General features: G+C 63.2%; 43 protein-coding genes, 3 tRNA genes and 2 pseudogenes. 28 read left to right on the forward strand and 20 right to left on the reverse strand.

Going from position 1 to position 43,644, the window contains the following annotated elements; all coding sequences use genetic code 11:
- Positions 1-109 precede the first annotated feature (109 nt).
- Entirely contained in the window at positions 110-1,132 is a 1,023-nt protein-coding gene (locus GYB81_RS10725; protein WP_161866949.1) for a carbon-nitrogen hydrolase family protein, read from the forward strand.
- Positions 1,129-2,220 (forward strand): AraC family transcriptional regulator, encoded by a 1,092-nt coding sequence (locus tag GYB81_RS10730; RefSeq protein ID WP_161866950.1) that lies wholly within the window; start codon positions 1,129-1,131, stop codon positions 2,218-2,220. Before GYB81_RS10725 ends, GYB81_RS10730 begins: the two co-directional genes overlap by 4 nt.
- Before the next feature lie 168 nt (positions 2,221-2,388).
- On the opposite strand, the gene GYB81_RS10735 is transcribed toward GYB81_RS10730, so the two are convergent.
- The 4 genes from GYB81_RS10735 to GYB81_RS10750 form a co-directional block, all read right to left on the reverse strand.
- Positions 2,389-2,465: transfer RNA gene (locus GYB81_RS10735), tRNA-Asp, on the reverse strand.
- A gap of 108 nt (positions 2,466-2,573) precedes the next feature.
- Positions 2,574-2,650: transfer RNA gene (locus tag GYB81_RS10740), tRNA-Asp, on the reverse strand.
- Between the two features lie 32 nt (positions 2,651-2,682).
- Positions 2,683-2,758, reverse strand: a tRNA-Val gene (locus tag GYB81_RS10745).
- 88 nt (positions 2,759-2,846) lie between these two features.
- Positions 2,847-3,320 carry a MarR family winged helix-turn-helix transcriptional regulator gene (locus GYB81_RS10750; protein ID WP_161866951.1) on the reverse strand — a complete coding sequence of 158 codons (474 nt, stop codon included), beginning with the start codon at positions 3,318-3,320 and terminating at the stop codon, positions 2,847-2,849.
- Positions 3,321-3,428: 108 nt separating this feature from the next.
- Between GYB81_RS10750 and GYB81_RS10755 the strand changes: the two genes are divergently transcribed.
- From GYB81_RS10755 to GYB81_RS10775, 5 genes are all read left to right on the forward strand, one after another.
- Positions 3,429-5,198 (forward strand): N-acetylglutaminylglutamine amidotransferase, encoded by a 1,770-nt coding sequence (locus tag GYB81_RS10755; protein ID WP_161866952.1) that lies wholly within the window; start codon positions 3,429-3,431, stop codon positions 5,196-5,198.
- Positions 5,199-5,328: 130 nt separating this feature from the next.
- On the forward strand, positions 5,329-7,068 hold the full coding sequence (ngg, locus tag GYB81_RS10760; protein ID WP_161866953.1) for an N-acetylglutaminylglutamine synthetase: 1,740 nt from the start codon (positions 5,329-5,331) through the stop codon (positions 7,066-7,068).
- A gap of 63 nt (positions 7,069-7,131) precedes the next feature.
- The gene (locus tag GYB81_RS10765) at positions 7,132-8,331 is read left to right on the forward strand and encodes an osmoprotectant NAGGN system M42 family peptidase (RefSeq protein WP_161866954.1); all 1,200 of its coding nucleotides are present in this window, start codon (positions 7,132-7,134) and stop codon (positions 8,329-8,331) included.
- Positions 8,332-8,619: 288 nt separating this feature from the next.
- Positions 8,620-11,370 carry a hybrid sensor histidine kinase/response regulator gene (locus GYB81_RS10770; RefSeq protein WP_161866955.1) on the forward strand — a complete coding sequence of 917 codons (2,751 nt, stop codon included), beginning with the start codon at positions 8,620-8,622 and terminating at the stop codon, positions 11,368-11,370.
- 64 nt (positions 11,371-11,434) lie between these two features.
- Positions 11,435-11,686: a YheU family protein gene (locus GYB81_RS10775; protein ID WP_161866956.1), complete on the forward strand. Its 252-nt coding sequence runs from the start codon at positions 11,435-11,437 to the stop codon at positions 11,684-11,686.
- On the opposite strand, the gene GYB81_RS10780 is transcribed toward GYB81_RS10775, so the two are convergent.
- The 3 genes from GYB81_RS10780 to ttcA all read right to left on the reverse strand — a co-directional run bounded on the left by GYB81_RS10780 (position 11,676) and on the right by ttcA (position 14,900).
- Complete coding sequence (locus GYB81_RS10780; protein ID WP_161866957.1) at positions 11,676-12,347, reverse strand: DNA-3-methyladenine glycosylase I; 672 nt, start codon at positions 12,345-12,347, stop codon at positions 11,676-11,678. The genes GYB81_RS10775 and GYB81_RS10780 overlap by 11 nt on opposite strands.
- A gap of 142 nt (positions 12,348-12,489) precedes the next feature.
- Positions 12,490-13,563 carry a 3-deoxy-7-phosphoheptulonate synthase gene (locus tag GYB81_RS10785; RefSeq protein ID WP_161866958.1) on the reverse strand — a complete coding sequence of 358 codons (1,074 nt, stop codon included), beginning with the start codon at positions 13,561-13,563 and terminating at the stop codon, positions 12,490-12,492.
- A gap of 512 nt (positions 13,564-14,075) precedes the next feature.
- Positions 14,076-14,900: a tRNA 2-thiocytidine(32) synthetase TtcA gene (gene ttcA / locus GYB81_RS10790; protein WP_013716338.1), complete on the reverse strand. Its 825-nt coding sequence runs from the start codon at positions 14,898-14,900 to the stop codon at positions 14,076-14,078.
- Positions 14,901-15,001: 101 nt separating this feature from the next.
- Here ttcA and GYB81_RS10795 point away from each other — a divergent pair, with 101 nt between their 5' ends.
- From GYB81_RS10795 to GYB81_RS10810, 4 genes are all read left to right on the forward strand, one after another.
- Complete coding sequence (locus tag GYB81_RS10795; RefSeq protein WP_161866959.1) at positions 15,002-15,595, forward strand: DNA-J related domain-containing protein; 594 nt, start codon at positions 15,002-15,004, stop codon at positions 15,593-15,595.
- 166 nt (positions 15,596-15,761) lie between these two features.
- Positions 15,762-16,361, forward strand: a complete 600-nt coding sequence (locus GYB81_RS10800; RefSeq protein WP_161866960.1) for a Yip1 family protein — start codon at positions 15,762-15,764, stop codon at positions 16,359-16,361.
- Between the two features lie 134 nt (positions 16,362-16,495).
- Positions 16,496-17,158: a Yip1 family protein gene (locus GYB81_RS10805; protein ID WP_161866961.1), complete on the forward strand. Its 663-nt coding sequence runs from the start codon at positions 16,496-16,498 to the stop codon at positions 17,156-17,158.
- Between the two features lie 60 nt (positions 17,159-17,218).
- A complete protein-coding gene (locus tag GYB81_RS10810; protein WP_024308830.1) occupies positions 17,219-17,713 on the forward strand; it encodes a SprT family zinc-dependent metalloprotease in 495 nt (164 codons plus the stop codon).
- A 28-nt stretch (positions 17,714-17,741) separates the two neighbouring features.
- Here GYB81_RS10810 and GYB81_RS10815 read toward each other — a convergent pair whose 3' ends face one another.
- From GYB81_RS10815 to GYB81_RS10825, 3 genes are all read right to left on the reverse strand, one after another.
- Positions 17,742-18,149, reverse strand: coding sequence for a lysozyme inhibitor LprI family protein (locus tag GYB81_RS10815; RefSeq protein ID WP_233787544.1), 408 nt, complete (start codon positions 18,147-18,149; stop codon positions 17,742-17,744).
- 55 nt (positions 18,150-18,204) lie between these two features.
- Complete coding sequence (locus GYB81_RS10820) at positions 18,205-19,386, reverse strand: CaiB/BaiF CoA transferase family protein (RefSeq protein WP_161866962.1); 1,182 nt, start codon at positions 19,384-19,386, stop codon at positions 18,205-18,207.
- 91 nt (positions 19,387-19,477) lie between these two features.
- Complete coding sequence (locus GYB81_RS10825; protein ID WP_161866963.1) at positions 19,478-20,617, reverse strand: acyl-CoA dehydrogenase family protein; 1,140 nt, start codon at positions 20,615-20,617, stop codon at positions 19,478-19,480.
- Between the two features lie 164 nt (positions 20,618-20,781).
- Between GYB81_RS10825 and GYB81_RS10830 the strand changes: the two genes are divergently transcribed.
- From GYB81_RS10830 to GYB81_RS25195, 3 genes and pseudogenes are all read left to right on the forward strand, one after another.
- On the forward strand, positions 20,782-21,780 hold the full coding sequence (locus tag GYB81_RS10830) for an AraC family transcriptional regulator (RefSeq protein ID WP_161866964.1): 999 nt from the start codon (positions 20,782-20,784) through the stop codon (positions 21,778-21,780).
- Positions 21,781-21,983: 203 nt separating this feature from the next.
- Positions 21,984-22,613 (forward strand): annotated as a pseudogene (locus GYB81_RS25190) (PAS domain-containing protein); the annotation flags it as partial.
- Between the two features lie 150 nt (positions 22,614-22,763).
- Positions 22,764-23,195: pseudogene (locus GYB81_RS25195) on the forward strand (methyl-accepting chemotaxis protein); the annotation flags it as partial.
- Between the two features lie 171 nt (positions 23,196-23,366).
- Here the strand turns inward: GYB81_RS25195 and GYB81_RS10840 are convergent.
- The 4 genes from GYB81_RS10840 to GYB81_RS10855 all read right to left on the reverse strand — a co-directional run bounded on the left by GYB81_RS10840 (position 23,367) and on the right by GYB81_RS10855 (position 27,383).
- On the reverse strand, positions 23,367-24,749 hold the full coding sequence (locus GYB81_RS10840) for an ATP-binding protein (protein WP_161897821.1): 1,383 nt from the start codon (positions 24,747-24,749) through the stop codon (positions 23,367-23,369).
- A complete protein-coding gene (locus GYB81_RS10845) occupies positions 24,746-25,423 on the reverse strand; it encodes a response regulator transcription factor (protein ID WP_161866967.1) in 678 nt (225 codons plus the stop codon). The genes GYB81_RS10840 and GYB81_RS10845 overlap by 4 nt, the downstream gene beginning before the upstream one ends.
- Positions 25,424-25,492: 69 nt before the next feature.
- Positions 25,493-26,098, reverse strand: a complete 606-nt coding sequence (locus GYB81_RS10850) for an outer membrane beta-barrel protein (RefSeq protein WP_161866968.1) — start codon at positions 26,096-26,098, stop codon at positions 25,493-25,495.
- Between the two features lie 112 nt (positions 26,099-26,210).
- A complete protein-coding gene (locus GYB81_RS10855) occupies positions 26,211-27,383 on the reverse strand; it encodes an MFS transporter (RefSeq protein WP_161866969.1) in 1,173 nt (390 codons plus the stop codon).
- 233 nt (positions 27,384-27,616) lie between these two features.
- On the opposite strand from GYB81_RS10855, the gene napE reads away from it, so the two are divergent.
- The 5 genes from napE to GYB81_RS10880 are packed head-to-tail and all read left to right on the forward strand — an operon-like array spanning position 27,617 to position 31,676.
- Positions 27,617-27,784, forward strand: coding sequence for a periplasmic nitrate reductase, NapE protein (gene napE / locus GYB81_RS10860; RefSeq protein ID WP_161866970.1), 168 nt, complete (start codon positions 27,617-27,619; stop codon positions 27,782-27,784).
- 27 nt (positions 27,785-27,811) lie between these two features.
- Positions 27,812-28,072, forward strand: coding sequence for a chaperone NapD (locus GYB81_RS10865; protein ID WP_161866971.1), 261 nt, complete (start codon positions 27,812-27,814; stop codon positions 28,070-28,072).
- Positions 28,069-30,573: a nitrate reductase catalytic subunit NapA gene (napA, locus tag GYB81_RS10870; RefSeq protein WP_161866972.1), complete on the forward strand. Its 2,505-nt coding sequence runs from the start codon at positions 28,069-28,071 to the stop codon at positions 30,571-30,573. The genes GYB81_RS10865 and napA overlap by 4 nt, the downstream gene beginning before the upstream one ends.
- 11 nt (positions 30,574-30,584) lie before the next feature.
- Positions 30,585-31,070, forward strand: a complete 486-nt coding sequence (locus GYB81_RS10875; RefSeq protein WP_161866973.1) for a nitrate reductase cytochrome c-type subunit — start codon at positions 30,585-30,587, stop codon at positions 31,068-31,070.
- Positions 31,071-31,079: 9 nt separating this feature from the next.
- On the forward strand, positions 31,080-31,676 hold the full coding sequence (locus GYB81_RS10880; protein WP_161866974.1) for a cytochrome c3 family protein: 597 nt from the start codon (positions 31,080-31,082) through the stop codon (positions 31,674-31,676).
- A gap of 54 nt (positions 31,677-31,730) precedes the next feature.
- Here the strand turns inward: GYB81_RS10880 and GYB81_RS10885 are convergent, their stop codons facing one another.
- Positions 31,731-32,189, reverse strand: a complete 459-nt coding sequence (locus GYB81_RS10885) for a TlpA disulfide reductase family protein (protein ID WP_161866990.1) — start codon at positions 32,187-32,189, stop codon at positions 31,731-31,733.
- Between the two features lie 45 nt (positions 32,190-32,234).
- Between GYB81_RS10885 and GYB81_RS10890 the strand changes: the two genes are divergently transcribed.
- Entirely contained in the window at positions 32,235-33,641 is a 1,407-nt protein-coding gene (locus tag GYB81_RS10890) for a cyclic-di-GMP receptor FimW-related protein (protein ID WP_161866975.1), read from the forward strand.
- Between the two features lie 113 nt (positions 33,642-33,754).
- Entirely contained in the window at positions 33,755-34,147 is a 393-nt protein-coding gene (locus GYB81_RS10895; RefSeq protein ID WP_161866976.1) for a hypothetical protein, read from the forward strand.
- Positions 34,148-34,194: 47 nt separating this feature from the next.
- On the opposite strand, the gene GYB81_RS10900 is transcribed toward GYB81_RS10895, so the two are convergent.
- Positions 34,195-34,398: a hypothetical protein gene (locus GYB81_RS10900; RefSeq protein ID WP_161866977.1), complete on the reverse strand. Its 204-nt coding sequence runs from the start codon at positions 34,396-34,398 to the stop codon at positions 34,195-34,197.
- A 195-nt stretch (positions 34,399-34,593) separates the two neighbouring features.
- Complete coding sequence (locus GYB81_RS10905) at positions 34,594-35,811, reverse strand: virulence factor BrkB family protein (RefSeq protein WP_161866978.1); 1,218 nt, start codon at positions 35,809-35,811, stop codon at positions 34,594-34,596.
- Between the two features lie 137 nt (positions 35,812-35,948).
- On the opposite strand from GYB81_RS10905, the gene arsC reads away from it, so the two are divergent.
- Genes arsC through GYB81_RS10925 form a run of 4 tightly spaced genes read left to right on the forward strand, consistent with a single transcriptional unit; the run spans position 35,949 to position 38,009 of the window.
- Positions 35,949-36,302 carry an arsenate reductase (glutaredoxin) gene (gene arsC / locus GYB81_RS10910; protein ID WP_161866979.1) on the forward strand — a complete coding sequence of 118 codons (354 nt, stop codon included), beginning with the start codon at positions 35,949-35,951 and terminating at the stop codon, positions 36,300-36,302.
- On the forward strand, positions 36,299-36,895 hold the full coding sequence (wrbA, locus tag GYB81_RS10915) for an NAD(P)H:quinone oxidoreductase (protein WP_161866980.1): 597 nt from the start codon (positions 36,299-36,301) through the stop codon (positions 36,893-36,895). The genes arsC and wrbA overlap by 4 nt, the downstream gene beginning before the upstream one ends.
- 2 nt (positions 36,896-36,897) lie before the next feature.
- Complete coding sequence (locus GYB81_RS10920) at positions 36,898-37,308, forward strand: DUF2069 domain-containing protein (protein WP_161866981.1); 411 nt, start codon at positions 36,898-36,900, stop codon at positions 37,306-37,308.
- Positions 37,308-38,009, forward strand: coding sequence for an alpha/beta fold hydrolase (locus tag GYB81_RS10925; protein ID WP_161866982.1), 702 nt, complete (start codon positions 37,308-37,310; stop codon positions 38,007-38,009). The genes GYB81_RS10920 and GYB81_RS10925 overlap by 1 nt, the downstream gene beginning before the upstream one ends.
- On the opposite strand, the gene hda is transcribed toward GYB81_RS10925, so the two are convergent.
- The 3 genes from hda to GYB81_RS10940 form a co-directional block, all read right to left on the reverse strand.
- Positions 37,987-38,691, reverse strand: a complete 705-nt coding sequence (gene hda, locus GYB81_RS10930; protein ID WP_024308852.1) for a DnaA regulatory inactivator Hda — start codon at positions 38,689-38,691, stop codon at positions 37,987-37,989. The genes GYB81_RS10925 and hda overlap by 23 nt on opposite strands.
- Positions 38,688-39,770 (reverse strand): AI-2E family transporter, encoded by a 1,083-nt coding sequence (locus tag GYB81_RS10935; RefSeq protein ID WP_161866983.1) that lies wholly within the window; start codon positions 39,768-39,770, stop codon positions 38,688-38,690. The genes hda and GYB81_RS10935 overlap by 4 nt, the downstream gene beginning before the upstream one ends.
- 71 nt (positions 39,771-39,841) lie before the next feature.
- Complete coding sequence (locus GYB81_RS10940; protein WP_161866984.1) at positions 39,842-40,885, reverse strand: DUF2066 domain-containing protein; 1,044 nt, start codon at positions 40,883-40,885, stop codon at positions 39,842-39,844.
- A gap of 238 nt (positions 40,886-41,123) precedes the next feature.
- On the opposite strand from GYB81_RS10940, the gene purM reads away from it, so the two are divergent.
- Genes purM through GYB81_RS10955 form a run of 3 tightly spaced genes read left to right on the forward strand, consistent with a single transcriptional unit; the run spans position 41,124 to position 43,551 of the window.
- Complete coding sequence (gene purM / locus GYB81_RS10945) at positions 41,124-42,182, forward strand: phosphoribosylformylglycinamidine cyclo-ligase (RefSeq protein ID WP_161866985.1); 1,059 nt, start codon at positions 41,124-41,126, stop codon at positions 42,180-42,182.
- Entirely contained in the window at positions 42,182-42,826 is a 645-nt protein-coding gene (gene purN / locus GYB81_RS10950) for a phosphoribosylglycinamide formyltransferase (protein ID WP_161866986.1), read from the forward strand. The genes purM and purN overlap by 1 nt, the downstream gene beginning before the upstream one ends.
- 8 nt (positions 42,827-42,834) lie before the next feature.
- Positions 42,835-43,551 carry a DUF3108 domain-containing protein gene (locus GYB81_RS10955; RefSeq protein WP_161866987.1) on the forward strand — a complete coding sequence of 239 codons (717 nt, stop codon included), beginning with the start codon at positions 42,835-42,837 and terminating at the stop codon, positions 43,549-43,551.
- Positions 43,552-43,644: the final 93 nt, after the last annotated feature.

Raw genomic sequence — 43,644 nt, forward strand, 5'->3', positions numbered from 1 at the left:
CAGGCTCAATGATCAAAAGTGACAAGATAATGATCAAAAATAGCAACATATCTTGGCAGCACGGCTCGACCGACCTAACCTGCACCGCAATCCAACCGAACACCCTGAAATGCGCCTACTGATCACCCTTCTGCTCTCGCTGACTCTGCTGGCCGGTCTCGGCAGCTACGCCCACTGGATCGAACAGCGCCCCAGCAGCCATTACCTGTCCGATCTGCGCAGCCAGGTCGCGCTCGATATCGGCCAGCCGGGCCCACGCGGCAACCTGCTGGGCATCCAGCCGGAGCTGTTCGCCGCCGACTATCAGAGCCTCGCGCGCCTGCGCCTGAAACTCGCTGCCTATCTGGACCACGCCCGTGACCAGGGCCTGCTCAACGAGCGCACCGTCGTCGTGCTGCCCGAGCATATCGGCACTTGGCTTTTGGCCGTGGGCGAGAAGGAAGCGCTACACCGCGCCGCCGAACGCCAGCAGGCCATGCACTGGCTGGTGGCGACCAACCCCATGGATTTTCTCGGCGCGCTGCTGAATGCGGGGAGCGAAGCGCGCCTGGATGACGCCATGCTACGCACCAAGGCGAAATCGATGGCGCATGACTACCAGCAGCTGTTCGGCGACCTGGCCCGCGACTACCAGATCACCCTGGTGGCCGGCTCGATCGTCCTGCCCGAGCCTCGCGTGGAGCTGGGTCGCCTCGAAGTCGGGCGCGGGCCGTTGTACAACACCAGCCTGGTATTCGACCGGGCCGGCAACCCGTTGGGCCAGCCACAACGCCACACCTTCAGCGCTGCCAATCTGAAAACCGCAGCGCCGGCGACCCTGCAGGTGCTGGATACCCCTGCGGGCCGGCTTGGCGTGCTGCTGGGCGGCAGCATCGGTCAGTTGCAGAACGAAGCGCTCAATGGCGACGCCGCCGAACTTCTGGCCATGCCCAGCGACCTGGATGGCCAGAGCGACGATGCCGAACTCGGCGAGCGACTGCAGGCCCACGGCATTCGTGCGGCAATGAAAGTCCATCTGCGCGGCAGGCTGTGGGAACGCAGCGGCCAGCCTCAAGCCCTGGCGTTCGATGCCGGTCGTAGCGAACGAGGCTCGGACGAGCGCGGCGCGCAACTGATCAACCTCTGGTTATGAAAACCTCTCGCGTTCGTCTCGGCGACCTTTCCGTCGGCTTCACTCTGGCGCTGGCCGATGCACTGCGCGCCAAAGGCCGGCCGCCCGAGCCGCTGTTCGAGCAGTTCGGTCTGGATGCCGCCCGTCTGAGCGAACCAAGGGCGCGCCTGTCGATTCCCCGTTTCATGCGCCTCGGCCACAGCGCCATAACCTTGTGCGGCGATCCGGCATTGGGCCTGGACATGGGTCGCCACAGCCATCTGAGCCAGATCGGCCTGGCTGGCATCTGCGCCATGCAGGCGCCGGACCTGCGCGAAGCAGCGCGCACCCTGACCCGATTCGAACCGCTGTACGCCGCCAATTATCGAGGCCGTTCCGGTTTTCGCGAGGACGCCCGCGGCGCGTGGCTGCACTTCTATTCCATCAGCCCGTACAACGCCTATAACCGCTTCGTGGTGGATTCGGTGCTGGCAGGCTGGCAGACCAACCTGGGCCAGGTGGTCGATCGCGCCATCCTCCTGGAAAAGATCGAAATCGAATTTCCAGCGCCAGACTATGGCGAGCGCTACGAGGCGCTGTTCGGCTGCCCGGCAGAGTTCAGCGCTGGCGCCAACCGCCTGCGCCTGAGCAATGAAACCCTGGCGCTGCGCAACCCGCGGCATTGCCCCGGCACCTGGCGGCATCTTGTGGAGTTATGTGAACGCGAACTGGAGCAGCTGACCCGCACGCGAAGCCTGCGCGAACGGGTGATCCAGCTACTCGGCCCATTGCTGCACGGGCACGAACCGGACCTGGATGAAGTCGCGCGCAGCCTGCACCTGCCGAGCTGGACGCTACGGCGCAGGCTAACTGAGGAAGGCACGCAGTTTCGCAGCATCCTCAACGATACCCGCCGCGACCTGGCCACGGCCTATATCCGTGACACCGAGCTGGCCTTCGGCGAGATCGCCTACCTGCTCGGCTTCGCCTCGGCCGAAGCCTTCCAGCGCGCCTTCAAACGCTGGCTGGGGCAAACGCCGGGTGACTACCGCCGCGCACAGCGCAGGGCGAGCGGTGAAGCTCAGAGCTCGGTGGCGTCGTCTTCGACATCAGCGTCGGACGCGTCCTGAACGAGGGCATCGCGCTCGAGCAGCTCTTCCTGATAATCGTCCATCGGGCATTCTCCTGGGTCATTTCGCCTGATCGATAGCAAGCTACTTTGCCCGCATGAAGGCAAGATGACGAAAAGTCGCAGGCAAAGAAAAACCCGCTGATCTTGCGATCAGCGGGCTTCTGTATGGCGCAGCGGACGGGACTCGAACCCGCGACCCCCGGCGTGACAGGCCGGTATTCTAACCGACTGAACTACCGCTGCGTGTCGGCTGGACTTGCGTCCAAAGAACTCTTGAAACTCTGTAGCATCCGATAGCGCCCTTACGGGCCTTGCCATCTCGAACCGAGCCAAGCTCGATCCGGGAAATAATGGCGCAGCGGACGGGACTCGAACCCGCGACCCCCGGCGTGACAGGCCGGTATTCTAACCGACTGAACTACCGCTGCGCGTCGGCCGGACTTGCGTCCGAATTCGCTAATGGTGGGTGGTGACGGGATCGAACCGCCGACCCTCTGCTTGTAAGGCAGATGCTCTCCCGGCTGAGCTAACCACCCATGTGCCTTAGCGAGGCGCGCACTTTATGCAGGTGGCGAAGCTAAGTCAACACCCTGCTTGAATTTTTTCTGAAAAAAGCGCGTCGACTCAGTCCATCTCGCCGCACAGCTCGGCGGCCCTCAGCAACGCCGCCGTCAGATTGTGGCGCTCCCAATCGGCCAGCACGGCAAAACGCTGGTTGAACTCCGGCGGCATCAGTGAAGGCGCCTGCTGAATCAGCTCGCGGCCCGCATCACTTATCAGCAGCCATTGCCTTCGACGATCCTGATTGTCGCGCTGGCGCTGCAACAACCCATGCTCCTCAAGGCGATCGAGCAAACCGGAAAGCGTCGCGGCCGTCAGGCTGACGCGGCTGCTGAGTACGCTGGCAGTCATGCGAGTCTCGCTGGCCAGTACCTGCAGGACCATCAACTGCATGGGGGTCAGACCGCCAAAACGGGCCAGACGCTTGGCGTGCACTTCCCCCGCCTGCTGCAGACGCCGCAGCGCCTGAAATAGTGGCATTTCAAAGGCCATGACAGATGACAGATCTATTTCAGCAGGAACTTTTTTAGCTTCCATAAACACCAATCCTTAACCACCATTACTTTGACATGAAAGCATTTTCTTGTTTTGGTGTAAAAGGCTCGGCCACGAGCCACTCCCCAACGGCAACACCGGTAAGGAACTATGTGCGGAATAGCTGGAGAACTACGTTTTGATCGACGCCCCGCGGACCTGGCGGCAGTCGAACGCATCACCCATCATCTCGCCCCTCGCGGCCCCGACGCCCACGGTTTTCATAGCCAGGGCCCCGTCGCCCTCGGCCACCGCCGCCTGAAGATCATGGATCTGGCCGAAGCTTCGGGCCAGCCGATGATCGACAGTGATCTCGGCCTGTCGATGGTGTTCAACGGCGCCATCTATAACTACCCCGAACTGCGCAGCGAACTGGAAGCGCTGGGCTATCGCTTCTTCTCCGGCGGTGACACCGAGGTACTGCTCAAGGGTTATCACGCCTGGGGCGAAGCCTTGCTGCCCAAGCTCAACGGCATGTTCGCCTTCGCCGTCTGGGAACGCGACGCGCAGAGCCTATTCATCGCCCGCGACCGCCTCGGCGTCAAACCGCTGTACCTGTCACGCACCGGCGAGCGCCTGCGTTTCGCCTCGTCGCTGCCAGCCCTGCTGCAGGGTGGCGATATCACCAAGACGCTCGATGCCGTCGCCCTCAATCATTATCTGAACTTCCATGCCGTAGTGCCGGCGCCGCGCACCATCCTGGCGGGTGTTGAAAAACTGCCGCCGGCCACCTGGATGCGCGTCGATGCCGACGGCAAGATCGAGCAGAAGACCTGGTGGTCCCTGCAGTTCGGCCCGCTAGGCGATGAAGCGGCGTACGGCCTGGAAGAATGGCGCGACCTGACGCTGGAAACCATGCGCGAAGCCGTGGCCATTCGTCAGCGTGCCGCCGTCGACGTTGGTGTACTGCTCTCCGGTGGCGTCGACTCGAGCATGCTGGTCGGCCTGCTGCGCGAAGCCGGCGTGGAGAATCTGCTGACCTTCTCCATCGGTTTCCAGGATGCCGGTGGCGAGCGTGGCGACGAGTTCCAGTATTCGGACCTGATCGCCCAGCGCTTTGCCACCCGTCACCATCAGTTGCGTATCGGCGAGCACGAGATTCTCGATCAACTGCCGCAGGCCTTCCGTGCCATGAGCGAGCCGATGGTCAGCCACGACTGCATCGCCTTCTACCTGCTCTCGCGCGAAGTGGCCAAGCACTGCAAGGTGGTACAGAGCGGCCAGGGCGCCGACGAACTGTTCGCCGGCTACCACTGGTACCCGCAGGTCGACGGCGCCAAGGATGCCTTCGCCGCCTACCGCGCCGCCTTCTTCGACCGCGAGCACGACGAGTACGCCGCCTGCGTGCAACCCGCCTGGCTGACCGGCGACATGGCCGGCGAGTTCGTTCGCGAGCACTTCGCCATGCCGGGCGCCGACGCCGCAGTGGACAAGGCGCTACGCCTGGACAGCACGGTGATGCTGGTCGATGACCCGGTCAAGCGCGTGGACAACATGACCATGGCCTGGGGCCTGGAGGCGCGCACACCGTTCCTCGACTACCGCGTGGCCGAGCTGTCGGCGCGTATCCCGGCACAGTTCAAGCTGCCTGAAGGCGGCAAGTACGTGCTCAAGGAAGCGGCGCGCAAGGTCATCCCCAGCGAGGTGATCGACCGGCCCAAGGGTTACTTCCCGGTACCGGGTCTCAAGTACCTGGAAGGCGCCACCCTCGGCTGGGTGCGCGACCTGCTGCTCGACCCCAGCCAGGATCGCGGCCTGTTCAACCCGAACATGCTCGACCAGTTGTTGACTAATCCAGAGAGCCAGCTCACCCCCCTGCGCGGCTCCAAGCTGTGGCAGTTGGCGGCGCTCAACCTGTGGCTGAGCGAGCAGGGTCTGTAACTGAGACGGAGCGGCCTTTTGGCCGCTCTTGCAGGATCAATGGTCGTAGCCCGGTAAAGCCGGGATTTGTCGCGACTCAATGACGATCCGGCTCAGACCGGACGTAGTGAACACGGACAGGGACTATTCCATGCGCTCCACTGCCTTCAACCAACGCCTGCTGCGCGGCCAGACGCCCTCCTACGAACGTCTGCAAGCGCGCCTGGCCGAAGACCACGCCAGCCAGCCAAGCCAGCCGCAGGCCATCCATTGCGGCTGGGGCCGCCTGCTGATCGGCCATACTTACCCGGACCCCACCGTGCTGGCCGAGGCGCTGCTCGCCGAGCAACCCGGCGAGCGCGATATCGCCCTGTATGTCGCCGCACCGCACCAGGTGCTGGCCCATGCGCCGCAGCAACTGTTTCTCGACCCTTCCGACACGCTGCGCCTGTGGTTCACCGACTACCGTCCGGCACGGCGCATTTTCCGGGGTTTTCGCATTCGCCGGGCGCAGAACGAGGCAGACTGGCAGGCCATCAACTGCCTGTATCAAACCCGCAACATGTTGCCGATCGACCCGGCCAAGCTCACGCCCTACAACGAAGGCGGCCCGACCTATTGGCTGGCGGAGGATGAAGACAGTGGCGACGTGATCGGCAGCGTCATGGGGCTCAACCACCAACGGGCCTTCCGCGACCCGGAAAACGGTAGCAGCCTGTGGTGCCTGGCAGTAGCCCCCCAGTGCAGCCGCCCTGGCGTCGGTGAAGTACTGGTGCGTCACCTGATCGAGCACGGCATGAGTCGCGGGCTGAGCTATCTTGATCTGTCGGTGCTGCACGACAACAAGCAGGCCAAGCGCCTCTACGCCAAACTGGGTTTTCGCGAGCTGCAGACCTTCAGTCTCAAGCGCAAGAACGGCATCAACCAGCCGCTGTTCCTCGGGCCGGGCCCGCAGGCCGAGCTCAACCCTTACGCACGCATCATCGTTGACGAGGCGCTGCGCCGCGGTATCGAGGTGCAGGTGGACGACGCAGAAGCCGGGTTGTTCACCCTCAGCCACGGCGGTCGGCGCATCCGCTGCCGGGAATCGCTGTGCGACCTGACCAGCGCTGTGAGCATGACTCTGTGCCAGGACAAACGCCTGACCCACCGTGCCCTCTCGCGCGCCGGTCTAAGCGTGCCGGCCCAGCGTCTGGCCGGCAGTGCGGAGGACAACGCCACCTTCCTCGCCGAGCACGGCTCGGTGGTGGTCAAACCGGTTGACGGCGAACAGGGCCAGGGCGTGGCGGTCGACCTGCGCACGCCGGGTGAAGTGCAGGAAGCCATTGAGCGCGCCCGCGTGTTCGACCAGCGCGTGCTGCTGGAGAGCTATCACGAGGGGCACGATCTGCGCATCCTGGTGATCGGCTACGAAGTGGTGGCTGCCGCCATTCGTCGCCCGGCCGAGATCCTCGGCGATGGTCGCCATAGCATCGGCGAGCTGATCGATGCCCAAAGCCGTCGTCGTCAGGCCGCCACCGGCGGCGAAAGCCGCATTCCCAAGGACGCCGAAACCCTGCGAACCCTGCACGGTGCCGGCCTCGACTACGACAGCGTATTGCCGGCAGGCCAGCGCCTGGCGGTACGCAAGACAGCCAACCTGCACACCGGCGGCACTCTGGAAGACGTCACCGCGGTTCTCCATCCCGCTCTGCGCGACGCGGCAATCAAAGCCGCGCGAGCCCTGGAAATCCCGGTGGTCGGCCTCGACCTGCTGGTGCCGGCGGCCGACCAGCCCGACTACGTGTTCATCGAGGCCAACGAACGGGCCGGTCTGGCAAACCACGAGCCGCAGCCGACGGCCGAGCGCTTCGTCGACCTGCTGTTCCCGCTAAGCCAGGCAACGAGCTGAACACTCTCCCCCCGGCCCTCTCCCGCACAAGGGAGAGGGGCAATCCGAACGCGAGGAGCTTGCATGCAACAGTTACCCGAACCTGATCTGGACTACCTGCAGAAGGTACTGCTGGAGATGCTCGCCATCCCCAGTCCTACCGGTTTCACCGACACCATCGTGCGCTACGTAGCCGAACGCCTCGAAGAGCTGGAAATCCCCTTCGAGCTGACCCGCCGCGGCACCATCCGCGCCACCCTGCGTGGGCGTCAGAGCGAGTACGAACGTTTCGACCGTGCCGTTTCCGTGCACCTCGACACCATTGGCGCCATCGTCCGCGAGATCAAGGACAACGGCCGTCTCGGCCTGGCGCCGGTGGGCTGCTGGTCGAGCCGCTTCGCCGAAGGCAGTCGCGTCAGCCTGTTCACCGACAACGGCGTGATTCGCGGCAGCGTGCTGCCGCTGATGGCCTCCGGGCACGCCTTCAACACCGCCGTCGACACCATGCCGATCAGTTGGGACCACGTCGAGCTGCGCCTGGACGCCTACTGCGCCACCCGTGCCGATTGCGATTCACTCGGCGTTTGCGTGGGTGATTTCGTCGCCTTCGATCCGCTGCCGGAGTTCTCCGAAAGCGGACATATCAGCGCCCGTCACCTCGATGACAAGGCTGGCGCCGCAGCGCTGCTGGCGTCACTCAAGGCGATTCGCGATCAGGGCCTGCAACCGATGATCGACTGCCACCCGCTGTTTACCATCACCGAGGAAGTCGGCTCCGGCGCCGCCGCTGCCCTGCCCTGGGATGTCAGCGAGTTCGTCGGCATCGATATCGCACCGGTCGCACCGGGCCAGCAATCCAGCGAACATGCGGTCAGCGTGGCCATGCAGGACTCCGGCGGGCCCTACGACTATCACCTGTCACGTCAGTTGCTGCGCCTGGCTGCCGAACAGGAGGTGCCGGTGCGCCGTGATCTGTTCCGTTACTACCACAGCGATGCGCAATCGGCCGTCACCGCCGGCCATGACATTCGCACGGCACTGCTGGCCTTCGGCTGCGACGCCACCCATGGCTACGAGCGCACCCATATCGACAGCCTCAAGGCCTTAAGCCGCCTGCTCACTGCCTACATGATGAGCCCGCCGGTATTCGCCAGCGACGCCCAGCCGGCCCAGGGTTCGCTGGAGCGTTTCAGCCATCAGTTGGAGCACGATGCACAGATGGAAAGCGACACCCGTGTTCCTCCCGTGGACAGCCTGGTTGGCCAACATGATCGCGACGCTTGAAGGCTGCGACACATAGAGGCAAAGTGACGCGCAAGGACCCAGGGGAGCTTCAGCTCCCCTTTTTATGGCCAGCGTTCGCGGTCAGCTACCCTAAGGATGTCGCCACGTGACGTTACAAAGGAATGACTCCCGCTCTGCTGAACGGCCCTTTGAAAAGGCTTTTAGCAAGCCGAGCTAGGATCAGGTCGAGAAACGCGCGGTGCGTGGCGGTGCACGGACATTTCGAGGCTGTTTTCAACGCAGCACGGCCACGCGCAACGATTTGCAGACACTTTCTGAGGTTCACGGATGCCTCGCCTTCACCTGGTTTTGCTGCTGTTGTGGCTTGCCTGCCCGGCATGGGCCCTTACGCCTGCGCCGCTGGATAGCGACGACCTGCGCCTGTCTCTCGGGCCGTACACCGGTTACTACGAGGACGTGGGCGGTACCCTCAACGTCGAGCAGGTGCTGGCCCTGGAGGATGACGACTTTCGTAAAGTCAGCGGCGAACATGCCAATCTCGGCAAGAATGCTTCGGTCTGGTGGTTCAAGATTCGCCTGGTCAATGCCTTGAAACATGAGGTGGGCGGCTACCTTGAAATCAATTATCCACTACTCGATCACCTGCAGGTTCACCTGATCAACCCCGATGGCAAAAGCCTGCAACAGGAAAGCGGCGACACCTTCGCCTTCTCCCAACGGCCGGTGCAGGTTCGCAATTTCTGGTTCCCCATGCAGCTCGAACCCGGCGTCAGCACGCTGCTGGTTCGCGTGGAAACCACCAGCACGGTGTTCGTGCCGCTGTTCTTTGCCACTTATGGCGCAAGCGCGGCGGCGCAGGAGAATCTGATGGGTTTCAACGGCGCGTTCTACGGCGTGCTGTTCGCCATGTTCTGCTACAACCTGTTTCTTTACCTGTCGCTGCGCGAATCGGCTTATCTCTGGTACCTGGCCTACAACCTCAACGTTGGCCTGCTCGCCGCCTGCTTCGATGGCATGCTGTTCAAGTTGCTGCCCGAGCACGTGGCCTTGCAGTCGGTGAGCATCTATATCCTCATGTACCTGCACTGCCTCACGGCCATCCAGTTCAGCCGCCATTTCCTTCACGCCCGACAGTACTTCCCGCGCCTGGACACCTACCTGCGCCTGCTGATGCTGATCTGCGTCGGCTGCCTGCTGTCGGTGCCACTGATTGGCTTCGCGGCGTGGAACATCCTCGCCAGCGTCACCGTTTCCCTGGTCTCGTTGATCCTGCTGCTGACCGGCATCTATGTCTGGCGCCGCGGCGTGCGCTACGGCTCTTATTACACGCTGGCCTGGGCCATTCTGCTGTTCGCCTTCATCCAGGCCACTACCGGTTCGCTGGGGCTGGAAGTATTCGGCGTATTCGGCGCCACGGTGGTGAAGATCGGCGTGACCATCGAGCTGATCACCCTGTCCATCGGCCTGGCCGACCGCATCAACCTGCTCAAGGAAGAAGGCTTCCAGTCTCGCCGGGCGGCAGAGCAGGCAGCCTTCGAGAGCCAGGCCAAGAGCCGCTTCCTGGCCAAGATGAGCCATGAGATCCGCACCCCGCTCAATGGCGTGCTGGGCATGCTGCAACTGCTGCGCGAAACGCCGCTGGATCGCAGCCAGCGCTTCTATGTCGATACCATCTCCAGCTCCGGCAGTTCGCTGATGGCGGTGATTAACGACATCCTCGACTACGCCCGTATCGAGTCAGGCAAGCTCAGTCTGGAGCAGATCGAGTTCGATCTCGAGGACATGATTTCCGAGACCCTCAGCCTGTTCACCGGCCAGGCTCTGGACAAGCGCCTGCGCCTTTACGTCAGCCTGGAAAATGGCGTACCACGGCGCATTCAGGGTGACCCGACGCGGCTCAAGCAAGTGCTGATGAACCTGCTCAGCAACGCCCTGAAGTTCACCGCAGAAGGCCATGTGGCAGTCAGCGTCAGCCGCCGCAGCGACAGCCATGGTAAGCCGCACCTGATATTCGCCGTCAGCGACAGTGGCATCGGCATCAGCGAGCAGGCGCTGGCACAGTTGTTCGAATCCTTCGCCCAGGGCGACTCCAGCACCACGCGCCGCTATGGCGGCAGCGGGCTGGGGCTGGCCATCAGCAAGGAACTGGTGGAGATGATGGGCGGGCGGATCGAGGTACAGAGCACCCTCGGCCAGGGTACTCGTTTTGCCTTCGACATCCCCTTGCTGAGCGAGCAGGACGTGCCTGAAGAGCTCAACCGCCTGCTGGCGGGCCGCACCGCCCTGCTCGCCTCGCTCGATGGCCTTGGGCTGGATGCCATGAGCCGCCTGCTCGGTCGCTGGGGCATGCGCACCGAGCGTTGCCAGACACCGGAGCGACTGCAGGACTATCTGGAGGATTTCGCGGCGCCACCGCTGCTGGTACTAATGGCGCCCTGGCCAGGTGGCGTCAACCATTGGCTCGATTCAATCAGGCCAAAACTACAGGCGCAGCAGCGCGTGCTGCTGATCTGCCCGCCCGAAGCCTGTCCGCAGCTACCGGCGAGCCAGGGCCTGCGTCTGCAACACCTGGCCCAGCCGGTGGCGATCAACGCACTGCGTCAGGCACTCACCGGGCTATACGAAGAACCCCGGGCAAAGGTACATCAGTTGGTCAGAGATATGCGCAGCGACAACAGTAACGCCCCCTGCATACTGGTAGCAGAAGACAACCCGGTGAATCAGCTGGTGGTTCAGGGCTTCCTGAAGAAACGCGGCTACAGCGTGCGCCTGGTCACCAATGGCCAGGCCGCCGTCGATGAATACAGCCGTGACCCGGCTGCCGTGCACCTGATCCTGATGGACTGCGAGATGCCGGTGATGGACGGCTTCGAAGCCACCCGACAAATCCGGCGCCTGGAGCGCAGCCGCCAGCTTGCTGCAGTACCGGTTATCGCCCTGACTGCACACATCCTCGAAGAGCACCGCCAGCATGGACTGGATGCGGGCATGGACGATTTCCTCGGTAAGCCGCTCGATAGCGGCCTGCTTTACAGCACGCTGGAGCGTTTTCTGAAACGCCCCGGCAACCGCGCCTGAATAGACTCGCAGCCTGGCGCCCTCTGGCTCTATCATGGGCGCCAACAACCGGAGCCCATTCGCTGTGCTGATCCCCGCTCACCTGCTGCAAGCCGATACCCTTACCGCCCTGATCGAAGATTTCGTCACCCGCGACGGCACCGACAACGGTGACGAAACGCCGCTGGAAACCCGCGTACAGCGAGTACGCCGCGCTCTGGACAAGGGCGAGGCGGTGATCGTGTTCGACCCGGAAAGCCAGCAATGTCAGCTGGCGATGAAGCGTGACGTGCCCAGGGAATGGCTGGATGCCCTGAACGACACCCTCAATGATTGACCGTATGCGCCAGCATCACCGATAGCTGGCACAGCGGCCGTCCGCTCTCGGCCTGCCACTGATTGAAGGCAGCCTGCACCGCGGCCAGATCCTTCTGACTGGTCGGCGCCTTGTTGATCACGCCCTGCGCTTTGAGCGCGGCGACCATGTCGTCGGTGGGGACGAAGGTATCCTTGCCCACCATGCGCAGAAAACGCGGCGCCGACAGTCCACCAAGCTGGTTGCCCTGCCTGGCCAGGTATTTCCACAACCCGACGATATCGGTCACCGGCCAGTCGGCGATCAGGGCGCCGAAGCTACCTTTCTCGCGGCGCACGTCGAGGATGAACTGGGCATTGCGCGGCACGCTCTTGAGCTTACCCAGGTGGCGGATCAGCCGCGCATCCTGCATCAGGTTCTCCAGACGCTCGGCCCCCATCAGCACGACCTTTTCCGGGTCGAAGCCGAAGAACACCTCCTCGAACGCCGGCCACTTGGCGTCCACCAGGCTGTGCTTGAGGCCGGCGCGGAAGATGCGCAGGCTCATCAGCGACAGATAGCGGTCATCGCTCAGCGCGCGCAGCGCTGCATCGCTGCGCGGCTCCGGCAGCATGGCCTCCAGCGCCTTGGCCGAGCCGAAACGGTTTAGGCAGAACTCGTGCAGCCACTTGTAATCACGCATGAATCGAATCCTTCATGAAACGGATGACGAAGCCTGCACGCAGGAAGCACTACAGTTCAAGCCCAGTGGGAGCCCCGCCCCGGGGCGAAGCTCTTTGCCTGTACGCCTCAGGCCTGAGCACATTCGCCGCGAGGCGCGGCTCCTACAGCAAAACACCGCGCAAACGCTCGGCAGCCAGGCGCAAGGATGCTTCGGTGCCCTCCCAACCCAGGCAGCCATCGGTGATCGACACGCCATAACGCAGCTCGCCGGACAGCGCCTGGCAGCCGTCGAACAAATGGCTCTCCAGCATCACTCCGCGCAGACTGGCATCACCGGCCAGACGCTGCTCGATCACACTGTCCAGTACCGCCGGTTGACGCAACGGATCCTTGCCACTGTTGGCGTGACTGCAGTCGACCATGATGCGCGGCGCGATACCCTGACGCTGCAGCGCCTCGCGCGCAGCGGCGACGCTGGCGGCATCGTGGTTCGGCGCGCCATGGCCGCCGCGCAGCACCAGATGGGTGTCCGGGTTGCCGGCGGTGTGCAGCAGCGCCGGATGACCGAGGTCGTCGATGCCGAAATGCTGATGCGGATGCGCCGCCGAACGCATGGCGTCACAGGCGATGCCGACGCTGCCGTCGGTGCCGTTCTTGAAGCCGACCGGCAGATCCAGACCGCTGACCATCTCGCGGTGCACCTGCGACTCGCTGGTACGTGCGCCAATCGCCGCCCAGCCGAGCAGATCATCGAAGTAACCAGCCGCCATCGGCTGCAGCAGTTCGCTGGCCAGCGGCAGGCCGCGCTCAAGGATATCCAGCATTAGTTGCCGCGACAGGCGCAGCCCTTCGGCCATATCACCACTGCCATTTAGATGCGGGTCGTACAACAGGCCCTTCCAGCCCACGGTGGTGCGCGGTTTTTCCACGTAGGCGCGCATCACCAACAGCAACTGGTCATCGACCTGCGGCGCCAGTTCAGCCAGACGCTCGGCGTATTCGAGGGCGCTGGTGCGGTCATGCAGGGAACAGGGGCCGACCACCACCAGCAGGCGCGAATCTCGGCCATCGAGCACGGCGCGGATGGCCTCGCGGTCGGCGGCGATACGTTCGGCAAGTACGGCGGATAGCGGCAGGCGCTGGCGCAGTACGGCGGGGCTGGGCAGCGGCTGGGCGCTGCGGCGGGCGATGGTGGTGACGGGGCAAGCGAGTTGAGCGGAGACGGATGCATTCATGATCTGGCGGTTCCTTGGCCGGCGCGGTCTATACCGCGGCGGCGCTAACTGAGTGTTCGTTGCAAAGGTGTCAGGGCGGTGGTGACGCTGCTAAATCGCCAGTCGTAGCGGTAGTTGCGGTAATAACGGTTCATCTGTGAGTCCTCGATCTGTGGCCATTTTCGGCCGGAAAAAACAAAACCCCCGGTCGGGTTGCCGACCGGGGGTTTTCTGGAAAACGTCTCTGGTGGCGACCCTGGTGTCTCAGGCCGCCTGTGGGGTATCAGGCGCGCCTGTGGCTAAACCAATACCCAAAAAAATAATACGCTGCAGCCGCGACCGACTGCGCACGCGCCAACGCGGCGCGCGAGACACCGGCTTGCAGCGTGGACAGGAGGTTGAGGCTGGCGGACATGAAATTCTCCAAAGCGATGGCCGAACCATACTCCAGGCCTTTAGCGCCTGGCAAGCGTCGCGGCTAAAGCCCCTCCCACATGCGACGCGACCGTGGGAGGGGCTTTAGCCGCGATGATTTACAGGCTCATCACATCGAGAAAGCGCGGCGTGGCGCTGTCGTCGATCTTCAGGCTCTTGAAGTCGAACAGGTTGCGGTCAGCCAGTTGCGAGGGGTGCACGTTCTGCAGGGCGCGGAACATGATCTCGACGCGGCCAGGGCTCTTGCGCTCCCACTCCTGCAGCATCTCCTTAACCACCTGGCGCTGCAGGTTCTCCTGCGAGCCGCAGAGGTTGCACGGGATGATGGGGAATTCCTTGAGCTGGCTGTAGGCCTCGATATCGGCTTCGGCGCAATAGGCCAGCGGGCGGATCACCACGTTGCGGCCATCGTCCGACAGCAACTTGGGCGGCATGGCCTTGAGCGTGCCGCCGTAGAACATGTTGAGAAAGAAGGTTTCCAGAATGTCGTCGCGGTGGTGCCCCAGCGCCATCTTGGTCGCGCCGATCTCGTCGGCATAGGTGTACAGGGTGCCGCGCCGCAGGCGCGAGCACAGCGAGCAGGTGGTCTTGCCCTCGGGAATCTTCTCCTTGACCACCGAGTAGGTGTCCTTCTCGATGATGTGGTACTGCACACCGATGGACTCCAGATAGGCCGGCAGCACGTGCTCGGGAAAGCCGGGCTGCTTCTGGTCCATGTTCACCGCGACGATCTCGAACTTGATCGGCGCGACCTTCTGCAGATACAGCAGCACGTCGAGCATGGTGTAGCTGTCCTTGCCGCCGGACAGGCAGACCATCACCTTGTCGCCATCCTCGATCATGTTGAAATCGGTGATGGCTTCGCCGGCCAGGCGGCGAATGCGCTTCTGCAGTTTGTTCTGGTTGACCGAAAGGGTGCCCATGGTGCGTCGAAATCCGAGGGGGTGGGAACGAAAGCGCGACATTTTACGCACAAAGGCGCTGCACCCCTACCCCGTTGACGGTTAAATGCTAGGCTCGGCCGATGAACGACGACCTAGACCCCAGCCAGGATCTCGCAGAGCAGGTGCTGCAATTATTACAGAACGCTCCCGACGGTCTGGCCGAATACGCCCTGATCCAGCAGCTCAAGTCCCGCCACAGCGGCCATCTGCCCAACCTGCCGCTGACAGACAAGCTGGTGCTGTTTCGCACCCATTTTCTGCTGTTCAACGCGCTCTACCGCCTGCGTGACCGACTCTGGCAGGAGCAGACGCACCTGCTCGAGATCAGCCCGCTGTGCATTCGCCTGCAGCCCTATCGGGCCGGCAGCAGCGCGCTGAGCGAACGCGACGAGCTACGCGACTACTACCTGGACATGAGCCACCTGCAGAGCACCGACGAACGCGACGTGGAACGCCTGCTGACCAGCTTCTGGACGCGCATGCAGGGCGGCGACGAGAAGCAGGCCGCCCTGGAGCTGTTTGAACTCAACAACGAACGCACGCTCGATTTGCCACGAATCAAGCAGCGCTACCGACAAATGGTCAGCTTGCACCATCCGGACCGAGGCGGCAGTACAGAGCGCTTGCAGTCGATCAACCTGGCGATGGAAATTCTTGAGCGCTATTACCACTGACGCCTAGAGAGCAATTTGCTCTAAAGCCAGACACCACGCCTGCCCCAGGCCCTGCCTATACTGCGGCATAAGGTCGCATCGATTTGGCCTGACACCCGGTGACGCTGTACACGCGTCCCGGGCGTTCGCTGGGGGGCGACCGTCATAAGAAAAGGAGGTGTCTGGCATGATCCACCACGTTTGGGGGCTCTTCACCCATCCCGATCAAGAATGGCAAGAAATTCGTGGCGAGGAAGAATCCATCAGCCACATGTACCTGACCCATGTTCTGATTCTGGCGGCGATTCCCGCCATCTCGGCCTATATCGGCACCACTCAGGTTGGCTGGGCAATCGGCGACCGAACACCCGTCATGCTTACCGAAGGCAGTGCAATGGTGATGACCATCATGTCCTACCTGGCGATGCTAGCCGGCGTGGCCGTGATGGGCGCCTTCATCCACTGGATGGCACGTACCTACGATGCCAACCCGAGCCTAACCCAGTGTGTGGTATTCGCTGCCTATACGGCGACGCCGCTGTTCATCGGAGGCCTTGCAGCGCTCTATCCGCATCTGTGGTTGGGCATGGTCGTAGGCACGGTCGCGATCTGCTACACGGTCTATCTGCTCTACGTCGGCATACCGACCTTCATGAATATCCCCGAAGATGAGGGCTTCATGTTCTCCAGCTCCGTGCTGGCAGTCGGTCTGGTGGTGCTGGTGGCGATGATCGCCAGCTCGGTAATCCTCTGGGGCATGGGCATCGGCCCGATCTACACCAGTTGATCGCGCTTGGCAGCAATCAGCAGGCCGCCCCCGGGCGGCCTTTTTGTTGCCTTACAGCTTGTAAGGAAATTGAGTTGAACCCTACGCCGTATTGGCTGCCCCAAATATAAAGGCAGTCAGCGGATGGACTTACCATGTATGCGAACCTCTACACCCTACTCACACGCCCGGATCGTGCCTGGACGGCAATTCGCCAGGATGAAGAACGCAATAGCGCCAACTACCTGCCCTACCTTTTTCTGTTTGCCCTGCTGCCGGCGGTTTGTCTGTTCATCGGCACACACTGGGTGGGCTGGAGCCTGGTCGAAGAAGAGCGTATCCGCCTGGAGGCGATAAGCGCCTTGCAGTTAAGCGTACTGCTCTATGTGGCGACGCTGATCGGCGTCTTCATCATGGGCTACTTCCTGCGCTATATGTCGCGGACCTTCGAGGCCAGGCCCACGTTCAACCAGTGCATCGGTTTCATCGCCTATGCCTGCACCCCGTTCTTCCTCGCCGGCATCGCCGCGCTCTACCCCACCCGCTGGTTGGCGATACTGGTTCTGGCGGCAGCCTGCGCGCATACCTCTTACCTGTTCTATGTCGGCCTGCCGCGCTTCATGCGCATCGACAACCATCAAGGCTTTCTTTACGCCTCCTCGATGGTTGGCGTTGGCCTGCTGGTAGTTGTCACCATACTGGTCAGCACCATCCTGTTCTGGACCTACACGCTCCAGCCGGACTATCAGCGAACGGTCGATCAGGATCAGAGCCGCGGCACGCAGCAGGAGCGTATGCAACCGCCAGGAGACGAGTGATACCTGCGCAGCCGGGCTGCTTGCGGCATAATTCGCCCTCAGCCCGTACCTGCGCCAGTCATGCCCGAACAGATTCACGCCCGAGTCGAAGCCTGCTATCAACAGGCGGAAGCTTTTTTCAAGCAACGCTTCGCCCGCCCCGAGATCAGCTTCAAGTTGCGTGGTCAGAAGGCGGGTGTCGCGCATCTGACGGAAAACAAGCTGCGCTTCAACCTGCAGCTGTACCGCGACAACCACGAAGATTTCCTGCGCCAGACGGTACCCCACGAAGTTGCACACATGATCGCCCACCAGTTGTTCGGCCCGCGCATACAGCCGCACGGCGAGGAATGGCAGCTGATCATGCGCGGCGTCTACGAACTCCCGCCGCATCGTTGCCACAGCTACGAGGTCGAACGGCGCAAGGTTGCCCGCTTCATCTATCGCTGCAGCTGCGTGGATGGCGAGTTTCCCTTCTCCGCTCAGCGTCATGCGCTGGTGGCCAAGGGGCGCCGTTACTACTGCAGACGCTGCAAGGCGACCCTGCATTTCACCGGCGAGCATCGCCAGGAATGATCGGGCGCCAGCGCACCGACAGCGAACTCTACTCTTCGAATGTTTTCAGCCACTCGGTACGCGCACGCGCCTGCTGCGCATGGCACTCCGACTCCCAGAATCCGGTCCAGGGAGAGCCTTGCACGCGGTTGCGGGCGTACAGGCTGCAATCCTGCTCGCGCAGCTTGATCCATAGCCGCTGGGCATCGCGCAGCTCCGTGGCGAGCGCCGGCTCATACGCTTTGAGCGAGGCCATCACACGGTCGTAGGTGCCTTGCAGCTCCTGCTCGGCAGCCTTCCACAGCGGCCCCTGACACATGAAGGCGGCCATGGCGCTACCCTGCTGGCAGGGATCCTCCGAATCCTCGGTAGCATGCAAAGGTGTCAGGGCGAAGACCAAGCCCAACGCCAGGATCAAGCCCGGGGCACCTGGCGCCCTCCCGGTGATTCCTTTCATATCAACGCTCCGCTGCGATAAAGGCGCCCATCCTAAGCGGGCGCCATCGCACGCTTCAACCGAACACCCGTGCCTCGCGCAGCGCAGCGATTCGCTCGGCGTCATACCCCAGCTCGGCCAGCACCTGCTCGGTATGCGCGCCAACTGCCGCGCCCACATGCCGGGGCGGCGGCAAGCCCTCGGAGAACTTCAGCGGGCAGGCCAGTTGCGCCTGGGCCGTCAAGCCTTCGCGCGGGACCTCGACGACCAGCTCACGCGCCTCGATCTGCGGATGCCGTACCGCTTCGGACAATGGCAGCATGGGCTCGACGCAGGCGTCCAGCGCGGCGAAAACCTCGCACCATTGCGCGAAATCGCGCTTCTCGAACTCGATTTCGATCTCGCGCTTCAGCGCGCGCTGATCCTCGGGCTTCGGCGACAGACCACGCGCCGCCAGCTCGGGCCGGCCAATGGCGGCGCAGAACTGCTGCATGAACTGCGGCTCCAGGCTGCCGACGGAGAACCAGCGACCATCGCGTGTGCGGTAGTAGTCATAGAAGCTGCCGCCATTGAGCGCCTGGTTTTCCATACCGGGTTCGACCCCACCGCCGAGATAACCTGCCCCAGCCATGCCATGCAGGCTGAAGGCGCAGTCGGTCATGCTCACGTCGACCTGCTGCCCCACACCGCTGACCTGGCGCTGCACCACGGCTGCGAGCAGGCCGATCACCCCATGCAGCGAGCCGCCAGCCAGATCCGCCAACTGCACGCCAAGCGGCAACGGGCCGCTGTCACGGCGCCCGGTATAGCTGGCGATGCCGGCCAACGCCAGATAGTTGATGTCATGCCCGGCGCGGTCACGGTACGGCCCGCTCTGACCGTAGCCGGTGATCGACACGTAGATCAGCCGTGGGTTGATCGCCTTGAGCGCCTCGTAGCCAACGCCCAGCTTGTCCATCACGCCGGGGCGGAACTGCTCGAGCACGATGTCGTACTCGCTCACCAGCTGCTTCACCACTTCCACGGCCTCGGGGCGCTTGAGGTCCAGGGCGATGCTGCGTTTGTTGCGGTTCAGATAGGCATGGCTGGTGGACGTTCCGCCATCATGCGGCGGCAGCACGCGCACCAGGTCCATACGCGTGGGCGACTCCACCCGCAGCACCTCGGCGCCCATATCGGCCAGCAGCAGCGAGGCGAACGGCCCCGGCAGCAGGGTGGAGAAGTCGAGAACCTTCAACGAAGACAGTGGGCCGCTCATGGCGTCTCCTGATAAGTGATCGGATGGCCCGCGACATGGGTGCATCTCTGGGCGCCCGCCGAGCCTATACGGTGATCGTACGCATACCGCCTCATAGTTTCATGCCGCGACTGATGATCTCCTTCATGATCTCCGAAGTGCCGGCAAAGATGCGCTGGATGCGTGCATTCGCGTACATCTTGCAGATCGGGTACTCCCACATGTAGCCCCAGCCGCCATGCAGTTGCACGCCCTCGTCCACTACCTTGCCGAGCAGTTCGGTGGTGAACAGCTTGGCCTCGGCGGCCACTTCCGGAGTGAGCTTCCTCTGGTTGTGATCCATCACGCAGCGGTCGGTAAAGACCTGCGCCACGTCGATCTGTGTGCGCATCTCGGCCAGCTTGAAGCGGGTGTTCTGAAAGTGCGCCACAGGGCGGCCGAAGGCCTGGCGTTCTCTGACGTAATCGATGGTGGTCTGCAGGGCCGCCTCGGCACCGGCCACCGCGCCGCAGGCGTTGGTCAGACGCTCCTGGGCAAGCATGTTCATCAGGTAGAAGAAGCCGCCCTTGGCATCGCCCAGGAGGTTTTCCTTCGGCACCCTGACGTCATTGAAGAACAGCTCGGCGGTGTCTTGGCTGTGCATGCCGAGTTTCTTCAGTTTCTTGCCGCGCTCAAAACCCGGCATGCCGCGCTCGACCAGAAACAGGCCCATGGCGTGCTTGTTGGCCGGGTCGGTCTTGGCCGCGACGATCACCAGATCGGCCAAATAGCCGTTGGAGATGAACACCTTGGAGCCGTTGAGCAGCCAGTGGTCGCCCTTGTCCACGGCCGCGGTGCGCATGCCGGCCAGATCGGAACCGGCCGACGGCTCGGTCATGGCTACGGCAAGGATGGTCTCGCCACGGATGATGCCGGGCAGCCAGCGCGTCTTCTGCTCCGCACTGCCGTACTCGGCGATATAGGGCCCGCACAGCGCCGAGTGCAGCGGGATCATGAAGCCCGGCTCGTTGATCCGCGCCAGCTCCTCGCACATGATCTGCTCGTAGCGAAAATCCCTGAGCCCAGCGCCGCCGTACTCCTCATCCGCCCAGGGCAGCAGAAAACCCATCTCGCCAGCCTTGCACCACACGCTGCGGTCGACCACGCCGGCCTCCTCCCAGGCCTCCTGATGCGGGACCACCTCCTTGTCGAGAAATGCAGCGAAGGCATCGCGGAACAGGTTGTGCTCGGTATCGAAATGGTTGCGTTGCATGGGGCAGATCCTGCGCTGTTGTTATGCCCCCGAGGTTACGGGCCACCCCGCACGCCCTCAATGACCCATGCGCTCAGCGTCGCTTGACCCAATCGCTCGGCTGGCTTGCTCTGCCCGAGAGCAGCTGACTACCATCGGCCACCCTCGATAGCGGAAGCCCATGCATGCGCGAACGCACCATTGCCAGCCATTTCGTCCGCGCTGCCCTGCGCGGTGCCGACCGTCGCGGCCTGGCCTGCGAGGCGATTCTGCGTCAGGCCGGTATACAGAGTGCCGTGCTCGTCGAGCCACGTGCGCGCATCGCTCCCGAGCAGTTCGCCCGGCTGATGCAACTGCTATGGGAAGCGCTGGATGACGAATACCTGGGCTTCGGCCGCCAGCCGAGCAAACGCGGCACCTTCGCCATGATGGGCCACGCCATCATCCACTGCCGCAGCCTGGAAAAGGCCCTGAGCCGTGGCGCGATGTTCTACGGCCTGTTTCCCGACGCCCCAGGCATCAGGCTGCAACGCGAAGGCGACCGGGCACGGCTGAGCGTGGACGACAGCACGCTCTGGGATCCGGATCATTTTCTCGTGGAAAGCCTGCTGGTGATCTGGCATCGCCTCGGCAGTTGGCTGATCGGCCAGCGCATCCGCCTGGAAGAGGCCACCTTTGCCTACCCTGAACCCGCGCACGCTGCCGAATATGAACTGCTGTTCCCCTGCAGCCGCCGCTTCGGCGCCGGACACACCAGCCTGCAGTTCCACGCCCGTTACCTGGCCATGCCGCTACTACAGGACGAACGCACCCTCAAGCTGTTTCTCCAGCACTCCCCCGCCGACCTGCTGGCCCGCCCCGACGGCGGCGACAGCCTGATCAGCCAGATTCGCCGCCTGCTCGGCCGCGACTGCCGCACCTGGCCCGACCTGGAACAGGTCGCCCAGCAACTGCACACCAGCCCGCAAACCCTGCGCCGCCATCTGCGCGAAGAAGGCACCAGCTTTCAGGAACTCAAGGACCACCTGCGCCGCGACCTGGCCATCTACCACCTGGGCCGCGACGAACTGGCGATTCAAGACATCGCCGAACAACTCGGTTTTTCCGAGCCATCGGCCTTTCACCGGGCGTTCAAGAAGTGGACGGGGCTGACGCCGGGGGCTTACCGGATGCAGGAAGGCTGACACCGTCGGCCTGCCATATATGGAAACATTTGCATTGGCGCCCAGGTCAGCTATGCCCTAAATATTAAATCGATGACGCCAACTTCCGGCAAAGGCCTGCCACCATGTTCAACACCCGATTGAAGCAAGAGCTCAAGGCTCTGCGCGAAGAGCTGTCGCTGTTCCAGCAGGTGCGCGCCAGCCTTGACGATGAAATGATCGCCATGACCCTCGATCCACAGGGTCGCATCGACAAGGTCAACGCTAACTTCGAGAACGAAATGCACTACCGTGCCGAGCAGCTTCGCGGCCGCCCGCTGCTGGATCTGATACCGGAACAGGTGCGCAACCTAGACTTTCATCATCGCGTTCGCCACGCGCTCGAACGCGGCGAACATCTGGCCGGCATCATTCGCCTCAAGCGCGGTGATGGCGAGGAAGCCTGGCTACGCTCCATCCTGCAGCCAGCGCGTAACAGCGAGGGCCAGATTCAGTTCTTTTCCATCTATGCCAGCGATCTGACACGCACCATCGTCGCGTCACGTGAGCATGAAAACCTGGTCAAAGCGCTGCAGCGTTCGACCGCGGTGATCGAATTCACCCCCAACGGCGAGATTCTCACCGCCAACAAGCCCTTCCTCGACTCCATGGGCTACAACCTGGCACAGATACAGGGCAAGCATCACCGCATGTTCTGTGACCCGGCAGTGGCCAATTCGGCCGAATACCAGCACTTCTGGGATCAGCTGCGGCGCGGCGAATTCGCTGCCGGACGCTTCAAGCGCGTCGATGCCTACGGCCACGAAGTCTGGCTGGAGGCGTCCTACAACCCGGTCACCGACGCCCAGGGCAACCTCTACAAGGTGGTGAAATTCGCCACCATCATCACCGATCAGGTCAATCGTGAGCGCGCCGTGGCCGATGCGGCCAGCATTGCCTTCGAAACCTCGAAAGATACCGACAACAGTGCCAAGAGCGGATCGGCGGTGGTACAGCAGATGCTCGACGCCATGCGTGAACTCTCGGCGCGCATGCAGGAGGCCGCGCAAGGCATCGAAGCGCTGGACAAGCAGTCGCAGATCATTGGTTCCATCGTCAAGAACATCAGCAGCATTGCCGACCAGACCAACCTGCTCGCCCTCAATGCCGCCATCGAAGCGGCACGTGCAGGCGAGCAGGGCCGAGGGTTCGCCGTGGTGGCTGACGAGGTTCGCCAGCTGGCTTCCCGCACCAGCGCAGCGACCGAAGAAATTACCCAGGTGGTCGGACAGAACCAGCAGCTGGCCGAGCGCGCGGTTGGCCTGATCGACCGAGGCAGAACCCAGGCCGAGCGCGGCCTGGAGCTTTCAGCCCAGGCCGGCCAGGTGATAGCGGAAATTCAGGACGGTGCCAAGCACGTGGTCAGTGCGGTGGAACGCTTCGCGACACAACTGTAGTGAATGCGCTGGATCGCGGATCGTTCCCGGCTCCGCGTGAGAGCGCCGCCTTCGACGCTCCGCCTCCAGCAAAAGGCTGCTGCATTTCGAAAACCAGTAGCGACGCAGAGCGTGGCAGGACTGCTAGGACGCAGGCGCGTGGGAACTATCGCATCCCCGCATCGACACGACTCAGTCGTACAGGCGCACCCTGAAGCAGGCACCGCCCAGCTCCGAGTCCTCCAGGCTCAACTCGCCGTCGTAGCTCTCGATGATGTCCTCCACCACAGCCAGGCCGATGCCCTGTCCGGGATTCTGTATGTCCAGCCGCTCGCCGCGCTGCAATACCCGCGCACGCTGGTGCTGCGGCACGCCGGGGCCGTCATCTTCGATGGTGAGCAGGCAGCCACCGGCCAGTGGCTGCAACCTGACGCGTACGCGATGCAGGCACAGACGGTAGGCGTTCTCCAGCAGGTTACCGAGCAGCTCCATCAGCGCGCCACGTTCCATGGTGATCTGACTGTTCTCTGGCACTTCCAGCGTCGCTTCGACACGCTTGTCGCGGTAGACCTTGTCCAGCGAGCGGCACAAGCCATCGAGCAGTGGCCAGACCTGCTCGCGATGGCGCACCAGGCCGCTGCGTCTCAGGCTGGCGCGCTGCAGTTGATAGCCGACCTGCTGGCTCATGCGCTCGATCTGCGCCTGCATCAGCTGCGCCTGATCACGATTCTCAGGCTGAACGGCAATGGTTTCACCGATACCCTGGAGCACGCTGAGTGGTGTTTTCAGGCTGTGGGCGAGGTCTTCCAGCGAATCGCGATAACGCTCGCGCTGACGCCGCTCGCTGTCGAGCAGGCGATTGAGGGAGTTGGTCAGGCGCAGCAGCTCACGCGGGTGTTCATCACTCAAACGCTGACGGGTGCCCGCTTCCACGCCATCGAGTTCGTCGCTGAGACCGCGCAGGCTGCGAAAGCCCCAGGTCAGGCCGAACCAGAGCAGGCCCAACAACACCAGCAATGCGATGCCCAGCCACAGCCGCAACTGCCAGGCGAAGCCATTGAACAGGCCCTGGTACTCGCGCGTCGACTGCATGGTCACTATGCTCAGCGCGGTCTGGTCGCCACGCAACAGATCCACCTCGATGTCATAGACGAAGTATTCCTGGCCATTCTCGTCGCGAATACGCACGAACTCGTGGCCGCGACCATCGTAGCGCGGCAGGTAACGTACCAGCTCGTCGATGGAAGACCGTGAACGCCAGATCAGCTGCCCGTCGCGATCGAAGATGAAGCCCAGCAGGTGTGAGTCGAGGTTGTCGAATTCTTCGTCCGGCATCTTGTCCGGCATGTGCAGCTGGCCGTTGTGAATACGCGCGGCGGAGATCAGCGCGGCAGCGTCGGAAGCCAGACGCTTCTCCACCGTCTGCTCCAGGGCCATAAGAAAGACGCCCTGCAGGACGGGCATCAATAACAACATGAACAACATCGCCAGCGCCGCACTGGCCAGCATCAGGCGCAGGCGCAGGGAGCCGAAGCGAATGCGCAGCTTGCGTATGAAGACGCGCGCGCGCCTCACTTGCAGCGCTCGTTGAACATGTAGCCCTGTCCGCGCACGGTTTCAATCAATTTTCCGCCCAGCACGGCTTCGAGCTTGCGCCGCAGGCGACCGACCAGAACTTCGATGACATTGGGATCACGGTCGTCATCACCCGGGTAGAGCTGCTCCATCAGACGCTCCTTGGCTACGACCTGCTGGTGGTGCAGCATGAGGTACTCGAGGATGCGGTACTCGTAGGCCGTCAATTGCAGGGACTGCTCGTCCACCGAGGCCTGTTTGCGATTGAGGTCCAGCACCAGCGAGCCGGCCTCGATGGTCGATTTGGTGAACCCGGAAGAGCGGCGCAGCAAAGCATTGAGGCGCGCCTCCAGCTCTTCGAACTGGAAGGGTTTGACCACGTAATCATCCGCACCGCAGGAAAGCCCCTCGACCTTGTCCTGCCAGTTGCCACGCGCAGTGAGTATCAGGATCGGAAAGTTCTTGTCCTGGCTGCGCAACTGACGGATCAGATCGATACCGCTCATGCCCGGCAAACCAAGATCGACCAGGGCCAGGTCATGATTGAAGGACTCAGCTCGATACAGCGCCTCTTCGGCAGTGCGCACGGCATCCACAACATGCCCGTTTTCACTGAGGCGAGTGAACAGATGATGACGCAGCAGCGCCTCATCCTCCACCACCAGCAATTTCATGGGACGTCCCCCTTTTTTCAGTTATACGAAGGCCGGGCATAAGCCCGGCCTGGTGACGCTATGCCATCATTAGAAGGCGAAGTTGGCACCGAGGTACAGCAGGGAACTGCTATGCAGGTCCAGCGACCCGGCTTTGCCTGCTCCATGCGGCGCCATTTCGGTGCTGGCGTTGGTACGCAGATAACGATAGCCGGCTTCGATCGAGGTATTGCTGTTCAGTTCCTGAAGGATACCGGCCTGCAGGCCTGCAGCAAATCCGATGTCGCTGTCGCGGGAGAAGCCACGGCTCTCCTGCTCGAGCTTGACCAGGCCACCGGTCACACCACCGAACAGCTTGGTGTTGTTGTCACCCAGCGGTACGAACATGTCGTAGCTGCCGAGCAGATTCTGCTGGCGCAGTTTGTAGCCATTGTGGCTGTCGGAGACGTTCTCGTAGGTCGCGTAGTAGCGGCTATCGGCAGTCTTCTGACCGGCACGGATGCCCCAGGTCCCCTCGCCATTGATCACCTTGTCCAGCTTGGGATTGCCGAGGTTGGCATTCAGCGCATTGGACTTCTGGATATTGTTGTCGGTCTGCCCCCAGGTCAGGCCGACAAAGTTGTCGTTGGCCTGGGCAGCGGTTGCGCCCAGGGCCAGGCAGGTAGCCAGTGCGATACGGTTCAGGGTGATTTTCATCGAATCGTTCCTCTCGTTGCAGTTTTGATCAACTCGGCAACAAGTCTGCAAGAAGACTACTGAATCCCCGCTGAACCCTCCTTGAACCTGCACTGAACGAGCGACAAACAGCCTAAATACGCCGGACCAGAGCGGCCGCAGCGATGAACAACGAAGCCAGTACACCGAGCAATGCCAGCCATCCGGCATGCTCCCAGACGTAACCGCCGACATAACCCACCAGGCTTGAACCGAGGTAATAGGCACACAGATACAGTGCCGATGCCTGTGCCTTGGCACCCTGTGCATGCGCGCCGACCTGCCCGCTGGCCACCGCGTGGGCGGCGAAGAAGCCCAGCGTAAACAACGCCAGCCCGACCACCGCGGCGCTCAGCCAGGGCGCAGCGCAGAGCGCCACCCCAAGCAGCATGAGCCCGATACCGCCATGCAGCACCTGGCGCGCGCCAAAACGCGGAACCAGTCGCCCGGCCCAACCGGCGCTGAAGATACCCAGTAGATATACAGTGAACAGCAGACCGATCACCGTGGCCGACAGGTTGAATGGCGCACCGGCCAGGCGAAAGCCCACGTAGTTGAACAACGCAACGAAACCGCCCATCAGCAGGAAGGCCAGAGCGAACAGAACGCGCAGGCGCGGATTGCTCAGGTGCAGGGCGAAGTTGCGCAGCAACCCGCGCAGAGACAGCGGCTGAGCCGTGAAATGCCGGGAGGGTGGCAACAGCCAGAGAAACAGCCCCATCGCCAGCAACCCCAATCCAGCTATTCCACCCAGCGCCCAGGACCAACCGCCGATATCGCTGAGCAGACCAGCCAGCAGTCGCCCCAGCAAGCCACCCAGGGCCGTGCCACCGATATACAAGCCCATGGCAGCCGGCAGCGCTTCGGGATCGAACTCCTCACCGACATAGGCCATGGCCAGCGCCGGCAAACCGCTCAGTGCCAGGCCCAGCAGTGCGCGCAGGATCAGCAGGCTTCCCCACTCCTCCACCAGCGCACTGGCAATTCCCAGCATCGCCGCCAGGCCCAGCGCAGCCGCCATTACCGGCTTGCGCCCCCAGCTTTCCGCCAGCGCACCGGATACCAGCAGGCACAGCGCCAGGCTCAGAGTCGTTAGCGACAGCGCCAGGCTGCTGCTGGCGGCCGACACACGAAAGTGGGCTGCCAGCAGAGGCAGCAACGGCTGTACGCAATAGAGCATGGCGAAGGTAGCGAAACCGGCGCAGAACAGCGCCAGAGTGGCGCGCCGATAACCGGCGCTGCCACGACTGAGATGGGAAGCGGACATAGACTGGATGACTCTCGGAGCATGTTGCGGACAGACAAGAGTTCGACAAGCGAAGTCGATTCGAGCGCCTGCCCGCGAATGGAACGAAGAACAAATATTAGCACGCTATCGATAACTCGAGCCTGTACCCGTGCCCTGACCGTTGCGCCTCTACCTTGATCCAGCTCAAGTGACTTTGCCCTTACCAATGATAGGGTCTAGCCTGAGATACGGAATGCAATGGAGCCGAGCGAATGGACACCACGCCCGAACGCAGAGCCACGAAAGGCAAGGAAACCCGCCTGTTCGTCTTTCTTGTCGTCTGCCTATTCCCCCTCCTGTCCGTGGCGCTGGTCGGCGGCTACGGATTCATCATCTGGTTCACCCAGATGCTCTTTGGGCCACCTGGCCCACCGACCTGACCCCTTTACCCGACGGAGCCACGGAACATGGCCGCCCCCCTGCACATATCCAGCCTGCTGGTCCACGTTAGGCCCGAGCTGCTCGCCGCGGTGAAAGCCAATCTGCGCCAGCTCGAGGGTCTCGAACTGCACCAGGAAAGCCCTGAGGGCAAGCTGGTGGTGGTACTGGAGACCGAGCATGAGCGCCACATTCTCGCGCGTATCGAACAGATCAACGCATTGCCGGGCGTGCTCAACGCAGCCCTGGTCTACCACGAACTCCTCGAGCCAGAAGGAGACTCAAAATGAAGCTTTCCCGCCGTGAATTCGCCAAAGCCAACGCCGCTGCCATCGCCGCAGCGGCGGCCGGCCTGCCCATCGTCAGTACCGCCAGCAACCTGATCACCGAGGCGGACATGACCCGCCTGGAGTGGAACAAGGCGCCCTGCCGCTTCTGCGGCACCGGCTGCAGCGTGATGGTCGCCACCCGCGACAACCGGGTGGTGGCCACCCACGGCGACGTCAAGGCCGAGGTCAACCGCGGCCTGAACTGCGTCAAGGGCTACTTCCTGTCGAAGATCATGTATGGCGTCGACCGCCTCACCCAGCCGCTGCTGCGCATGAAAAACGGTGTTTACGACAAGCAGGGCGAATTCCAGCCGGTGAGCTGGGACCAGGCCTTCGACATCATGGCGCAGAAGATCAAGCAGGCCATCACCGCGCATGGCCCGGAGGCCGTCGGCATGTTCGGGTCCGGCCAGTGGACGGTGTGGGAAGGCTATGCGGCCAACAAGCTGATGAAAGCCGGCTTTCGCAGCAACAACATCGATCCCAACGCGCGCCACTGCATGGCCTCGGCGGTGATGGGCTTCATGCGCACCTTCGGCATGGACGAGCCCATGGGCTGCTACGACGACATCGAGGCCGCCGACGCCTTCGTGCTGTGGGGCTCGAACATGGCAGAAATGCACCCGATCCTCTGGAGCCGGGTCACCGATCGCCGCCTCAGCCACCCGAATACCCGAGTCGCCGTGCTTTCCACCTTCGAGCACCGCAGCTTCGATCTGGCCGATATCCCGCTGGTGTTCAAACCCCAGACCGATCTGCTGATTCTCAACTACATCGCCAACCACATCATCGAGAGCGGCGCGGTGAACGAGGACTTCGTCGGCAAGCACACCAAGTTCGTCCGTGGCGCCGACGATATCGGCTACGGCCTGCGCGCCGACAATCCACTGGAAATGCAGGCCAAGAACGCCGCCAAGGCCAATACCTGGGAGGACATGTCCTTCGAGCAGTTCGCCGCCTTCGTCAAACCCTACACGCTGGAGCGCACCGCCAGGGAAAGCGGCGTCGCGGCGGAGCGGCTCAAAGCCCTGGCCGAGTTGTACGCCGATCCCAAGCGCAAGGTCATGTCGTTCTGGACCATGGGTTTCAACCAGCACACCCGCGGCGTCTGGGCCAACAACCTGATCTACAACATCCATCTGCTGACCGGCAAGATCAGCGAACCGGGCAACAGCCCCTTCTCCCTCACTGGCCAACCGTCGGCCTGCGGCACCGCGCGCGAGGTGGGCACCTTCTCCCACCGCCTGCCCGCCGACATGCTGGTGGCCAATCCCAAGCACCGCGAAACCGCCGAGAAGATCTGGAAGCTGCCGGCCGGCACCATCCAGGAAAAGCCCGGCTTCCATGCCGTGGAGCAGAGCCGCAAGCTCAAGGACGGCGTGCTCAAGGTCTACTGGACCCAGGTCAGCAACAACATGCAGGCCGGCCCCAACGTGATGCAGGAAATTCTCCCCGGCTGGCGCAACCCGCAGGCGTTTGTCATCGTTTCCGACGTTTACCCGACCGTCTCGGCCCAGGCCGCCGACCTGATCCTGCCCAGCGCCATGTGGGTGGAGAAGGAAGGCGCCTACGGCAATGCCGAGCGCCGTACGCAGTTCTGGCATCAACTGGTGAAGGCGCCGGGCGAGGCCAAGTCCGACCTCTGGCAACTGGTGGAATTTTCCAAGCGCTTCACCACCGATGAGGTCTGGCCCGCCGAACTGCTGGCCAAGGCCCCGGACTACAAGGGCAAGACGCTCTACCAGGTGTTGTTCGCCAATGGCCAGGTCGACCAGTTCCCCAGCGAGCAGGTCGAGGCCGGCTACGCCAATGACGAAGCCGGGGCCTTTGGCTTCTACCTGCAAAAGGGGCTGTTCGAGGAATATGCCCAGTTCGGCCGCGGCCATGCCCATGACCTGGCGCCGTTCGACAGCTATCACGCCGCACGCGGCCTGCGCTGGCCGGTGGTCGACGGCCAGGAAACGCGCTGGCGCTATCGCGAGGGCCTCGACCCCTACGTGGAAGAAGGCAGCGGCGTACAGTTCTACGGCTACCCGGACAAACGTGCGCTGATCTTCGCCCTGCCCTACGAGCCGCCAGCCGAGGCACCGGATGACGACTTCCCGTTCTGGCTCAGCACCGGCCGCGTGCTGGAACACTGGCACACCGGCAGCATGACTCAGCGTGTCGAGGAGCTACACGGCGCCGTGCCCGATGCCCTGGTCTACATGCACCCGGACGACGCCAAGGCGCTCAAGGCGCGACGCGGCAGCGAGGTCAAGGTGATCAGCCGGCGCGGCGAGATTCGTGCGCGCATCGAAACCCGCGGGCGCAACAAGCCACCTCGCGGGCTGGTCTTCGTGCCCTTCTTCGACGCCAACAAACTGATCAACAAGGTCACTCTGGACGCCACCGACCCGATCTCCAAGCAGACCGATTACAAGAAGTGTGCGGTGAAGATCGAACTGGTCAACCTGGCCTGAGGAGAGCCGTCATGAGCCTGCGTTTCCTGCCTCTGCTACTGCTCGCTGCCTTCGGCCTGGCCATCGCCGGCGAGCTCAATTATCCACTCGACGCCCCCGCGCCGGACGGTCGCCGCCCAGGCGGTACCCTCAGCCAGACACTCCCGGCACCGGTGCTGGGCAACGAGGAGAACAAGGATCTGCGCCGCGAGCGCAACTACCCGGAACAACCACCGACCATTCCGCATAGCATTCGCGGCTATCAGGTGGACGCCAACGGCAACAGGTGTCTGACCTGCCACAGCCGGGCCGGCAGCGCCCGCAGCCAGGCGCCGATGATCAGCATCACCCATTACATGGACCGTGACGGCCAGGCCCTGGCGGCGGTTTCACCGCGGCGCTATTTCTGCACCCAGTGCCACGTGACCCAGCAGGAGGTCAAACCTCTGGTCGGCAATAGCTTCCGCAATATCGACCACCTGCTCGAAGACGAAGCAGCCGGCATGGCGAAACCCTGAGGAGGCCCTATGAAGTCATTACTGGCCCTGCTCAAGGAATACTGGGGCATCCTGCGTCGACCGAGCGTGCATTACAGCCTGGGCTTTCTCACCTTGGGCGGTTTCATTGCCGGGATCATCTTCTGGGGCGGCTTCAACACCGCGCTGGAAGCGACCAACACCGAACAATTCTGCATTTCCTGCCACGAGATGCGCGACAACGTCTACGTCGAGCTGCAGGACACCATTCACTACAGCAACCGCTCCGGCGTGCGCGCGACCTGCCCGGACTGCCACGTGCCTCACCAGTGGACGGACAAGATTGCACGCAAGATGCAGGCCTCCAAGGAGGTCTGGGGCAAGATCTTCGGCACCATCAACACGCGCGACAAGTTCCTGGAAAAACGCCGCGAGCTGGCAGAGCACGAATGGGCGAGGCTCAAGGCCAACGACTCCCTGGAATGCCGCAACTGCCATAACTTCGACTACATGGATTTCACCAAGCAGAGCCCACGCGCCCGGCAGATGCATTCCAGCGCGCTGGCCAACGGTGAAGCCACCTGTATCGATTGCCACAAGGGCATCGCCCACCACCTGCCAGACATGAGTGGCGTGCCGGGCTGGTAATCAGGAGGGCGCTGCGCACCGGTTTGTGACGGTGCACGGCGCCATTGAGTGAGCTTATTTGCCGCGCAAGCGCTCGAGATGCGCCAGCAAGCCGGCGGCAGTCTGCTCGCCCACCAGCCGTTCACGCAGCTTGCCATCGGCATCGACGATGTAGGTCACCGGCAGTACATCGTTGCGCGGCAACTCGAAACGCGCTGCCGGGTCCTGCGCCAGTACGGTGAAACGGATATCGAAGCTGTCGGCCGCACGCTTGAGGTCATCGCCCTGCAAGGCGTCGAAGTTGACGCCGATCACCCGCGCCGACCGGGTTTTCAGCTCATCTTCCAGCGCATTGAGCTCGGGGATTTCCGTGCGGCATGGCGCACACCATTCGGCCCAATAATTGATGACCAGCCACTGGCCATCGAGGTTGTCAGCCGTTACCTTTCGTCCATGCTGATCAGGGCCGAAATCCTCGGCGCAAGCCGCCAGCAGCAGACCGGCGCAGATTCCCAAAACAGCCTTGCCGACCATCCGGAGCCGTAAGCCCATGTACTCGATCCTCCACTCGGGGTTGATATGACGCTCAATGCACTGCGCCTGGAAGTACCGGATATCCGCGAGGACACCAGCGTATCGCCAGCGGAGATTGCCCCGCGACTCGCGGCTGCCCGCCATCTGGAGCCGGAACACGGCCTGCAACAGGTGCTGGGGCTGCTGTTCACACTCAACCGTAGCGGCCTGACCTTACTGGAAAGGCAGCGTGCGCTGCAAAGCTTCAGTGACGAGTATCGCCATTACGCCGGCCTCGCCAATCGCCAGCATCCACCCAGCACGCTGTTCGTGCGCCTGTGCGGCGAACTGGCAATCGGTTTCAAGCGCCTGCTGCTGCAGATTCTGCAAGGTCGCCAGCCATCGCTGCCACATCTGGCCTGGTGCCTGTACATGGCCCAGCATTTCCTTGCCCAGCAGCTGCTGCGCCACTACCAGCTGTATCAGGAGCCCCCGCCGGCACTCTGGCGCGACAGCCACTTGCTGTACTGGATAGGCGAACACCAGCAATGCCTGGACGAACCGGTGGCTGCGGCCTTCGAGCCAAAACCGGCCAGCAACCTGCGCGGGCTGTACCAGCAGATGCTGCTACTGGCCCTGAGCAACCCCTTTCACCTCGACGAAGGCGAATGCCTGACCTTGTTCAGCGCACTCGCCCCCCTGGCCTCGTTGGCCAGGCTACAACCCTGGGATGAAGAAGACGAGGCCGAGGGTCCGCTCGTCGACCTCAGCCAGTCCAGGGCCAGCCTGGGTTTCGAACAGCGCGTGGAGGGCGAGGCAGACAACCTGCGCCGTTTCGAACTGGGCGCATTGCTGATCGCCCTGCACGAACCGGCGCCGCTGCAAAGCGCACAGGAGCGTCAGCTCCTCGAACGGGTACGCCAGCACTGGCTGGGTCGCCAGCAACGTCGTCACGAACGCGCCGAGCTGGATGGCCAGTGCAGCCTGGTGGTTGGCCTTGCGGCCATTCACGCGCAACTGCTGGACAAGCTGCCACAGCGCACCGAGGCACAGTTGCTCGATGCCAGCCCCGGTGGCGCGCGCCTGCTGTGCAACGCCAATGAAGGCGCACAGCTGCAGGTCGGGCAACTGGTGCTACTGCTCACCGATGGTACTCCGACCCTGGCGCTGGTGCGCTGGCGCCATCAGGGCAGCAAGGGCCTTCACCTCGGCCTGCGCTACCTCAAGGGGCTGCCGCGGCCAGTCTGGCTGCGTCGCGCGCCCAATGCCCAGACCCACCCCGGCGTTCTGCAGAGCACCCCGGCACCAGGCAATGGCTGGCATCACGGCCTGTGGCTGCCCAATGGCCAGTTCAGCGTCGACGAACATCTCTGGCTGCAACTGGCCAACGTACATAACCAGGCGATCGTGCCGCTTCCCGAAAGCAACCTGCAGACGTCGGCAGTCACCCGCCACCCGTTGCGCCTGGCCTGATACGCGAAACTGCGACCCCAGTCACGCCGCCCGTCTGCCGAGTGCACAGTTTCAACACCAGACGCCTGCTTATAATTCCTTGCCAAAAGTCTCACCCAGCCTGGAATTTCGCCATGTCCCAAGTGCAAGACAAGCTGATTGGCTCCGTGCCTGCGCGCATCGTTGACGTCGCTCACCTGCTGGTCACGCCCTATGAGGGTCGCGTGGCCGAGTACAACATCGCCACCTGGCTGCAGTTGCCCGGGCTGGCCAACCTGCCGGTATCGCTGCTGGTGAGCTATCGCGACGGCGACAAGCGCCGCGAGGTCAATGTCGACCACGGCAAGGTCAACGCCCACGGCAAGATCCTGCTCTCGGGCATCGCCCGCATGCCGGTGCGGCAGAAGATCGAAGACATGCAGGTACGCCTGCGCTCGTCCGTGCCGGCGCAAAGTCTTGTCGTCGAGGAATTCTTCGTTCAGGCCGTCGAACTGGCCAACAGCGAGAGCCGTCAGGCTCTGGCCTGAAACATCACAGCCAGTTGAAAACCCGCGCATTGTCGCGGGTTTTGTTTTCAGCCGGAGGACGCTTCGGGACTGGACGCTGGGCGTAAATTCGAAGCCTCGGCATCAGACGGCAGGTTTTCGCTGGCTACATGGCCAAGGAGCGATTCCGGCCAGCGAGCGAAGTGCAGACCGGTAATGCGGTTGAGCCGCGTCAGCGCTTCCTGCGGATCACGTCGATGGAGATGGATCACCTTGGTTTTCTTGCCTGTCATTACTGCCTGCGTCCTCAGCGACCCCTGCCCTGCTGGCAGTTCGATAGCAACTGTTTCTCCAATTGCCAGAAGCGTGCCAGCCGCCCAACACTGCATTCACTGACGCCTGGACGTGCGCCGGAGCCACGGCAGATCGTGACAGGGCCGTTAAGTGACGCTTTTTGTCACCTCCTGGCACACGCCTCCGTGGTTCCGCTATCCCTTACCCGGCAGCCAGTCCGCCAGGCTGATGCCAAATTGAGCCTCGCGCTCCGCCTGCATGCGCTCCAGCCCCTCGCGCAATGCCGGATACCACGGCTCATCGAGCTGAGCGGGTAGCTGCGACAGGCTCGGCAAAGGCCATGGGCTGCACTCCAGCAGCTTGTACAGCGGGAAAGAATGCAGGTCCCTGCACAGCACCCAGCCGCCGCCAGAAGCTTTGCAGGCCAGATGCTCCCGCTCGAGGAAATCCATCACCTGGCTCCACACCTCTTCCGGCAGACGCCATCCGGCGCGCTGCATATCGCCGTAATGCAGGGCCTCTCCCCTCTGCTGGCGTTTCAGCAACAGGCGCAGCACCACCAGCACTATCAACCCCTTGGGAATGGGATCGCGACGCCAGTCCCGGGGGCGGGAGAGGCCGTACACCAGCTCGGCACCAAGCAATACGATCAACCAGGACAGATAGATCCACAGCAGAAACAGCGGCACCGTGGCAAAGGCCCCGTAGATCAACTGATAGCCAGGGAACAGACGCACATAAAGGCCGAACAGCGCCTTGGCCACCTCGAACAACACGGCGCTGAACAGCCCTCCGAGCAGCGCGTGGCGAAAGGGTACTCGGGTATTGGGCACCGCTGCATAGAGCAAGGTGAAAGCCGCGATGCTGGACAACAGCGGAGCGAAAGCCAGCACCGTCTTGGCCCCGACCAAAGCGTCCGGCCCGGACACCAGCGACAAGGAGGTGATGTAGGTGCTGATCGCGAACCCTGCGCCGAGCAGCAGCGGCCCAAGGCTGAGTATCGCCCAGTAGAGCAGGAAGCTCGACATCCCGCGCCGCGGCTGACGGACCCGCCAGATCACGTTGAAGGTCTTTTCGATAGTCAACAGCATGAGAAATGCAGTGACAGCCAGGAGTCCGACGCCAAACCAGGTCAGCTGCCGGGCCTGAGTGGTGAATTCACGCAGATACTCCTGCACCGTCTCCCCGGTGGAGGGTACGAAGTTGCGGAAAATGAAGCCCTGAATGTCTTCACCGACGCCCTGAAACGCAGGGACGGCCGAGAGCATGGCGAAGGTCACAGTCATCATTGGCACCACGGCGAACAGGGTGGTGTAAGTCAGCGCCGCAGCGTTGCCTGCACCACGGTTCTCCACGAAGCGCCTATAAAGATTCAGCCAGAACTCCAGCCAATCCTTCAAACGAACCTGCATGACCTCTCCTTAGCCCTCAAACCTAAACAGACAGTGCGCCGCGTGAAAAAGTCGCAGCAATGCGGCGTATCGGTTCACGTGCATCCACGCACCAGGCGGTTAGAATAGCCGCCACTTCAAGCCGGATGCGAGCCACCATGACCGACCTGACCCTCTATCACAACCCGCGCTGCTCCAAATCCCGCGGCGCTTTGGAATTGCTCGAAGCCCGCGGCCTGCAACCGAACGTCGTGCGCTATCTGGAAACGCCACCCAGCGCCAGCGAACTCAAGAGCCTGCTGGGCAAGCTGGGCATCACCGCCCGTGACCTGCTGCGCAGCGGTGAGGACGAGTACAAGGCACTGGGCCTGAGCGATACCAGCTTGAGCGAAGCGCAACTGATCGAAGCCATGGTCAAGCATCCCAAGCTGATCGAGCGCCCGATCCTGATCGCTGGCGACAAGGCCGTGGTCGGCCGTCCACCGGAGAAGGTCCTGGAGCTGCTGGCATGAGTACGCCTTATATCCTGGTGCTCTACTACAGCCGCCATGGCGCCACTGCACAGATGGCCAAACAGATTGCCCGCGGCGTCGAGATGGCTGGCCTGGAAGCACGCCTGCGCACGGTACCGGCAGTATCCAGCGAATGCGAGGCCGTCGCACCCAGCGTACCCGAGGACGGCGCCGTGTACGCCACCCTGGAAGACCTGAAGAACTGCTCGGGCCTGGCTCTGGGCAGCCCGACCCGTTTCGGCAACATGGCCGCACCGCTCAAGTATTTCCTCGACGGCACCAGCAACCTGTGGCTCACCGGCGAGCTGGTAGGCAAACCGGCTGGCGTGTTCACCTCTACCGCCAGCCTGCATGGCGGTCAGGAAACCACCCTGCTGTCGATGATGCTGCCGCTGCTGCACCACGGCATGCTGCTGTGCGGCCTGCCCTACAGCGAATCGGCCCTGCTCGAAACTCGCGGCGGCGGCACGCCCTATGGCCCCAGCCACCATGCCGGGGGTGACGGCAAACGCGCACTGGACGAACACGAAGTGGCCCTGTGCCGCGCACTGGGCCAACGCCTGGCGCAGATCGCCGGCAAACTGGAGCACTGATCGTGGCCCGAGCCAAGAAACCCCTGCCCAGCCTCGAATGGCTGGAGCCGCGGGTCAAACTCAGCCGAGCGCTGAGCCTGTTCAGTTTCATCGCCCTGCTGACCTTGCTGCTGGTATGGAACCTCGCCTTCGCCGACCTGCATGGTGCCCGCGTCGGCGTGGTGCTGGCGATCCAGCTGCTGCCACTGGCCCTGCTCGCGCCCGGCATACTCATGGGCAACGCCCGCGCTCACGCCTGGGCCTGCTTCGTGGTCAATCTCTACTTCATCCAGGGCGTACTCGCCGCCATCGATCCGGCGCGCGCGCTGTTCGGCGCTCTGGAGGCGGTAATCAGCTTCGGCCTGTTCTGCTGCGCCCTGCTCTACACCCGCTGGCGCTTTCAGTACGACCGCAAGAAGGCCGGGGAAGCCTGATGCGCCTGGTGCTGCTGCCTGGCCTCAATGGCAGCAGCGCCCTCTTCACTCCTCTGCTCGCCGAGCTTGGGGATATCGATTGTCAGGTGCTCGACTTGCCCGAGCACGGGCCGCAGGATTACGACGCCCTAGCGCAAAAGCTGGCCGAGCGACTGCACAGCACCCCGTTCGTACTGCTGGGCGAATCCTTTTCCGGCCCCATTGCTTATCGGCTCGCCATGCGCAAGCCGCCTGGACTGCAGGGCGTGATCTTCGCCGCATCGTTCCTGACCGTTCCTAATGCCGTCTTGCCTGTGCTGAAGCGCCTGCCCATATCCTTGCTGCTCGCTACGCAGCCATGGCCACTACGCGCGCTGTGCCTTGGCCAGATCGCAAGTGATCAGACGTTGCAGCAAGTACAGAGAGAAATCCGCCGTTTGGACAAGGCTCTGATACGCGCTCGTCTCCATACGCTGGCGACGCTGCAAGCACCGCAACAGCGCCTCGAACTGCCCGTCCTGCACCTGTGGCCGCAGCAGGATCGCCTGGTCGCAGACAAGGTGGCGAGACAGGTGGCGCATTTGTGCAACGATCTTCGTCAGCTTCGGCTGGAGGGACCGCACTTCATTTTGCAGGCGCAACCACAGCTTTGCGCTCAGGCAATACGCGGTTTCATGCAAGAGCTGGGAAACAGACGCGTTACCAGCCCAGCGTTTCCTTGAGGAAAGGAATGGTCAGCTTGCGCTGCGCCTGCAGCGAGGCCTGATCGAGGCGCTCGAGCAGTTCGAACAGCGCACTCATGCTGCGCTCGCCGCGGGTGAGAATGAAACGGCCGACCTCGTCGCTCATCTGCAAACCGCGACGTGAAGCGCGCAGTTGCAGGGCGCGCAATTTGTCCTCGTCGGACAGCTCGTGCAGCTGGAAAACCAGCGCCAAGGTCAGCCGGGATTTGAGGTCAGGCAACTGAATCGGCAACTCGCGCGGCGACATGGTGCCGGCCAGCAGCAGGCGTCGGCCGCTGTCGCGCAGGCGGTTGAACAGGTGGAACAGCCCCTCTTCCCAGTCGCTGCGCCCCGCCACCGCATCGAGATCATCGAGGCAGACCAGCTCGCACAATTCGAGATTGTCGAGCAGCTCCGGGCCATGCTGTACCACCTCGCCGAGCGGCAGGTACACCACCGCTTCACCACGCTGCTCGAAGCGCAGGCAGGCCGCCTGCAGCAGGTGGCTGCGCCCGACGCCCTCGGCGCCCCACAGGTAGATCAGACTTTCCGTCCAGCCGGCGTCGGCCTCGCACAGACGCTCGACATAGCCCAGGGCCGCGGCGTTGGCACCGGGATAGTAGTTGGCGAAGGTGGCGTCATCACGCAGACGCACCCCCAGAGGCAGCTGGATAGGTTTCATGCTGGGGGCTCGTGGGAACCGCTTGTCTCTCCGTAAAGGCCAGAAAGTTTATACAAATCATGAGCATGGCGCAGCAAAACCATGATCACCGCCGCCACCGGCAAGGCCAACAGCACGCCGGTAAAGCCGAATAGCTGGCCGCCAGCGAGGATGGCGAAGATCACCGCGACCGGATGCAGGCCGATGCGATCGCCCACCAGCATGGGCGTCAGCACCATGCCTTCGAGCAGTTGGCCGATCATGAACACCACGCCGATACCGATCAGCGGATAGGGCTCGAGGCCGAACTGGAACAGCGCCGCGCTCAGCGCCGCACCGATACCGACGATGAAGCCCATATAGGGCACGATGCTCGCCAGGCCGGCCAGCACACCGATCAACAGCCCGAGCTCCAGCCCGACCAGCATCAGACCGACGGAATAGATCACGCTCAGCGCCAGCATCACCAGCAACTGGCCGCGCAGGAAGGCACCGAGCACCTCGTGACATTCGCCCGCCAGTTTGACCACCAGCCCCTCACGCTGCCGCGGTAGCAACCCTCGTACACGCGCGACCAGCACGTCCCAGTCACGCATCAGGTAGAAGCTCACCACCGGAATCAGCAGCAGGTTGCCCAGCCAGGCCAGCAGCGCCAGGCCCGAGGAGGTCGCCTGGGCCAGCACCAACCTGAGCACATCGGTGGTCTTGCCGATGTTGTCGGTGAATACCTGCTTTAGCTGGGCGAGCTGCAGCACATCGTCCTGCAGCCCGAGGTGCGATTGCGACCAGGGCAAGGCGGTGCCCTGCAACCAGTCGAGCATCTCCGGCGCCAGTTGATACAGCCGCACCAGTTGCCGCCCCAGCATGGGTACCAGCACCAGCAGGAGAATCAACAACAGCAGCGCGAACAGGGTGAATACCACGATTACGCCGCCGGTGCGCGACAGGCGATGCCGTTCGAGGCGGTCGACCAGCGGATCACCCAGATAGGCCAGCAGGACGCCCATCAGGAACGGCGAAAGAATCGGGTGCAACAGATACAGGAGCCAGCCAAGCAGAAACAGCCCAGCCATCCATAGCCAACGGGTGGAATCGGTCATGCTCGCGTCCTCGATGCGAAACGGCGCCCGGAAGGCGCCGCGAACAGGGCTGTGTTTTACCGGCGGGGATTCTACCAGCGAAAGCGCAGCTGATCGGTGCGCGGCTTCACCTGAGGCGCTTCGTCTTGTGGGCTCGCCTGCGAACTCTCCACCGGCTCAGCGGCATCGAGCGGCTCGTTGACTTCCTGCAGCTGAGCCAATGCCAGCTGCGCGCGCAGCTGTTCCGGACTGGCGCTGACCTGATAGACCAGGCGCTGCCCGTCGATTTCCTGCAAACGCGCGGCGAAGGGTTCGAGCAGGCGCTCCAATGCCGCGAAACGGCCCAGGTCAGCGCCTTCGATCACCAGCGTCAGGCTCTGCGCGGCGCCCGGTTTGACGACAAAACGCGGCGCCAGACGCTCGGCCACCGCCAGCATCACCGCATCGGCCAGTGCGGCCTGATCCGCGCCCTCGGCCTTGCCCTGCTCACGCTCGTCACCCAGCCACAGGCGCCAGGTTGCCAGCCAGCTACCGCCGCTTTCGGCTGCACGCACCGCCAACAGCGCGTCAGCGCCATAGCGTTCGGAGGCCTCGCGCAGCGCCTGCGGATCGTTGCCCAGCAAGGCATCGGCACTGCCCAGCGCCTGCTCGCTCAGATCGGCCAATGGCAAACGCAGCGGCAGGCCACGGTGCTGAGCGGCATCGCGCAGTGACGCCGAGGTGCCCTGGCTCTCGCCAACCAGTTGGCTGCCTTCCGGCGACTCGTTGAGCCACCAGGCGAGAATGGCCGGACGGTTGGCCCCCCACAGGGCCAGGCCGGCCTGACGAAGCTGGCGCTCGGTACTACCCGGATCGAACTCCACCAGCAGCGCATCGCCTTCGTAACCGTACTGGCTGACGATCTGCTGCGGGTCCTTGCGCAGCCCTTCCAGCGCCGGGTTCTGCAGCGCCTTGGCATCACCGGTCAGGCGCAGCACCAGGGTCTGCAGGGCTTTCTGCATGGCCGCATCACGGCTTTCCGGCTGCTGATCCGCCACCGGTTCGCGCACCTGATACAAACCGGCAACCGGCGCAGCCAGTGCCGAGAGGCTCAGGAGCGACAGACAGAAGAACATCAGGCGGACAGACAGACGCATGGGGCGGGCTCTCGCAAAGGGATGGCGGCGTGCGCAAAGGCCTATACCTTAAACAGCCGCTCTTGCCCCGGCAACCAGAGCCAGTGCCCGCGACGAAGCGCATGCACGCGAGTGGCCGCTACCGGGCAAGCCTGATAAAATCGCGCGCCTTCGCCAGCCGGTACGCGCGCCGGGCTCCTTGGATGAGCCTGAGCCACGTCGGCGCCTACACGAACTCCCCATCCAAAGGCCCGGATCTATGAGCAAGCAACCCTCCATCAGCTACAAGGACGCAGGCGTCGACATCGATGCCGGTGAAGCCCTGGTCGAGCGCATCAAAGGCGTCGCCAAGCGCACTGCCCGTCCGGAAGTCATGGGTGGCCTGGGCGGCTTCGGCGCCCTGTGCGAGATCCCGGCTGGCTACAAGCAGCCGGTACTGGTTTCCGGCACTGACGGCGTGGGTACCAAGCTGCGCCTGGCGCTGAATCTGAACAAGCATGACAGCATCGGCCAGGATCTGGTCGCCATGTGCGTCAACGACCTGGTGGTCTGCGGCGCCGAACCGCTGTTCTTCCTCGACTACTACGCCACCGGCAAGCTCAACGTCGACGTAGCCGCCACCGTGGTCACCGGCATCGGTGCCGGCTGCGAGCTGGCTGGCTGCTCCCTGGTCGGTGGTGAAACCGCCGAAATGCCGGGCATGTACGAAGGTGAAGACTACGACCTGGCCGGCTTCTGCGTCGGCGTGGTGGAAAAGAGCGAGATCATCGACGGCTCCAAGGTCGTCACCGGCGACGCGCTGATCGCCCTGCCCTCCTCCGGCCCGCACTCCAACGGCTACTCGCTGATCCGCAAGATCATCGAAGTCTCCGGCGCCGACATCGAGCAGGTGCAACTGGACGGCAAGGCCCTGGCCGACCTGCTGATGGCGCCGACCCGCATCTACGTCAAGCCGCTGCTCAAGCTGATCAAGGACACTGGCGCGGTCAAGGCCATGGCCCACATCACCGGCGGTGGCTTGCTGGACAACATCCCGCGCGTACTGCCGCAAGGCGCCCAGGCCGTGATCGACGTCGCCAGCTGGAATCGTCCGGCCGTGTTCGACTGGCTGCAGGAACAAGGCAACGTCGATGAGCATGAAATGCACCGCGTGCTGAACTGTGGCGTCGGCATGGTCATCTGCGTCGCTCAGGATCAGGTCGAGGCGGCCCTCGCCAGCCTGCGCGCCAGCGGCGAGCAGCCCTGGGTCATCGGCCAGATCACCGAGGCGGCCGAAGGCGCGGCTCAGGTGCAGCTGAACAACCTGAAAAGCCACTGATGCCCTGTAATGTCGTCGTCCTGATCTCCGGGTCAGGCAGCAACCTGCAGGCTCTGATCGACAGCGTCGCCCGCGACGGCAATCCGGCTCGCATCGCCGCGGTTATCTCCAACCGCGCCGATGCCTACGGTCTGCAACGGGCGAAACAGGCCGGCATCGCCACCGAACTGCTTGACCACAAGCAGTTCGACGGCCGCGAAGCCTTCGATGCGGCGCTGATCCAGGCCATCGATGCCCATCAGCCCGATCTGGTGGTGCTGGCCGGCTTCATGCGCATTCTCACGCCGGGCTTCGTTCAGCATTACGCGGGGCGTCTGCTGAACATCCATCCTTCGCTGCTTCCCAGGTACAAGGGGCTGCATACGCATCAGCGTGCGCTGGAGGCTGGTGACAGCGAGCACGGCTGTAGCGTGCACTTCGTCACCGAGGAACTCGATGGTGGCCCTCTGGTCGTACAAGCAGTGCTGCCAGTGATGGCAGGCGATACGGCCGAAAGCCTGGCCAGCCGCGTGCACCGGCAGGAACACCAGATCTACCCCCTGGCCGTACGCTGGTTTGCCGAAGGCCGCTTGCGTCTTGACGCTCAAGGCGCAATGCTGGATGGCCAGCCGCTGCCCGCCAGCGGCCATCTGATTCGAACCTAGGAGACTCTATGCGTCGTGCCCTGCTGTTCGCCATGACCCTGTTCGCCCTGCCAGCCCTCGCCGAGGACCTGCAGCCTTTCTCCGCCAGCTACACCGCGGACTGGAAGCAGTTGCCGGTCAGCGGCAGTGCCGAGCGCAGCCTCAAGCGCGAGGACGACGGTCGCTGGACGCTAAATTTCGAAGCTTCGATGCTGGTCGCAGGCTTGACCGAAGAGAGCACCTTCCGCGTCGACAACGGCGCCCTGCTGCCACTGACCTACCGCCTCAACCGCAGCGGCCTGGGCAAAGGCAAGAAGGTCGAGCAGGACTTCGATTGGGAGCAGAAGCAGGTCATCGGCAGCGACCGCGGCGACTCTGTGCGCTTCCCGCTCAATCGCGGCCTGCTGGACAAGTCGACCTACCAGATCGCCCTGCAGCAGGACGTCGCAGCCGGCAAGAAGAGCGTGAGCTACCAGGTGGTCGACGGTGACGAAATCGAAACCTACGATTTTCGCGTGCTTGGCGAGGAAGTGGTGCGTACCAAGGCCGGCCTGATCGATGCGATCAAGGTCGAGCGCGTGCGCGATCCCACTCAAAGCACCCGCAAGACCGTACTGTGGTTCGCCAAGGATTGGGGCCACCTGCTGGTGCGCCTGCACCAGGTGGAAACCGACGGCAAGGAATACCAGATCATGCTCAAGGAGGGCACCGTCGCCGGCAAGGCAGTGGAAGGCCGCCGCGACTGATTGGCGCACGAACAAAAAACCGGGCAAATCAGAGCGTGTGAAAACGCACTGACGATAGGCAAATCCAACGCCCCGACTGGTTCGGGGCGTTGG

It is taken from the genome of Pseudomonas yangonensis (assembly GCF_009932725.1).
In the GTDB taxonomy this organism is placed as follows: Bacteria; Pseudomonadota; Gammaproteobacteria; order Pseudomonadales; family Pseudomonadaceae; genus Aquipseudomonas; species Aquipseudomonas yangonensis.

Excerpts from the sequence above, each read along its gene's own strand:
- GYB81_RS10725 (WP_161866949.1), top strand. The coding sequence starts at position 110 with ATGCGCCTACTGATCACCCTTCTGCTCTCGCTGACTCTGCTGGCCGGT.
- GYB81_RS10730 (WP_161866950.1), top strand. The coding sequence starts at position 1,129 with ATGAAAACCTCTCGCGTTCGTCTCGGCGACCTTTCCGTCGGCTTCACT.
- GYB81_RS10750 (WP_161866951.1), bottom strand. The coding sequence starts at position 3,320 with ATGGAAGCTAAAAAAGTTCCTGCTGAAATAGATCTGTCATCTGTCATG.
- GYB81_RS10755 (WP_161866952.1), top strand. The coding sequence starts at position 3,429 with ATGTGCGGAATAGCTGGAGAACTACGTTTTGATCGACGCCCCGCGGAC.
- ngg (WP_161866953.1), top strand. The coding sequence starts at position 5,329 with ATGCGCTCCACTGCCTTCAACCAACGCCTGCTGCGCGGCCAGACGCCC.
- GYB81_RS10765 (WP_161866954.1), top strand. The coding sequence starts at position 7,132 with ATGCAACAGTTACCCGAACCTGATCTGGACTACCTGCAGAAGGTACTG.
- GYB81_RS10770 (WP_161866955.1), top strand. The coding sequence starts at position 8,620 with ATGCCTCGCCTTCACCTGGTTTTGCTGCTGTTGTGGCTTGCCTGCCCG.
- GYB81_RS10780 (WP_161866957.1), bottom strand. The coding sequence starts at position 12,347 with ATGCGTGATTACAAGTGGCTGCACGAGTTCTGCCTAAACCGTTTCGGC.
- GYB81_RS10785 (WP_161866958.1), bottom strand. The coding sequence starts at position 13,563 with ATGAATGCATCCGTCTCCGCTCAACTCGCTTGCCCCGTCACCACCATC.
- ttcA (WP_013716338.1), bottom strand. The coding sequence starts at position 14,900 with ATGGGCACCCTTTCGGTCAACCAGAACAAACTGCAGAAGCGCATTCGC.
- GYB81_RS10795 (WP_161866959.1), top strand. The coding sequence starts at position 15,002 with ATGAACGACGACCTAGACCCCAGCCAGGATCTCGCAGAGCAGGTGCTG.
- GYB81_RS10800 (WP_161866960.1), top strand. The coding sequence starts at position 15,762 with ATGATCCACCACGTTTGGGGGCTCTTCACCCATCCCGATCAAGAATGG.
- GYB81_RS10805 (WP_161866961.1), top strand. The coding sequence starts at position 16,496 with ATGTATGCGAACCTCTACACCCTACTCACACGCCCGGATCGTGCCTGG.
- GYB81_RS10810 (WP_024308830.1), top strand. The coding sequence starts at position 17,219 with ATGCCCGAACAGATTCACGCCCGAGTCGAAGCCTGCTATCAACAGGCG.
- GYB81_RS10815 (WP_233787544.1), bottom strand. The coding sequence starts at position 18,149 with ATGAAAGGAATCACCGGGAGGGCGCCAGGTGCCCCGGGCTTGATCCTG.
- GYB81_RS10820 (WP_161866962.1), bottom strand. The coding sequence starts at position 19,386 with ATGAGCGGCCCACTGTCTTCGTTGAAGGTTCTCGACTTCTCCACCCTG.
- GYB81_RS10825 (WP_161866963.1), bottom strand. The coding sequence starts at position 20,617 with ATGCAACGCAACCATTTCGATACCGAGCACAACCTGTTCCGCGATGCC.
- GYB81_RS10830 (WP_161866964.1), top strand. The coding sequence starts at position 20,782 with ATGCGCGAACGCACCATTGCCAGCCATTTCGTCCGCGCTGCCCTGCGC.
- GYB81_RS10845 (WP_161866967.1), bottom strand. The coding sequence starts at position 25,423 with ATGAAATTGCTGGTGGTGGAGGATGAGGCGCTGCTGCGTCATCATCTG.
- GYB81_RS10850 (WP_161866968.1), bottom strand. The coding sequence starts at position 26,098 with ATGAAAATCACCCTGAACCGTATCGCACTGGCTACCTGCCTGGCCCTG.
- GYB81_RS10855 (WP_161866969.1), bottom strand. The coding sequence starts at position 27,383 with ATGTCCGCTTCCCATCTCAGTCGTGGCAGCGCCGGTTATCGGCGCGCC.
- napE (WP_161866970.1), top strand. The coding sequence starts at position 27,617 with ATGGACACCACGCCCGAACGCAGAGCCACGAAAGGCAAGGAAACCCGC.
- GYB81_RS10865 (WP_161866971.1), top strand. The coding sequence starts at position 27,812 with ATGGCCGCCCCCCTGCACATATCCAGCCTGCTGGTCCACGTTAGGCCC.
- napA (WP_161866972.1), top strand. The coding sequence starts at position 28,069 with ATGAAGCTTTCCCGCCGTGAATTCGCCAAAGCCAACGCCGCTGCCATC.
- GYB81_RS10875 (WP_161866973.1), top strand. The coding sequence starts at position 30,585 with ATGAGCCTGCGTTTCCTGCCTCTGCTACTGCTCGCTGCCTTCGGCCTG.
- GYB81_RS10880 (WP_161866974.1), top strand. The coding sequence starts at position 31,080 with ATGAAGTCATTACTGGCCCTGCTCAAGGAATACTGGGGCATCCTGCGT.
- GYB81_RS10885 (WP_161866990.1), bottom strand. The coding sequence starts at position 32,189 with ATGGTCGGCAAGGCTGTTTTGGGAATCTGCGCCGGTCTGCTGCTGGCG.
- GYB81_RS10890 (WP_161866975.1), top strand. The coding sequence starts at position 32,235 with ATGACGCTCAATGCACTGCGCCTGGAAGTACCGGATATCCGCGAGGAC.
- GYB81_RS10895 (WP_161866976.1), top strand. The coding sequence starts at position 33,755 with ATGTCCCAAGTGCAAGACAAGCTGATTGGCTCCGTGCCTGCGCGCATC.
- GYB81_RS10900 (WP_161866977.1), bottom strand. The coding sequence starts at position 34,398 with ATGACAGGCAAGAAAACCAAGGTGATCCATCTCCATCGACGTGATCCG.
- GYB81_RS10905 (WP_161866978.1), bottom strand. The coding sequence starts at position 35,811 with ATGCAGGTTCGTTTGAAGGATTGGCTGGAGTTCTGGCTGAATCTTTAT.
- arsC (WP_161866979.1), top strand. The coding sequence starts at position 35,949 with ATGACCGACCTGACCCTCTATCACAACCCGCGCTGCTCCAAATCCCGC.
- wrbA (WP_161866980.1), top strand. The coding sequence starts at position 36,299 with ATGAGTACGCCTTATATCCTGGTGCTCTACTACAGCCGCCATGGCGCC.
- GYB81_RS10925 (WP_161866982.1), top strand. The coding sequence starts at position 37,308 with ATGCGCCTGGTGCTGCTGCCTGGCCTCAATGGCAGCAGCGCCCTCTTC.
- hda (WP_024308852.1), bottom strand. The coding sequence starts at position 38,691 with ATGAAACCTATCCAGCTGCCTCTGGGGGTGCGTCTGCGTGATGACGCC.
- GYB81_RS10935 (WP_161866983.1), bottom strand. The coding sequence starts at position 39,770 with ATGACCGATTCCACCCGTTGGCTATGGATGGCTGGGCTGTTTCTGCTT.
- GYB81_RS10940 (WP_161866984.1), bottom strand. The coding sequence starts at position 40,885 with ATGCGTCTGTCTGTCCGCCTGATGTTCTTCTGTCTGTCGCTCCTGAGC.
- purM (WP_161866985.1), top strand. The coding sequence starts at position 41,124 with ATGAGCAAGCAACCCTCCATCAGCTACAAGGACGCAGGCGTCGACATC.
- purN (WP_161866986.1), top strand. The coding sequence starts at position 42,182 with ATGCCCTGTAATGTCGTCGTCCTGATCTCCGGGTCAGGCAGCAACCTG.
- GYB81_RS10955 (WP_161866987.1), top strand. The coding sequence starts at position 42,835 with ATGCGTCGTGCCCTGCTGTTCGCCATGACCCTGTTCGCCCTGCCAGCC.